Raw genomic sequence first — 41,540 nt, 5'->3', positions numbered from 1 at the left:
TTTCCTTACCGGCTTCGGCGGCCTTCTGCTTCAAACGGCAGGCGGCGGACAGGCCAGCGGGGCCGGCACCGACGATGACCACGTCGAATTCCATGTATTCGCGTTCCACAGGCTATCTCCTACTCAAGGCTCAACAGTTTTTTTCTAATTGGAGGTTTGGCGTTGCATCCATTATTTCCTCCGGCAACGGCCGAAAGGGACAATGGATGACCCACCTTTCTCTCTAGGTGGCGCATTATATCTACACCACTCCTAGCGTCCAATACAAACGTTTGTTTGAATTGGCTCAAAGCCAGATAAATCAAAGTCACCGCGGCTTATGAGTGGCCATTTTGCCGTATTGACCGGAATAGGCGTTCCGGTCAAGATACGGGCGGTTTTGCGCTCGCCGTAGGCTGACTGTTGGTTTCAAGAGCACCTCTAAAGACAGGGCGATGGCAGTACAAGGTGATGCGCGGCGCAGGTTTTTCGCGCAGTTTACACGCCACGATAATGAATGACTCGTCAGTCACCACTGACGAACGGTTATCCGCCTCGTGAGCAAGGTTCACCCTTTACACCTGCCAGCGTTTTTAGAGGTGCCCTTGCGCCGATGAGCATCAACCGCCAGGTTCGCCTAGGCGACTTTCTTTTCACCGGAGAGTAACGAGGAATCCATGAAGGTTCTTGTAGCTGTCAAACGCGTTGTGGATTACAACGTCAAGGTTCGTGTCAAGGCGGACAATTCCGGCGTCGACCTCGCTAACGTCAAGATGTCGATGAACCCATTCTGCGAAATCGCAGTGGAAGAAGCCGTACGTCTGAAAGAGAAAGGCGTTGCGACTGAAATCGTCGTCGTCTCCATCGGCCCGTCCACCGCTCAAGAGCAACTGCGCACCGCGCTGGCTCTGGGTGCCGACCGCGCCATCCTCGTCGAATCCGCTGAAGATCTGACTTCCCTGGCGGTTGCCAAGTTGTTGAAAGCTGTTGTCGACAAGGAACAGCCTCAGCTGGTGATCCTTGGCAAACAAGCCATCGACAGCGACAACAACCAGACTGGCCAGATGCTCGCTGCATTGAGCGGCTACGGTCAGGGTACGTTCGCTTCGAAAGTCGAAGTGTCGGGCGACAGCGTTGCCGTGACCCGTGAAATCGACGGCGGCGCGCAGACGGTTTCCCTGAAACTGCCGGCCATTGTCACCACCGACCTGCGTTTGAACGAGCCGCGCTACGCGTCTCTGCCAAACATCATGAAAGCCAAGAAGAAGCCTCTCGAAGTGCTGACTCCGGACGCTTTGGGCGTTTCCACCGCCTCCACCAACAAGACCCTGAAAGTCGAAGCGCCGGCGGCACGCAGCGCGGGTATCAAGGTCAAGTCGGTGGCTGAACTGGTTGAAAAACTCAAGAACGAAGCGAAGGTAATCTAAATGACTATCTTGGTTATTGCTGAACACGACAACAAAGTACTGGCTCCGGCCACGCTGAACACCGTGGCTGCTGCCGTCAAAATCGGCGGTGATATCCACGTTCTGGTTGCAGGTCAGGGCGCTGGCGCCGTGGCTGAAGCCGCTGCGAAAATCGCGGGTGTGGCGAAAGTGCTGGTGGCCGACAACGCCGCTTACGCTCATCAACTGCCGGAAAACGTCGCGCCGCTGGTAGCCGAGTTGGGCAAGGGCTACAGCCACATCCTGGCTGCTGCGACTTCCAACGGCAAAAACATTCTGCCGCGCGTTGCCGCTCAGCTGGACGTTGACCAGATCTCCGAGATCATCTCGGTCGAAAGCGCTGACACTTTCAAGCGCCCGATCTATGCCGGTAACGCGATCGCAACCGTTCAATCGAACGCTGCGGTCAAAGTGATCACCGTGCGTGCCACCGGTTTCGACCCGGTTGCCGCTGAAGGTGGTTCGGCGGCTGTTGAAGCCGTTGCCGCTGCTCACGACGCGGGCACTTCGAGCTTCGTTGGCGAAGAACTGGCCAAGTCCGATCGTCCGGAACTGACCGCTGCCAAAATCGTCGTTTCCGGCGGTCGCGGCATGCAGAATGGCGACAACTTCAAGCACCTGTACGCCCTGGCCGACAAGCTGGGCGCTGCCGTCGGCGCTTCCCGCGCCGCGGTCGACGCAGGTTTTGTACCCAACGACATGCAGGTCGGTCAGACCGGCAAGATCGTTGCTCCACAGCTGTACATTGCGGTCGGTATTTCCGGCGCGATCCAGCACCTGGCCGGCATGAAAGACTCCAAAGTGATCGTTGCGATCAACAAGGACGAAGAAGCGCCGATCTTCCAGGTGGCCGATTACGGCCTGGTGGCGGATTTGTTCGAAGCCATCCCCGAGTTCGAGAAGCTGGTCTAATCCGGCGGCTTGACTTATAAAGAGCCCGACCTTTTGGTCGGGCTTTTTTTTGTTCTTTGAGGGGTGTTTCGCCATGGATTTACGCCGCGTGTGTGGCTGGTCATTACTGCTGGGGCTGACGCTGTTGCCGGGGCTATCCATAGCCACGGGCAAATGTGAGCGCCTGGTGGTGACCGGCAGCCCGGACGCGCCGCCGTATCTGTGGCAAGACCCGCAAAACCCCAAGTACCTGATAGGCGCCAGCGCCGACCTGTTGCAGCAAGTGGCGGGGGAGTTGGGCATCAAGGTCGAACTGCTTTACGCCGGCAAACGCTCCCAGGCCCTGGACGAAGTGCGCAGCGGGCGCATGGACATGCTGGCCGATGCGCCGTTGACGGTCAGTGAGCTGGAAAATCTGGATTACATCCATCCACCGCTGCTGGAGAACGATTACCTGGTCTGGACTCGCAACGATTCGTTACTGGTCTACAACGAAGCGGAGGACCTTCACGGTCATCCCGGCGCCTTGTCGGAAAAGGCTCGAGTAACAACGTCATTTAGCACTTTCGCCGAGCAGCAATTGACCCTGGTGCGCACGCCCAATCTGACCCAGGCCTTTCAGAAGTTGCTGCTGAACGAGGTGGAATTTGTCCTCGCCGGACGCTACTCGGGCATGGCCCTGGTGCAAACGCTGGGGATGGCCGATGACTTGATGGCCCACCCACACCCCATCGACAAACCGGGCCTGTATCTTGCGGTTTCCCATAACTCTGCCTGCAACGATCCTTGGTTGCGCGGACAGCTGGCTAAAAAGATGACAGAATTGCCCGCGTCCGGACTGACGGAAGCTGCGCTGCTGCGCAATATCGAGCGTTGGAAAGCGCAACGCTCACAACCGCAGCCACAACCTGTCAGTACCCCAAAACAGTAGGGATTTTTAGTGAGTATTCGACCTCTTTTCGCTGCCCTGGCCGTTCTGGCTCTGGCGGGTTGTGCAGCCGATCCGGCGCCGAATGAACAAATACGCCTGACCGAACAGGCTCTTGAACAAGCGAAGGCCGTGGGTGCTACCGCCGACGAAGTGCCAGAGCTGAAACTGGCTGAAGACAAGTTCAAGCGTGCCAAGGGCAACATGGCCGACCAGTCCTTCAAGAATGCACGCATGCGGGCCGAGCAGGCCGAGCTGGACGCGCGTCTGGCCGAAGCCCGGGTTCTGACCCTCAAGAGTGAGGAGCAGTTGAACGTGCTCAATACCCGCATCACTCGTCTGCGCAAGCAACTGGGAGATGCCCAATGAGCCTGAAAACCAAAGCACTCGGCGGCTTGATCCTGGCCGGTTGCGCAAGCCTTTATGGTTGCGCTGGTCAACACAGCGAAGCCGCAATCCAGCAGGCCGGCATTGACTTTCAGAAGGTCAAGGAAGACTCCAATGTGCTGCGCATTGCGCCCAAGGACGTGATCCGTGCCGGTGAGTCGCTGGCCCGCGCCGATCGTCTGTCCAGTTACTGGGGCAGCGGTTCGGACGTTGTGCATTACGCCTACCTGAGCCGGCGCTACAGCGAAATCGCCCGGGAACACACCAATCAAGTGCTCAACGAGGAACGCGCGGCGAAGCTCGAACTCGAGCGTCAGCGCCTGCAACTGGCCCTGCGTGAGTCCAAGTTGCTCAGCGTGCAGCAACAGGGCAAGTGGCTCGAAGAGCAGATCGTGGCGTTGGCGACTACCCAAACCGACCGTGGTCTGGTGATGACTCTGGGCGATGTGCTGTTCGATACCGGTGAAGCAGAGCTGAAAAGCTCGGCAAACCGCGTGGTGCTGAAGATCGTCCAGTTCCTGCAGCTCAACCCCAAACGGGTGGTGCGGATCGAAGGCTATACCGACAGCACTGGCGGTAAACAGGAAAACCTCAAGCTGTCCCGCGACCGTGCGCAATCGGTGGCGGATGTGCTGATGGACCTGGGCATCGACGACAAACGTATCAAAGTCGAAGGCTACGGCGATGAATACCCGGTGGACGTAAACGCCTCAGAACGTGGACGTGCACAGAACCGTCGGGTGGAAATTGTGTTCTCCGACGAAAAAGGCCAGCTCGGCGCCGCTCGCTAAGGGCTGCGTTACTGGAAAACCCGGCCTGTCAGCAGTGCCGGGTTTTTTTGTGCCTGCCAATCAGCGCAATACTCTCCATAAAACAGTACAGTTTTTGCTGACAATGCACTGTACGGTCGACTATTGTGACAACTGTCCCAGTACACTTCCAAACTGTTCCGGTATTGTTTCACACAAGAATAAAATGCCCGTGAAATCGAGTGCTGCGTCATGACCAATCTCTTGCTCTACCAACGTATTGCTCAGCAACTGGCCGAAGACATCCGCCGCGGTGTTTATCAACCGGGGGAGCGCGTGCCTTCGGTGCGCAAGATGAGCTCGCAGCTCAACGTCAGCCATGCAACGGTGTTGCAGGCCTACGCCAACCTTGAAGATCAGGGGCTGATTCGTGCCCGGCCGCAATCCGGTTACTACGTGCACCAGACGCCGGCGCTCACGGCGCCAACCCCGGATATCGCCCGGGTCGAGCGACCTGGCCTTGTCACGCGCAGCAGCATCATTCAGCAAGTCCTGGTCGAATCCCGCCGCGAAGGCGTCTTCCCGTTGGGCGCCGCCGTACCGAGCGTTGACTATCTGCCGGTGCGGGCGCTGCATCAGCAACTGGCCAAAGTCACCCGTTTCCATAGCCCCCGGGCGTTCAGCTACATGTTCAGCCCCGGTTTCGAGCCGTTGCGTCGGCAAGTGGCGATCCGCATGCGCGACGCCGGCGTGGTGGTCGACCCGTCGGAAGTGGTGATCACCCACGGCTGCGTCGATGCGTTGCAGATGTCTCTGCGCGTGTTGACCCGGCCGGGCGATCTGATCGCGGCCGAGTCGCCGACCTATTACGGTTTGCTGCAACTGGCCGACCTGCTGGGGCTGAAAGTCATCGAGATCCCCAGCGATCCAGCCACCGGCATGAGCCTCGAAGCCCTGCAATTGGCGGCCAACCAGTGGTCGATCAAGGCGCTGGTGCTGACCACGCGCCTGAGCAATCCCTTGGGCGGCACCATGCCCGAAGAGCGGCAGAAACAATTGCTGCGCCTGGCCTCGGATTTCGATATCCAGGTCGTCGAAGACGATATTTACGGCGAACTGATGTTCGAGCAGGGTCGCACCAAATCGCTCAAGGCCTACGACCGACTGGATCGGGTGATCTATTGCTCCAGCTTCTCCAAAACCCTGTCGCCCGGTGTGCGCATCGGCTGGATGATTGCCGGCAAGTACCAGCAGGAAATCCAGCGCTTGCAGACCTTCAGCACCCATTCAGCCTGTAGCGTCACGCAAATGGGCATCGCGGCCTATCTGGAGAACGGCGGTTACGACCGGCATTTGCGCTACATCCGTCAGGAGTACCGCAAGAATCTCAGCGCTTTTCAGCTGGCGGTCCAGCAGTATTTCCCGGAAGGCACGCAGATGACCCGGCCCACCGGCGGCTTCATTCTGTGGGTCAGCCTGCCAGGGCGGGTGAATACGCAGGAACTGCATGTGCGTGCGTTGCAGCAGGGCATCAGCATTGCGCCGGGGTTGATTTTCAGTAATACCGAGCAGTTCAATCACTGCATTCGCCTGAACTGTGGCATCCCCTGGAACCGCGAGGCCGAGCGTGCATTGATGACGTTGGGTTTGCTGGCGACGCAACTTTGTCAGGAGACGGCGAGCGGTTTTTGACCGGCCGGGCAGTTTTGAACTGGCCGCTTGTCTTGTCGTCTCCAACAGGCGAGCATATAGCCTTCTGCCGTTCACGCCGTTGGGTCCATGAAGCCGATTTTTCCTGCCGCCTGGTTGTTGATCTGCCTGTTAATGACCTGTCACCCGGAAGGCGTCATGGCGGCTTCCGTTCAGGAAAAACCGACAGCCAGCACCACCGCGAAAAAAGCGGCACCGGTCAAAAAAGCAGCGCCGGCCAAAAAGAAGGCTGCAGCGGTAAAGAAACGTTCCCCCATTGCTTCCAAGTCGAAACCGGCCAGTGAAGTCGTGAAAACCAAACTCCCTTCGGCAAGTCTCGACTTGAGCCTGCCCAAGGACATGGTCGAAGAATTGAAGCCGGTCGGCACGGTAACCTTGCCCCGACACGATGCGCTGTTGCCGCAAATGTTCGGTGACAAAAGCAGCCCGTTCCAGCTCAACGGTCGTCTGCTCAGCAACGAAATGCAGTTGCAACTGCGCAATGAAGAGCGTCGGGAAGTTGAAGGCGCGGCGCTGGAATTCGAGTTCAAGCAGTAAATCCCTCCCATTCGTGACCCGCGGACCAGACGCTTTGTCGGAGACTGGTCAGTCACGTTCGTTTGAGCGAAAAAACCAGGGCTCAGGTAATTTTAAACAGTCGTTTTAGCCGTTACTCTGTGCCACGTCCCTTTACCCGTCGCGAGGAGCTTGTCGTCATGAGATGCCGTGAAGGCTGTGGCGCCTGTTGCATTGCCCCTTCCATCAGTTCGCCGATTCCCGGAATGCCCAATGGCAAAGCCGCCGGAGAACGTTGCGTACAGCTGTCTGCCGATAACCTGTGCAGCATTTTCGGCAAGCCGGAACGTCCTGCGGTGTGTTCGGCATTTGAAGCCGATGTCGAGGTCTGCGGAAGCAGCAGCGACGAAGCGATCAAGTTGCTGGGCTGGTGGGAGCAAATGACGGCCGCGTGATGTGTTCAACGAACGGAACTTTCAACAATAAGGAATAAGACTATGGGTTCGCTGCATCGTATGGCTGTGCTGTGTGGTTTGACGGTTTTACTGGCCTCCACGGCCCAGGCCGAAGAATGGAAAACCGCCAAGGAAGAACAGGGCATCAAGGTGTCCTTGAGTGAAGTGGCCGGTTCCCAATACAAGGCGTACCGTGGCGTGACCGTCATGAAGACCACCATGGCCAAACTGCGTGCATTGCAGGAAGACGTGCCGGGTGCCTGTGCATGGATTCACGAGTGCAAGACTCAGAAGTTGCTCAAACATGAAGGTAACCAGAGCTGGACCTACACCCAGTTCAATACCCCTTGGCCGGTCACTCCTCGCGACTCCGTATTGCATGTCACCACTGTTGAAGGCGCCGATGGCAGCCTGACCCGCGAGTTGGAAGGGCAGCCCAAGTACGTTCCGGAAGAAAAAGGTTTTGTACGGGTCGCCCAGGTCAAAGGATTCTGGAAGCTCGTGCCTAAAGGCGATCAAGTCGAAGTGACTTATCAGGCCCATACCGAACCCGGGGGCAGCGTGCCGTCGTGGTTGGCCAACAAGTTTGTGGTCGATGCGCCGTTCAACACCCTCAAAGCCCTGAAAGAACGCGCAGAGAAGTAACCGCGTATACTTTTGATAATGCCCGTTCATCAGCGCCCCGATTTTTGATCGGGGCGTTTGCGTTTTTTGCCAAGGGGCGGGGCTTTATTTTGTTTCTGGATATGCGTTGAACGAAATTTTCACAAAGCGTCCAAGACAATTCACTCGCGCCCCAACCAGTCCGCCTCCGCAACTTTGCGTCACGTCTCTTGTCCCAGAACGCTGCAAGCGACAGTCGGGGCCTGTGGGTCAGTAATCAATGGTAATACCTCGGTTGATCGTGCAACATTTGCGCAGCGCAAGCCCCGGGGCCGAGGATGGCCAACAGAGGGCGAGACAGCTGATGCCGGTCAGCTAAATCCATGTGGGAGCGGGCTTGCTCGCGAAAGCGGTGTGTCAGACGACATCAATGTCGACTGTGCCGCCGCCTTCGCGAGCAAGCCCGCTCCCACAGGTTAACCGACCGGCATCAGGCAAGGCGCCGCTGTATTTTTGAAACTTCAACTTCCAATGGGTCCTAAAACGACATGGCAAACCCGGACGCCCTGAGTCAGCAGCGAGCTTCTAGTCGCCTGCTGCAACCGACCGTCAAATCGCATCTGGCCTACACGCTATTGTGTGCCTTGGTCATGATGGTCATGTTCAGCCTGCTGCGCGTGGCGCTGCTGGTCTACAACAGCTCGATGATCCTCGACACACCGGCTTCGACCTTTCTGGAAGCGTTCGCCAACGGCCTGCGTTTCGACTTGCGACTGGTGGTTTACCTCAGCATTCCGCTGGTGCTGGCATTGTTCAGCGCCAGGGCGATGGCCGCCCGGGGGTTTTTCCGGCTGTGGCTGACCGTTGTCTCGAGCATTGCGCTGTTCCTCGGCCTGATGGAGATGGACTTTTACCGCGAGTTCCACCAGCGCCTCAACGGTCTGGTCTTCCAGTACGTGAAAGAAGACCCGAAAACCGTGGTGAGCATGCTCTGGTACGGTTTTCCGGTGGTTCGCTACCTGCTGGCCTGGGCCGTGGGCACGTTGATTCTGACGCTTGCGTTCAAGGGCGCCGACCGCGCCACGCGTCCTCGCGGGCCGTTCAGCGGTGGCAGTATCAGTACGCGGCAGGTCGCTCCGTGGTATGCGCGTGGCGTGGTATTCGTGGTCTGCCTGTTGGTCTGCGTGGTCGCCGCTCGTGGCACTCTGCGTCAAGGCCCGCCGCTGCGTTGGGGTGACGTTTACACCACCGACTCCAACTTCGCCAATCAGTTGGGCCTCAACGGCACGCTGTCGTTGATCGCAGCGGCCAAGAGCCGGCTGTCCGAACATCGCGACAATGTCTGGAAAGCCACACTGCCACAGCCCCTGGCCCAGCAGACCGTGCGCGATTTGTTGTTGACCCCGAGTGACAAGCTGGTCGATCCCGAGACCGCCGCGGTGCGTCGCAATTTCAGCCCCGACACCAACAAGACACTGCCGATCAAGAACGTCGTGGTGATCCTGATGGAAAGCTTCGCCGGTCACTCGGTGGGCGCTCTGGGTCGTCCGGGTGAAATCACGCCGTACTTCGACAAACTGTCGAAAGAAGGCCTGTTGTTCGATCGTTTCTTCTCCAACGGTACCCATACCCACCAGGGCATGTTCGCCACCATGGCCTGCTTCCCGAACTTGCCGGGTTTCGAATACCTGATGCAGACGCCTGAAGGCAGCCACAAACTGTCCGGCCTGCCGCAGTTGCTCAGCGCCCGTGACTACGACGATGTGTACGTCTATAACGGCGACTTCGCCTGGGACAACCAGTCGGGCTTCTTCAGCAACCAGGGCATGACCAACTTCATCGGGCGTAATGACTTCGTCAACCCGGTGTTCTCCGATCCGACCTGGGGCGTGTCCGACCAGGACATGTTCAACCGTGGCCTGGAAGAATTGAAGGCCCGCGATGGCAAGGACAAGAAGCCGTTCTATGCCTTGCTGCAAACGCTGTCCAACCACACGCCGTACGCTTTGCCGACGCCATTGCCGGTGAAGCCTGTGACCGATCGCGGCAGCCTCAACGAACACTTGACCGCCATGCGCTATTCCGACTGGGCGTTGGGTCAATTCTTCGAACAGGCCCGCAAAGAGCCGTATTTCAAGGAAACCCTGTTTGTGGTGGTCGGCGACCACGGTTTTGGCAACGAACAGCAGATCACTGAAATGGACCTGGGTCGTTTCAACGTGCCGATGCTGCTGATTGGGCCGGGCGTCCAGGAAAAATTCGGCCAGGTCGACCATACCGTCGGCACCCAGATCGACATCGTGCCGACCATCATGGGCCGTATTGGTGGAGAGGTGATTCAACAATGCTGGGGGCGCGACTTGCTGAACCTGCCGGAAGGCGACAAGGGTTTTGGCGTGATCAAGCCGTCGGGCAGCGATCAGACGGTTGCATTGCTCACCGGGGATCGCGTGCTGGTACTGCCCAAAGAGATGCCACCGAAGTTGTATCAATATGAACTGGGCGCCAATCCCAAAGGTGAGGTGATCCCGGCATCGGCTGACGAAGCGGCGCTCAAGCAAAAGCTCGAATCGTTCATCCAGACGGCCACCAAAAGCCTCATCGATAACACCGCCGGTGTAGTTGACGGCAAGCCAGACCAATTTTTGGCGCAATAGACCAGACCAATTTTTGGCGCAATAAAAAAGAGGCCCTTCGCAGGGCCTCTTTTTTTGCCGGCAAAACCTTTATATCTTGCCAAGCAGCAGCAGGATCAATAGCACCACCAACACCACGCCGATGATACCTGACGGGCCGTAACCCCAACTTCTGGAGTGTGGGAAGACCGGCAAGCCACCTATCAACAACAGGATAAGAATAACGATAAGAATTGTGCCCATGTCTGTTTCCTTGTTGGAAGCGTTGTGGTTGACCTAGCGTTTTAGCTTTTAGCCATCAGCTGGACTTGTATTAATCCTAGCTGCTTACAAAATCCGACTCATGGATATGAAGAAAAATTCCAGGTTTTTTTAATGTATTTGGCAAGTACGTTTATTTCTTTTACTGCGTCTCAACGTTGAAACAACCGGACCGCGCCGTGGTTCATTGCTGGCCATTCAGCAATCTGATGGAGCGTGGGTCGCGCATTATCCTTCGCTACACTCGGTGCATCTTCCCCGGAACAACAAGGCTGTTTGCTATGCAAAATCGCATGATGATCACTGGCGCGGGCTCAGGCCTGGGTCGCGAAATCGCGCTGCGCTGGGCGCGTGAAGGCTGGCAGCTGGCCTTGTCGGATGTCAGTGAACCCGGCCTGCAAGAAACCCTGAAGCTGGTTCGCGAAGCCGGCGGTGATGGTTTTATTCAGCGTTGTGATGTGCGTGACTACAGCCAACTGACGGCGTTCGCCCAAGCCTGTGAAGAGAAGTTCGGCGGCATCGACGTCATCGTTAACAACGCCGGCGTGGCCTCGGGCGGGTTCTTCAGTGAATTGTCGCTGGAAGACTGGGACTGGCAGATCGCGATCAACCTGATGGGTGTGGTCAAGGGCTGCAAGGCCTTCCTGCCGCTGCTGGAGAAAAGCAAAGGCAAGATCATCAACATCGCCTCGATGGCCGCACTGATGCAAGGTCCGGCCATGAGCAACTACAACGTGGCCAAGGCGGGTGTGGTGGCTTTGTCCGAAAGTCTGTTGATCGAACTGGCCCACGAGGAAGTCAGCGTGCATGTGGTCTGCCCCTCGTTCTTCCAGACCAACTTGCTGGACTCTTTCCGCGGCCCGACTCCGGCCATGAAAGCCCAGGTCGGCAAGTTGCTGGAAAGCTCGCCGATCACCGCTGCCGACATTGCCGATTACATCTATCAGCAGGTCGCTGCCGGCGAATTCCTGATTCTGCCTCACGAACAGGGCCGTGTGGCCTGGGCGATCAAGCAAAAAGATCCGCAGTTGCTCTACAACGAAATGACCGTGATGGCCGACAAAATGCGCGCCAAGGCCAAACAATCCGCAAGCTGAACTTGCCCGTGCGCAAGACCGTCGTTAGGGTGGCCGCAACCGGTCATCCTCACGAGACATCTGCATGCTCAATTACCTGTGGTTTTTCCTCGCCGCGCTGTTTGAAATCGCCGGCTGCTTCGCCTTCTGGATGTGGTTGCGCCAAGGTAAGAGCGCTTGGTGGATCATCCCGGCGTTGCTCAGCCTGATCCTGTTCGCGGTACTGCTGACCCGGGTCGAAGCGAGCTACGCCGGCCGCGCCTATGCCGCCTACGGTGGCATCTACATCATTGCGTCGATCGGCTGGCTGGCGGTGGTCGAGCGGATTCGTCCGCTGGGCTCGGACTGGATTGGCGTGGCGCTGTGTGTGATCGGGGCGAGCGTCATCCTGTTTGGCCCGCGCTTTTCCGCTTCCTGAAGGATCGGTCCTTCATTCAACCGGTTTGTCGGACACGTCCGTCAGGGCGAAGCCTCCTGGGCTGTAGGGCAAGACTGTTTTGCTGCCGTTGCATTGAAGACCCGCTACGCGCCGGGCATCTTCAAGGGCCGGTAACCCTGAAGGATGAATGCCATGCTTGTACTCAGTCGCGTTGTGGGCGAGTTGATTTCCATTGGTGACAACATTTCCGTGCGGGTTCTCGCCGTCAACGGAAGCAGCGTGCGCTTCGGTGTTGAAGCGCCGCAGCAGGTCAACGTACATCGCGCCGAAGTCTATGAGCGCATCCAGATCCAGCAGGCCAAAGCCAAAGCCCGTTAAGGGCCTCAGTCGAACAGGTGCTTGGGCACGTCGTGCTTGAGCATCAACTGGCATTGCTCGCTTTCCGGATCGAAGACGATCAGCGCCTGGCCCTTGGTCAATGCCTGACGAACACGCAACACGCGGGTTTCCAGCGGTGTGTCATCGCCATTGTCCGTGCCGTCGCGGGTCACGAAATCCTCGATCAGGCGGGTCAGCGTGTCGACTTCAAGTTGGTCGTGGGGGATCAGCATAAGGCACCTCGGCTAAACAATGGCGCGATGCTACGGCGAATGAAGGGTTGCGGCTAGCCTGGGGCTCATGTGGCGCCTGATCTACCGCCTTCGCGGGCAAGCCTCGCTCCTACAGGTATGCGTCGTGCGGGATATTGCGCATGACACAGATCCGTCGGTGTCGTGCGGGATATTGCGCGTGACATAGATCCGTAGGAGCGAGGCTTGCCCGCGAAGGCGATAGACCAGACACCCAATACCTCAAGGAATGAGTCAGCTCTCCGAACGCTGCCCAATCAAGCTATCCACCGACGGCACCCGCGTGTCACTTTCCATCTGCGTCTCGTGTTCGATCTGATGACTGAACCGGTCCAGGGAGCCCTTGGCCGGTTGTGCATCGCTGGCGAACACCGGCGGGCTGAGGATGTAGGCGCCGAGTAGGCGGCTGAGGGCGGCGAGGCTGTCGATGTGGGTGCGCTCGTAACCGTGGGTGGCATCGCAGCCGAAGGCGAGCAGGGCGGTGCGAATGTCGTGGCCGGCAGTGACGGCGGAGTGAGCATCGCTGAAGTAATAGCGGAACAGGTCGCGGCGCGCCGGCAGTTCGTTGTCGCTGGCCAGGCGCAGCAGGTGGCGCGACAAGTGATAGTCATAAGGCCCGCCGGAATCCTGCATCGCCACGCTCACCGCGTGTTCGCTGGAGTGCTGGCCGGGCGCGACCGGCGCGATGTCGATGCCGACGAATTCGCTGACGTCCCAAGGCAGGGCCGCCGCTGCACCGCTGCCGGTTTCTTCGGTGATGGTGAACAGTGGATGGCAGTCGATCATCAGTTCTTCGCCACTGTCGACAATGGCTTTCAGCGCCGCCAGCAGTGCGGCAACGCCGGCCTTGTCGTCGAGGTGACGGGCGCTGATGTGGCCGCTTTCGGTGAACTCCGGCAACGGGTCGAAGGCGACGAAATCGCCGACGCTGATCCCCAGCGAATCGCAATCGGCGCGGGTGGCGCAGTAGGCGTCCAGGCGCAATTCGATGTGATCCCAGCTGATCGGCATTTCATCCACGGCGGTATTGAACGCGTGTCCGGAAGCCATCAACGGCAACACGCTGCCGCGGATCACGCCGTTGTCGGTGAACAGACTGACGCGGCTGCCTTCGGCAAAACGGCTGGACCAGCAACCGACCGGCGCCAGGGTCAGGCGACCGTTGTCCTTGATCGCGCGAACCGCCGCGCCAATGGTGTCCAGGTGGGCGGAGACGGCGCGGTCCGGGCTGTTCTGCTTGCCCTTGAGGGTGGCGCGGATGGTGCCGCGACGGGTCATCTCAAAGGGAATGCCCAACTCTTCGAGACGTTCGGCAACGTAACGCACGATGGTGTCGGTGAACCCGGTGGGGCTGGGAATGGCGAGCATTTCCAGCAGGACTTTTTGCAGGTAATTGAGATCCGGTTCGGGAATTTTGCGGGTCATGGAAACTCCTGATGGGTTGAGAGCATCGATGGTTTCGATGAGGGGGAGGTCTGGTTAGATGTTCAGCGCCTGTGAGGCCGCTTTCGCGAGCAAGCCCGCTCCCACAGGGGGACGCGGTCAAATGTGGGAGCGGGCTTGCTCGCGAAGGCGTCGGTCCGGGCACTCCATAACTAAGGGACCGCCGGCTGACTATGCGGAAACAACAAATCCACAAACCGCTCGGCCGTCGGTTGCGGTTCATGGTTGGCCAGCCCGGCGCGTTCATTGGCTTCGATAAACACATACTCCGGCTGGTCGGCGGCCGGCACCATCAGGTCGAGCCCGACCATCGGGATATCCAGCGCCCGCGCCGCCCGCACTGCCGCATCCACCAAGGTCGGATGCAGAATCGCCGTGACGTCTTCGAGAATTCCGCCGGTATGAAGATTCGCCGTGCGCCGCACGAACAGATGCTCGCCGGCCGGCAGAATGCTGCTGTAGTCATAACCTGCACCCTGCAAGGTGCGCTGGGTCTCATGGTCCAGCGGGATTTTGCTTTCACCGCTGGTTGCCGCCTGACGGCGACGGCTCTGGGCCTCGATCAGCGCACCGATGGAATGCTGACCATCGCCCACCACTTCCGCCGGCCGGCGAATGGCGGCGGCGACCACTTCGAAACCGATCACCAGAATCCGCAAGTCGAGGCCTTCATGGAAGCTTTCCAGCAGCACTCGACTGTCGAAGGTGCGGGCGTTTTCGATGGCTTGCTGGACCTCTTCGATGGTCCGTAAATCGACCGCCACCCCTTGGCCTTGCTCACCGTCCAGCGGTTTGACCACCACCCGTTGATGCTCGTCGAGAAACGCCAGGTTGTCGTCCGCGCTCCCCGCCAGTTGTTGGGCGGGCAGTTTAAGACCGGCGTTTTTCAGCACCTTGTGGGTCAGGCTTTTGTCCTGGCACAACGTCATGCTGATGGCGCTGGTCAGATCGCTCAGGGATTCGCGGCAACGCACCCGACGACTGCCGTGAATCAAGGTAAACAGACCCGCTTGCGCGTCATCCACCTGCACCTCAATGCCGCGCCGATGAGCCTCTTCAACGATGATCCGTGCATACGGATTGAACTCGGCTTCGGGGCCTGGGCCGAGAAACAACGGCTGGTTGATGCCGTTTTTGCGCTTGATGGCGAAGGTCGACAAATTGCGAAAACCGAGCTTGGCGTAAAGACTTTTCGCCTGACGGTTGTTGTGCAGCACCGACAGGTCCAGGTAACTCAGGCCACGGCTCATGAAGTGTTCGATCAAGTGCCGCACCAACACTTCACCGACGCCTGGACGGGAACATTGCGGATCGACCGCCAGGCACCACAGGCTGCTGCCGTTTTCCGGATCGTTGAACGCCTTGTGATGATTCAGGCCCATGACGCTGCCGATGATGGTGCCGCTGTCCTCATCTTCGGCCAGCCAGTAAACCGGGCCGCCCTGGGGATGAGGCGTCAGCAAATTCGCATCAATGGGCAGCATGCCGCGTGCCTGATACAGCTGATTGACAGCCTGCCAGTCCGCCTCGCTTTGCGCCCGACGGATGCGAAAACCGCGAAACACCCGGGTGGCCTGGCGGTAATCGCTGAACCACAGGCGCAAGGTGTCGGACGGGTCGAGAAACAACTGCGCCGGCTCCAGCCCCAGCACTTGCTGGGGCGCGGCAACGTACAAGGCAATGTCCCGCTCACCAGGCTGCTCATTGAGCAACTCTTGGGCAAGGCTCGCCGCATCGGGAAATGTATGGCCGATCAGCAACCGGCCCCAACCGCAATGCACCGCAATTGGCGCGGCGCCCAATTCACTGCCGTCTTCGGCCAGGCGCGCCTGCAAGCGTTCGTAAGAGGGCGTCTGACCGCGCAACAAGCGTTGGCTATAAGCCGTGGCGTGAGGTTTCATCGATCAGATTCCTTGTTCACTGAGCCACAGGTTCAGGGCTGCCAATTGCCACAGCTTGGAGCCGCGCAACGGGGTCAGTTGACCTTGTGGATCGGTCAGCAGGCGGTCGAGCATGGCGGGGTTGAACAGGCCACGATCCTGACTCGGATCGAGCAGCAGTTCACGCACCCAGTTCAGCGTGTCGCCCTGCAAATGCTTGAGGCCGGGGACCGGGAAGTAACCTTTTTTGCGGTCGATCACTTCACTCGGAATGACCAGCCGCGCCGCTTCTTTCAAGACTTGCTTACCGCCATCCGGCAGCTTGAATTTGCCCGGCACCCGCGCCGACAATTCCACCAGGCGATAGTCGAGAAACGGCGTACGCGCTTCCAGACCCCAGGCCATGGTCATGTTGTCGACGCGTTTGACCGGGTCATCCACCAGCATCACGGTGCTGTCCAGGCGCAGGGCTTTGTCCACGGCTGCGTCGGCACCGGGCTGTGCGAAATGTTCCTTCACGAAGTCGCCGGCCGCGTCGTTGGCCGTCAGCCATTTCGGCTGCACCGTGGCGGCGTAGTCGGCGTAGCTGCGGTCAAAAAACGCATCGCGATACGCCGCGTACGGATCGCTCGCACCGTCCACCTGCGGATACCAGTGATACCCGGCGAACAACTCGTCCGCGCCCTGGCCGCTTTGCACCACCTTGCAGTGCTTGGCCACTTCGCGAGACAGCAAATAGAACGCGATGCAGTCATGGCTGACCATCGGCTCGCTCATGGCGCGGAACGCCGCGGGCAGTTGCTCGATGATCTCTTTTTCGTCGATGCGCAGTTGGTGATGGTGTGTGCCGTAGTGCTTGGCGATCAGGTCCGAATACTGGAACTCGTCACCACGCTCGCCGCCGGCATCCTGGAAACCGATGGAAAAGGTCGACAAGTCTTCGACCCCGACTTCACGCAACAGGCCCACCAATAGACTCGAATCGACGCCGCCGGAAAGCAACACGCCAACGTCCACCGCCGCCCGTTGACGAATCGCCACCGCATCACGGGTGCTGTCGAGCACGCGATCGCGCCAGTCTTCGAGGGTCAGGTTCAGTTCGTCGGCATTTGGGCCGTAGGGCAGGGTCCACCAGGTTTTCTGCTCGGTGGTGCCGTCTGCGTCGATGCGCATCCAGCTCGCCGGGGGCAGTTTCTCGATGCCCGCCAGCAAGGTGCGCGGAGCCGGAACCACCGCATGAAAGTTCAGATAATGATTGAGCGCCACCGGATCGAGAATCGGGTTGATGTCGCCGCCCTTGAGCAAGGCCGGCAGGGCCGAGGCAAAGCGCAGGCGTTGGCCGGTGCGCGAGAGGTACAACGGCTTCACGCCGAGACGGTCGCGGGCAATGAACAGACGCTTGGCGTCGCGCTCCCAAATGGCGAAGGCGAACATGCCATTGAGTTTGGGCAACAGGGCTTCGCCCCAGGCGTGATACCCCTTGAGCAGCACTTCGGTGTCGCCGCCGGAATAGAAGGCGTAACCGAGGCTTTCAAGCTCAGTGCGCAGTTCCGGGAAGTTGTAGATCGCGCCGTTGAAGGCCAGGGTCAGGCCCAGTTGGTTGTCGATCATCGGCTGTGCCGAGCCGTCCGACAGGTCCATGATTTTCAGGCGCCGATGGCCGAGGGCAATCGGCCCCTGGCTGTGGAAGCCCCACGCATCAGGGCCGCGAGGGGCCAGGTGATGGGTGATTCGTTCGATGGCTGCGAGGTCCGCAGGTTGATGGTCGAAACGTAATTCTCCAGCTAATCCGCACATAAGTCCTTACCGGTTTTTCCGTTGGGGAGGGTCAATCGATACCCGCCAAAAACGGCGGGTACTCAGAAACTGACCCACGTGAATCCCTGGAGTTTTAGACCGATAAGTTATAAGGCTGTGGGTCAGGCTTTTCCGCGGATCAATTGGCGCAAGGCAAAACGGTTGGGATGGCAGGCTTCGGCGACTGTTCTAGGCAGCGGCAACGGCTCGTTTTCAAGCCATGCCGCCAACAGCTCGCCAGACAACGGCGCGGTGATCAAACCGCGAGAGCCGTGACCGCTGTTGACGTAAAACCCCTCGAGCCATGGGCAGAGAACATCGGGCACTTGCCGGGCATCTTTGCTCAGTGCGGCATAGGCCTCGGCGAAGGCGGCCTGGTTGGCCAACGGTCCGACGATCGGCAGATAGTCGGGGCTGGTACAGCGGAATGCCGCGCGTCCTTCCAGTCGCTGCGGGTCCAGGTCTGGAACATGCAGACGGGCGACCAGGTCAGTGGAGATTTCCTCGAGCAATGCCAGATTGCCGAGGTGTTCGGCGACGGTCGGGGTCAGCTCATCGCTTTTGAAATCGAAGCTGGCGCCAAGTGTGTGTTCGCCCAGGCGTGCGGGCGCTACATAGCCTTCGGCGCAGACGACGGTCGCCAGGCGCTGGCTTTCAGGGGTTTGTGCCAGTCGGGTGATCTGGCCGCGAATGCGTTTGAGGGGCAGGTCGGCGCTGTGTGGAAAACGCTTGATCTCGGCGGCGCCGGCCAGAATCACCACCGGCGCACTGGCCAGCAATGCATCGCCGTCCCAGGCCTGCCACTGATCATCGACCTTGCGCAGTTCCAGCACGTCGCGATGGGGCAGCCACTGGATGTTCGTTGAGGACGCCTGCCACTGGCACAACGCGGGTGGATGAACCCAACCGCCTTCAGGGTAGAACAAGCCGCCGTGGGCCAATTCGATGCCGGCCCGGGCCTGGGCCTGGGGTTGATCGAGCAGGTGCACCAGGCTCGGTGAAAAGGCCGTTGCCAATTGCGCCTGACGCTCGGCTTCCTTGGCATTGAAGGCCAGTTGCAAGACCCCGCAATCGTCCCAGTCGACGCCACGCTGCAGTTGTTCCAGCAAACGTCGGGTGTAACCAAAACCGCTGACGATCAATTGCGACAATGCCGTGCCGTGAGCCGAAAGCTTGAGGTACAGCACGCCCTGAGGATTGCCCGAGGCTTCCTGCGCCAGTGCTTCGTGGCGGTCCAGCAGGCTCACTTGCCAACCCCGCGCGGCCAGGCTGGCGGCACTGGCGCAACCGGCCAGCCCGGCACCGATCACCAGGGCGCGGCGTTCGCCGGTCAGTGGCTGCGGGCGAGCGAACCATGGTTTTGCCGAGGTCGGTTTAGCGGTCTCTTCGGGCCAACCGAGGAACGTGCCCCGCAGAATTTCCCATTTATGGCCGATGCCCGGCGTGCGCTTCATCTTGAAACCCGCCGCATTCAGCAAACGGCGTACCCAGCCGGTGCTGGTAAAGGTGCTGATGGTCGAGCCGGGTGCCGCCAGGCGCGCCAGTTCGGCAAACAATTCGGCGGTCCACATGTCGGGGTTTTTCGCCGGGGCGAAACCGTCGAGAAACCAGGCGTCGATTTGCGCATCCAGTTGCGGCAACTGCTCAGGTGCATCGCCGATCAGCAAGGTCAGGGTGACGCGGCCGTTGTCCAGCACCAGACGCTGAAAGCCCTGATGGATCGCGACGTATTGCGCCAGCAATTGATCGGCAAACGGCTTGAGTTCCGGCCATAGCGCCAGGGCCCGTTGCAGATCGGGAGCGCTCAGCGGGTACTTTTCGACGCTGACAAAATGCAGTCGCGCACCGGCCACCGCGTGCTGTTCGAACAACTGCCAGGCACAGAGAAAATTCAGCCCGGTCCCGAACCCGGTTTCGCCAATCACCAATCGACCGCTTGCCGGCAATGCGGCGAAACGCTCGTGCAAATCGTTTTGCTGCAGAAACACGTAGCGGGTTTCTTCAAGGCCCGACTGGTCGGAAAAATACACATCATCGAACACCTGCGAACGCGGGCGACCTTGGTCGTCCCAGTCGAGCTGGGCGTGGGGCAATACAGGTTTCATGGCAGGCTCGGCAACGACAAGGTGGCCATTCTAGCCGATCGCTGCCGCAGTGCTTGATCCAAAATCCTGTAGGAGCGAGGCTTGCCCGCAAAGAACGATGACGCGTAATACCTGAAAAACCGCGGTGAATTCTTCGCGGGCAAGCCTCGCTCCTACAGGTTGTGCGGCCCCCCCCTCGCCACAAAAAGCTCCCCAGGGAATTTCTCTGATGACTACCTGCCCAATCCGCTAGTCTTGCTCAATCCTGGAAGGAGCTGCTCCATGTTCGAATCTGCCGAAATCGGTCATACCATCGACAAAGAAACCTATGACGCCGAAGTGCCGGCCCTGCGTGAAGCTTTGCTCGAAGCGCAGTTCGAACTTCGGCAACAACACCGTTTTCCAGTGATCATTTTGATCAACGGCATTGAAGGGGCCGGCAAGGGCGAGACGGTCAAGTTGCTCAACGAGTGGATGGACCCGCGCTCGATCGAGGTCCGCACGTTCGACCAGCAGACCGACGAAGAACTGGCGCGCCCACCCGCCTGGCGCTACTGGCGGATGTTCCCGGCCAAGGGACGCATGGGGATTTTCTTCGGCAACTGGTACAGCCAGATGCTACAGGGACGGGTTCATGGTTTGTTCAAGGATCCGCGACTCGATCAAAGCATCAACGGGGCCGAGCGGTTGGAGAAAATGCTCTGCGACGAAGGCGCGCTGATCTTCAAGTTCTGGTTTCACCTCTCCAAAAAACAAATGAAAGCGCGGCTCAAGGCGTTGGCCGATGACCCGCTGCATAGCTGGCGAATCAGCCCGCTGGACTGGCAGCAATCCGCGACCTACGACAAATTCGTCAAGTACGGCGAACGGGTATTGCGCCGCACCAGTCGCGACTATGCGCCGTGGCATGTGATCGCCGGCGTGGACGCGCATTACCGGAGCCTGGCGGTTGGCAAGATCTTGCTCGATGGCCTGCAAAACGCGCTGAAACGACCCAGGATTCACCCGGACAAAGTCAGTGCCGCGCCCTTGTCCCCCAGCGTCGATCAGGTGAATTTGCTCGATAGCCTGGACATGACCCTGAGTCTGGACAAGGACGATTACGAAGAACAACTGATTACCGAGCAGGCACGGTTTTCCGGGTTGATGCGCGACAAGCGCATGCGTCGTCACGCGTTGATTGCATTGTTCGAAGGCAATGACGCGGCAGGCAAGGGCGGGGCAATTCGTCGGGTGGCAGCGGCACTCGACCCGCGCCAGTACGACATCGTGCCGATCGCCGCGCCTACCGAGGAAGAACGGGCCCAACCGTATCTCTGGCGGTTCTGGCGGCATATTCCGGCGCGGGGCAAATTCACCGTATTCGATCGCTCCTGGTATGGCCGGGTGCTGGTGGAGCGCATCGAAGGCTATTGCAGCAAGGCGGATTGGTTGCGCGCCTACGGTGAGATCAACGACTTCGAAGAGCAGATCGCCGACGCCGGGGTGATCGTGGTCAAGTTCTGGCTGGCCATCGACAAACAGACCCAACTGGAGCGCTTCCAGGAGCGTGAAGAAATCCCCTTCAAGCGTTTCAAGATCACCGAAGACGACTGGCGCAATCGCGACAAGTGGGACGATTACCGCACCGCTGTCGGCGACATGGTCGATCGCACCAGCACCGAGATATCACCGTGGACCTTGGTGGAAGCCAATGACAAGCGCTGGGCGCGGGTCAAGGTCCTGCGCACCCTTAACCAGGCGCTGGAAGAGGCCTTCGAAAAGTCCGACAAACGCGAGAAGAAGCTGCGAAAACGCAAGCGCTGAACCGATGGCTACGCATACGCGAGGTGAATGATTGTCGCGGTCAGTCATAGGGTGGACTTATGCTCGGTCCAACTCCTGACTGACAACAACAATGAGGTGTATGCCATGCGTGAAGTGGTGATCGTCGACAGCGTACGGACCGGCCTGGCCAAATCCTTTCGCGGCAAGTTCAACATGACCCGTCCGGACGACATGGCGGCCCACTGTGTCAATGCGTTGCTCACGCGCAATGACGTCGACCCGGCCAGTGTCGAGGATTGCATCGTCGGCGCCGGCTCCAACGAAGGCGCCCAGGGCTTCAACATCGGCCGCAACGTCGCGGTGCTATCGCATCTGGGCATCGGCACCGGTGGCATGACCCTTAACCGCTTCTGTTCATCGGGCTTGCAGGCCATCGCCATTGCCGCCAATCAGATCGCTTCGGGTTGCAGCGACATCATCGTCGCCGGTGGCGTCGAGTCGATCAGCCTGACCATGAAAAGCGTCAACACCGACAACCTGATCAACCCGCTGCTGAAGGAGCAGGTACCGGGCATCTATTTCCCCATGGGCCAGACCGCCGAAATCGTCGCGCGTCGTTACGACGTCAGTCGCCAGGACCAGGATGTGTACGCCCTGCAAAGCCAGCAACGTACCGCCCTGGCGCAGGCCGCCGGGTTGTTCAACGATGAAATCGTGCCGATGGCGGTGAAGTATCGCGTTGAAGACAAGGCCACCGGTCAAGTGCAGATTCTCGACGGCATCGTCGATCACGACGACTGCAACCGCCCGGATACCACGCTGCAAAGCCTGGCCGGGTTGAAACCGGTGTTTGCCGAAGACGGCTCGGTGACCGCTGGCAACTCGTCGCAGCTGTCCGACGGCGCTTCGATGACCCTGGTGATGAGCCTGGAAAAAGCCCTGGCGCTGGGGCTCAAGCCCAAAGCCTTCTTCCGCGGTTTTGCCGTGGCCGGGTGTCAGCCAGACGAGATGGGCATCGGCCCGGTGTTCTCGGTGCCGAAGTTGCTCAAGGCCAAGGGATTGCAGGTTGCCGACATTGATCTGTGGGAACTCAACGAAGCGTTCGCCTCGCAATGCCTGTACAGCCGTAATCGGTTGGAAATCGACAACGACAAATACAACGTCAACGGCGGCTCGATTGCCATCGGCCATCCGTTCGGCATGACCGGCTCGCGTCAGGTCGGGCACATCGTGCGTGAATTGCAGCGGCGTAACCTGCGCTACGGCATCGTCACCATGTGCGTGGGGGGCGGGATGGGGGCTACGGGGTTGTTTGAGGCGGTGCGTTAAACCTGGAAGATTTGTTGCCTGATCAACCGCATTCGCGAGCAAGCCCGCTCCCACTGTTGACCGAATTCCAACGTTGGATACGGTTAAATGTGGGAGCGGGCTTGCTCGCGAATGCAGACGCCGCGGTTTACCGGCTCATGCACAAGAACTGCATCCGCTCGATATACGCTTGAATCTCACGCACCGCTGCTTCCCGGTTTTCAAACGGACCCTCCAGCGTGCGTTCCCGCGTGGTGAAGTACAACTCTCCATTCACACGACACAAGCGGTCACAACGAAAGTGGGTGGCGGGGGCATTGTCTTGGGCGCGCATGCCGTACATGGGCGATCTCCTGCGGGTGACGGTTTCAATGAGCTTATGCATGAACCACTTGCCACGCCTGGCGAGCTGATCGACGGCATATCGTCAATTTTATGGTACGACCTGCACAGTTTCATTCGCGGCCCGTTGGCAACTGTCCCTGTGTCGCGCTCCCGTCTGAGCCTAGAATGACCGTTTTCGCCAATCGGCTTCGGGGTCAGCATGCATATTTCATCGGGTCGCTGGGTTTATGGTCTGTGCCTGGCCTTGCTGACCGCGTTGCTGTGGGGAATCCTGCCGATCAAGCTCAAGCAAGTGCTGCTGGTGATGGACCCGGTGACGGTGACCTGGTTTCGCTTGCTGGTGTCCGGCGGCTGCCTGTTCATTTATCTGGCGGCGACCAAACGCCTGCCGAGTCGCAAAGTCCTCGGCCCGCGCGGTGGCTGGCTGGTGTTGATGGCGGTACTCGGACTGGTCGGCAACTACGTGTTGTACCTGATGGGCCTGAACCTGCTCAGCCCCGGCACCGCGCAACTGGTGGTGCAAATGGGCCCGATCATGTTGCTGATCGCCAGTCTGTTCGTGTTCAAGGAACGGTTCAGCGTGGGGCAGGGGATTGGCCTGTTGGTGCTGCTGATCGGCTTTGCGCTGTTTTTCAATCAGCGCTTGAGTGAACTGCTCACCTCCCTGACCGATTACACCGCCGGCGTGTTGATGGTGCTGTTGGCGTCCACGGTCTGGACCTTCTATGCCTTGGGCCAGAAGCAGTTGCTCACGGTATGGAATTCGTTGCAGGTGATGATGGTGATTTACCTGTTCTGTGCGCTGTTGCTGACGCCATGGGTGCATCCGCTGGAAGCGCTGCAATTGAGTCCGTTGCAAGGCTGGCTGCTGCTGGCGTGCTGTTTGAACACCCTGGTCGCTTATGGCGCCTTCGCTGAAGCCCTGGCCCATTGGGAGGCTTCGCGGGTCAGCGCAACGCTGGCAATCACGCCGCTGGTGACCTTTGCTGCTGTGGCTGTGGCCGCGTGGTTATGGCCTGAGTATGTGCAGGCCGAGCAGATCAACGGCCTGGGTTATGGCGGGGCGGTGCTGGTGGTGATCGGGTCGGCGCTGGTGGCGTTGGGGCCATCGTTGATGGCGGGGCTCAGGGCGCGGCGGGTGCGGATGGCAGTCACACGGTAGACCGCGTTATCGTTCTTCGCGAGCAAGCCCGCTCCCACATTCGACCGCGTTCCCCTGAGAGAACTCGGTCACTGTGGGAGCGGGCTTGCTCGCGAAGACTGACTGTCAGGCACTGAATCACTTTCAGATTCACCCCTGCTTGCCAGCCTCCAACATATCCTCCGGCCTCACCCACGCATCAAACTCTTCATTGGTCAGATAGCCCAGCTGCAACGCCGCCTCACGCAGGGTCAGCCCCTCGCTGTAAGCCTTCTTGGCAATCTCCGCCGACTTGTCGTAGCCGATGTGCGGGTTCAGCGCCGTCACCAGCATCAAGCCTTGTTCCAGGTGCTCGGCCATTTTCTCGGCATCCGGTTCCAGCCCGGCGATGCAATGCTGCTGGAAGTTACTGCAGCCATCGCCCAGCAAGCGGATCGATTGCAGCAGGTTGTGGATGATCACCGGTTTGAACACGTTCAATTGCAGGTGGCCCTGACTGGCGGCAAAACCGATGGCAACGTCATTGCCCAATACCTGACAGGCCAGCATCGACAGGGCTTCGCACTGAGTCGGGTTGACCTTGCCGGGCATGATCGAACTGCCCGGCTCATTGGCCGGCAGTTTCACTTCGGCAAACCCTGCTCGCGGCCCGGAGCCCAGCAGGCGCAGGTCGTTGGCGATTTTCATCAGGGTCACGGCAAGGGTCTTCAGGGCGCCGGAAAGGGTGACCAGCGGCTCGTGGCCGGCCAGGGCGGCAAATTTATTGGGGGCCGTAACGAACGGCAGGCCGGAGAGGGCGGCCAGTTCAGCAGCGATCGCTTCGCCAAAACCGTGGGGTGAGTTCAATCCGGTGCCGACCGCAGTGCCGCCCTGGGCCAGCTCACAGACGGCCGGCAGCGCGCTACGGATCGCCCGTTCGGCGTAATCCAGTTGCGCGATGAACGCTGAGAGTTCCTGGCCGAAGGTAATCGGCGTGGCGTCCATCATATGGGTACGACCGGTCTTGACCAGTTTCATATGTCGTGCGGACAACTCCGCCAACCCGCCCGACAATTCGCTGATCGCCGGCAGCAAATGCTGCTGCACCGCCTGAGCCGTCGCGATGTGCATGGCCGTGGGGAAGCAATCGTTGGAACTCTGGGAACGGTTGACGTGATCGTTGGGATGCACCGGCGTCTTGCCGCCGCGCGGGTTGCCCGCCAGTTCGTTGGCGCGACCGGCGATCACTTCGTTGACGTTCATGTTGCTCTGGGTGCCGCTGCCGGTCTGCCAGACCACCAGCGGGAACTGCTCGTCGTGGTCACCGTCGAGCACTTCGTCGGCGGCCTGTTCGATCAGCCGGGCGATGTCGGCGGGCAGGTCGCCATTGCGATCGTTGACGCGCGCCGCGGCTTTCTTGATCAGGGCCAGGGCGTGCAGCACCGCCAGCGGCATGCGCTCGTTGCCGATGGCGAAGTTGATCAGCGAGCGTTGCGTCTGAGCGCCCCAGTAAGCGTCATCCGGGACTTCTACCTGGCCCAGGCTGTCGGTTTCGATACGGCTCATCATGCACACTCCTGTCGGTCTGATAGCGCAGTTTAGGCCGTGATCGCCGGCCGTGGTTCCATCAGTCTGGAATTTGACCGTTCAACCCCTCTAAATCAGGCGCGACAAGGCTTGGGGTTGAGTGACACACTTTTTTAGGTGCAGAATGGACGCCCTTGAGGTTTTGCCTCGCCTGCTAGAAAAGGAAACTCGATGACTCGTCTTCGTGCCATCTGTACCGCGGTTGCACTGGTTTGCGCCAGCGGCCAGGTTTTTGCCGATACCGCCAGCCACAACGCCAGTGCCGAAGCTTTCCTGACCCTGGCGCACGCTGACAAATTGGGCACTCCGGTGTACATGCAAGTGCAGCAAATGTTCGCTCAGCGCTTTGAACAGACCAAAGCCCCTGAATCGAAAAAAGCCCTGCTGGAAACCTATCAAGCCAAGGCCAACGCCGCCCTGGACGCAGCCATTGGCTGGAACAAGCTGAAGCCGGACATGGTCAAGCTTTACACCACCAATTTCAGCGAATCCGAGCTCAAGGATCTGGTTGCGTTCTACCAGTCTCCACTGGGCAAGAAAGTCCTGGAAAAAATGCCGCAGCTGACTCAGCAATCGGCACAGATGACCCAGGCCAAGCTGGAAAGCGCGGTGCCTGTGGTCAACAAACTGCTGGCTGACATGACGGCCGAGCTGGAGCCTAAAGGCGCCGCTCCTGCCAAGAAAAAGCCTTAAGCGGAGTTCGGGATGACCATGCAACAACGCATCGAATCGACGCTCGGGCTGTTACAGCCCGAGCACCTGCAAGTGCTGGATGAAAGCCATATGCACAGCCGTGGGTTGCAGACCCACTTCAAGGCCGTGGTGGTCAGCCAGCAGTTTGAAGGCCTCAATCGCGTCAAGCGTCACCAGAAGGTGTACGGCACGTTGGGCGAACTGATGGGCGAGTTCCATGCGTTGGCGCTGCATACCTACACGCCGCAAGAATGGGCACAGATCGGCGCGGCTCCGGCCTCGCCGACCTGCGCTGGCGGCAGCAAGCATTAATGTCCTGCCACCTGTAGGAGCGAGGCTTGCCCGCGAAGGCGTATTCAAGATCGCTATCGCTGGCAAGCCATGCTCCTACAGGAGCGGTTATTTTTGCTAGAATCCGCAACGCGCCGCTTACCCGGCGCGTTTTTTTTCGCATCCGGTTCACCCCTTACGAGGGTAGCCACCTGGAGAATTACCCATGACACAACAGATTGTCGTGGCGGCACTGTATAAGTTCGTCACCCTGGAAGATTACGTCGCCCTGCGCGAGCCGCTGCTGCAAGCGATGGTCGACAACGGCATCAAAGGCACGCTGCTGATCGCCGAAGAAGGCATCAACGGCACCGTGTCCGGCAGCCGCGAAGGCATTGACGGGCTGATGGCCTGGCTCAAGAACGACCCGCGCATGGACGACATCGATCACAAAGAGTCGTACTGCGACGAGCAGCCGTTCTATCGCACCAAAGTCAAACTCAAGAAAGAAATCGTCACCCTGGGCGTTGAAGGCGTGGACCCGAACAAAAAGGTCGGCACCTATGTGGATCCGCAAAACTGGAACGCGCTGATCAGCGATCCCGAAGTGCTGCTGATCGACACCCGCAACGACTACGAAGTCTCGATTGGCACCTTCGAAGGCGCCATCGATCCGAAGACCACCAGTTTTCGCGAATTCCCCGACTACATCAAAGCCCATTTCGACCCGGCCGTGCACAAGAAAGTCGCGATGTTCTGCACCGGCGGCATTCGCTGCGAAAAGGCTTCTAGCTACATGCTCAGCCAGGGTTTCGACGAGGTCTATCACCTCAAGGGCGGCATCCTGAAGTACCTCGAAGAGGTGCCGCAGGAAGAAACCAAATGGCAGGGCGACTGCTTCGTTTTCGATAACCGCGTGACCGTGCGCCACGACCTCAGCGAAGGCGACTACGATCAATGTCATGCCTGTCGTACGCCTGTCAGCGTCGAAGACCGCGCGTCCGAGCACTATGTGGCCGGCATCAGTTGCCCGCATTGCTGGGATAAGCTGAGCGAGAAAACCCGTCGCAGTGCCATCGACCGGCAGAAGCAGATCGAACTGGCCAAGGCGCGCAACCTGCCGCACCCGATTGGTTACAACTACAAGCAAACTCCTTCCGAGGCTTGAGCCATGTCTGTACGTCGCCTGCTCTATGTGATGGACCCGATGTGTTCCTGGTGCTGGGGCTTTGCGCCAGTGGCCAACGCGCTGGTCGAGCAGGCGCAGGCGGCGGGGGTGGACGTGCATCTGGTCGTCGGCGGTTTGCGCACCGGCAGCGGCTCAGCGCTGGAGCCGACCACCCGGCGCTACATCCTTGAACACTGGCAGGCGGTCCACGAGGCCACTGGCCAACCGTTCAAGTTTGAAGGCGCGCTGCCTGACGGGTTCGTCTACGACACCGAGCCTGCCTGTCGGGCGCTGGTGACGGCGCGCAGCCTGGCACCGGATTGCGCGTGGAAACTGCTCGGGTTGATCCAGCATGCCTTCTACGCCGAAGGTCGCGACGTCACTCACGCCAGTGTGTTGGTGGAGCTGGCGGAGCAGGCCGGTTTGCCGCGCATCGAATTCGCCGCCGCCTTTGACCGTGCCGATCAGCACGCAGCCACCGCTGCCGATTTCACCTGGGTCCAGGACCTGGGCATTGCCGGTTTCCCGACCTTGCTGGCAGAGCGTGATGGTCAATTGGCGTTGCTGACCAATGGGTATCAACCTTTGAATGTGTTGTCACCGTTGCTCGGCCGCTGGCTGGAGCGCGCTGCCTGTGCATGACCTGCCCGACAACGTTCCAGCCCCTGCACGTGTCGACCGTCTGAGCTGGGCAGAAATCCGTCGCCTGGCCCTTCACCATAAAAAATCCCTGTGGATCGCCAACGGCGTCGCGGTATTGGCAACGCTGTGCAGCGTGCCGATCCCCTTGCTGTTGCCGTTGCTGGTGGACGAAGTGCTGCTGGGCCACGGCGACGCCGCGCTGAAAATCATGAACCACGCGCTGCCCGACGTCTGGCAGAAAGCCGCGGGTTACATTGGCCTGATGCTGCTGGTGACTCTGGCACTACGCTGTGCGGCGTTGTTGTTCAACGTGGTGCAGGCGAAGTTGTTTGCGGCGCTGGCCAAGGACATCGTGTATCGGATCCGGGTGCGGTTGATCGAACGGCTCAAATGTATCTCGCTGGGCGAATACGAAAGCCTGGGCAGCGGCACGGTGACTACGCACCTGGTCACCGACCTGGACACCGTGGACAAATTCGTCGGCGAAACCCTCAGTCGTTTCCTCGTGGCGATGCTGACGCTGGTGGGCACCGCCTCGATCCTGATGTGGATGCACTGGAAACTCGCGCTGCTGATCCTGCTGTTCAACCCGCTGGTGATCTATGCCACGGTGCAGTTGGGCAAGCGGGTCAAACACCTGAAGAAACTCGAGAACGACAGCACCTCGCGCTTCACCCAGGCCTTGACCGAAACCCTGGATGCCATCCAGGAAGTGCGCGCCGGTAATCGGCAGGGCTTTTTCCTCGGACGGCTGGGCCAGCGAGCGCGTGAAGTGCGCGATTACGCAGTGAGCTCGCAGTGGAAAACCGATGCATCGAACCGCGCCAGCGGCTTGCTGTTCCAGTTCGGCATCGATATTTTTCGCGCCGCGGCCATGCTCACCGTGCTGTTTTCCGACCTGTCCATCGGCCAGATGCTGGCCGTGTTCAGCTACCTGTGGTTCATGATCGGTCCGGTGGAACAACTGCTCAACCTGCAATACGCCTTTTACGCCGCCGGCGGTGCGCTGTCGCGGATCAACGAGTTGCTGGCCCGCGCTGATGAGCCGCAATACAGCGGCAGTGTCGACCCGTTTCAAGGGCGCGACACGGTAGGCATCGAAGTTCAGGGATTGAGTTTCGGCTATGGCGACGAATTGGTGCTGAACCAAATGAACCTGTCGATTGCCCCCGGTGAAAAAGTCGCGATTGTCGGCGCCAGCGGGGGAGGCAAAAGCACCCTGGTGCAGTTGCTGCTGGGCTTGTACACGCCGCTGGCCGGCACCATCCGTTTCGGTGGTTCGACTCAGGAAGAGATCGGCCTGGAAACCGTGCGTGAAAATGTCGCCGTGGTCTTGCAGCATCCGGCACTGTTCAACGACACCGTGCGCGCCAACCTGACCATGGGCCGCGAACGCACCGATGAAGCCTGCTGGCAGGCATTGGAAATTGCTCAGCTGCACAACACTGTACGTGAACTGCCCAATGGTCTGGACAGTATTGTCGGGCGCTCCGGTGTGCGTTTATCCGGCGGGCAGCGTCAACGCCTGGCGATTGCGCGGATGGTGTTGGCCGAACCCAAGGTGGTAATCCTCGACGAGGCCACGTCCGCCTTGGACGCGGCCACCGAATACAACCTGCACCAGGCACTGGCGCGGTTCTTGAGCAACCGCACCACGCTGATCATTGCGCACCGGTTGTCGGCCGTGAAACAGGCCGACCGTGTTCTGGTATTCGACGGTGGCCAGGTTGCCGAGGATGGCGACCATCAGCAGCTGATTGCCGATGGTGGTTTGTACGCCAAGCTTTATGGGCATTTACAGCAGCACTAGATTAATGCCACAAGACGTTCAGGGCATTTTCCCCGGCAAGGATTAGCACATGAAGACGAGCCAGCCCTGAATCGCCGGGGACTGTGCTGCTGTTGAGCATGAGCTTCCCCGGCTTGCCTAGAGTGAGAACCCATCCTAGTCTAGCGGTAGCGTTTTCGTCCGGACGACGATCGAGCAGTGTTAAGACAAGGGACCTCATGAAGCCAAAAAGGACTCTCGCAACCCCTCGGTTGTTGGGCATCGTCTGGCCTTTTATCGCCGTCGTGTTATTTCAGGCATTGTTGGGAGGCGGCAGTCTTTACGTTCTTTCGGCGGTTCGCGGTTACGTCGGCGGGGAAAGCCTGTGGTCCAAGGGCCAGAAAGACGCCATCTATTACCTCAATCTCTACGCCGACAGTCGCGACGAAACGATTTTTCTCAAATACCAGAACGCGATTGCGGTGCCTCAGGGTGGCCATGAATTGCGTCTGGCGCTGGACCATCAGCCACCGAATATCGAGGCAGCGCGAATCGCGATCCTCAAGGGCGGCAACCACCCGGACGACGTCTCCAGTCTGATTTGGCTGTACCTCAATTTCCGGAATTTCAGTTACCTGGAAAAAGCCATCGAGCTGTGGACGGTCGGTGACGCGTACCTGGTGCGACTCGATGACGTCGCGCGGGAGATGCATCAGCGTATTGCCGATAGCCAGGTCACCGATGCCGACGTCAAACGCTGGAAAGAGCAGATTTTTGCCATCAATGATGGCGTGACGCCTGCCGCCAAAGCATTCAGCGATGCCTTGGGCGAAGGCTCGCGGGTGATTCTCCGGCTGCTGTTGGTGACGAACCTGGCCACTGCGTTGGGTTTGATTGTGTTGGCGCTGTTGCGTACGCATAAACTGCTCAAGCAGCGCCATGCCTTCGCCGATGCCTTGCAGTTGGAGAAAGACAGGGCGCAGATCACTCTGCAATCGATTGGCGACGGGGTTATCACCACGGACGTCGAGGGCGCGATTGTCTATATGAATCCGGCCGCCGAGGCCTTGACTCACTGGAAGGCCGAACAGGCGGCGGGGTTGCCATTGGCGGCGCTGTTCAATCTGCTGGACGAGAGTGCTCAGGCCGACGGTTTTACCTTGATCGAGCACATTTTGAGCGGTCAGCTCAGCGGTGGCAGCGAGCATTCAAAACTGATCCAGCGTCTGGATGGCAGCACGGTTTCGGTCACTCTGGTCGGCGCGCCGATCCGCAATACGGGCAGGGTCAGTGGCACCGTGCTGGTGCTGCATGACATGACCCAGGAGCGGCAATACATCGCCAATCTGTCCTGGCAGGCGACGCATGATGCTCTGACCGGATTGGCCAACCGCCGCGAGTTCGAATATCGGCTGGAGCAGGCCCTGCATAACCTGACGCGCCAGGCGGGGCGTCACGCCTTGATGTTTCTCGACCTGGATCAATTCAAACTGGTCAATGACACCTGCGGTCATGCGGCGGGCGACGAGTTGTTGCGGCATATCTGTGCGTTGTTGCAATCAGGTTTGCGCGAAGGCGACACCCTGGCCCGGCTAGGGGGTGACGAGTTTGGCGTTCTGTTGGAAAACTGCGCGCCGCAAGCAGCCGAGAAAATCGCCGAAGGTCTGCGCCAGACCGTGCAGAACCTGCATTTTGTCTGGAAAGGCCGGCCGTTTGTGACCACCGTGAGCATCGGTCTGGTGCATGTGGTCCAGAGTCCGGCCACCCTTGAAGCTTCATTGCGTGCCGCTGACATGGCCTGTTATATGGCCAAGGAAAAGGGCCGCAACCGGGTTCAGGTCTATCACGCCGACGACTCGGAGCTGTCCTTGCGGTTTGGCGAAATGGCCTGGGTGCAGCGCCTGCACGTGGCGTTGGAAGAAGACCGCTTCTGCCTGTACGCCCAGGAAATCGCGCCTCTTGGCCCTGGTGAGCATGGCGGCGGGCATATCGAAATACTGCTGCGCCTGCATGACGAAGCGGGACGCATGATTCTGCCGGACAGTTTCATTCCGGCCGCTGAGCGTTACGGTTTGATGACATCGATTGATCGTTGGGTGGTGGAGAACGTTTTCAAAGTCATTGCCCAGTGCGTCGCCGAAGAGCGCGAAGGGCCGTTGGCCATGTGTGCGATAAATCTGTCAGGTATTACTATCGGAGATGAGGCATTTCTGGACTTCCTTCGTGAACAGTTTGTTGCATATTCAATTCCACCTGAAATGATTTGTTTTGAAATTACAGAAACCAGCGCGATTGCAAATCTGGCTAGCGCAACTAAATTTATCAATGAACTCAAAGGTTTAGGTTGTCATTTTTCGCTAGATGACTTTTGTGCCGGTATGTCCTCATTCGCTTACTTGAAACATTTACCTGTAGACTTCCTGAAGATCGACGGGAGTTTCGTAAAGGATATGCTGGACGACCCGATTAACCGCGCCATGGTCGAAGTGATCAATCACATCGGTCATGTCATGGGTAAGCGCACGATTGCAGAGTTCGTTGAAACACCTCAGATCGAGCAGGCATTGCTGGAGATCGGAGTGGATTACGCTCAAGGGTATGTGATTGAACGCCCGCATCTGTTTACCTGGGATAGTTTGCAAAGTCGTCCTGCCAGGCCCCGATCCTTGTTGTTCAAGGCGCCGGGCACGTTCCGTTGAAACCTCTTGTTGATCTTAAAATCACAATCAAAAGGAGCGCGACAGTGATCGAGACATTCAACAGAACCGGACCACTCATGGAAGCTGCAAGTTATCCCGCCTGGGCTCAGCAACTGATCCAGGATTGCAGCGAGAGCAAGCGCCGGGTTGTCGAACACGAACTGTATCAACGCATGCGAGATAACAGACTCAGTGCAAAAACCATGCGTCAGTACCTTATTGGTGGCTGGCCGGTGGTCGAACAGTTCGCTTTATACATGGCACAGAACCTGACCAAGACCCGGTTTGCGCGCCACCCTGGCGAAGACATGGCGCGTCGCTGGTTGATGCGCAACATTCGCGTCGAATTGAACCATGCTGACTACTGGGTGCACTGGAGCCGTGCCCACGGTATCAGCCTGGAAGATCTGCAAGCGCAACACGTGGCACCAGAGCTTCACGCCTTGAGCCATTGGTGCTGGCACACCAGTTCGTCGGACTCGCTGATCGTGGCCATCGCCGCCACCAATTACGCCATCGAAGGGGCGACGGGGGAGTGGTCGGCCCTGGTTTGCTCCAATGGCGTCTATGAGGCCTCGTTCCCCGAGGAAGATCGCAAGCGGGCCATGAAGTGGTTGAAGATGCATGCCCAGTACGACGATGCCCATCCATGGGAAGCGTTGGAAATCATCTGCACCTTGGCGGGCATGAACCCGAGCAAAGCGCTGCAAGTGGAATTGCGCCAGGCGGTCTGCAAAAGTTACGACTACATGTATCTGTTCCTGGAGCGTTGCATGCAGTTGGAATTGGCAGTGAAAACCCCGGTAGCCCGTGAGCGGATGGAGCTGGCCGAAAGCTGATCCTCTGAAAGCAACACAAACCAAATGTGGGAGCGGGCTTGCTCGCGAAGAGGGCTTAACATTCAACAGAGATGCTGAATGTAAGACCGCTTTCGCGAGCAAGCCCGCTCCCACATGGGTTATACAGCGGTGCTGAAATATCAGCCTGCCATTGCCAACCGGTTACGCCCCTCACGCTTGGCCACATACAACGCACTGTCGGCCCGTCGCAACAAACTTTCGGCAGACTCGCCGGGAAGCAGCGTCGAGCAACCGATGCTGACCGTCAGTTCGATCATCTTGCCCTCGGCCACATAGTCCTGAGCCTGCGCCGCAAACCGCAGTCGTTCACCAACCATGGCTGCTGCTTCCCGACTGGTGTTGGAAAGCAGAATCAGGAATTCTTCGCCACCAAAGCGGAACACCATGTCGACGTTGCGCAACTGGTTTTTGATCGAGGCTGCGACGGCCTTTAGCACTTCATCGCCGGCGCTGTGCCCGTAGGTGTCGTTGATCTGTTTGAAATGATCGATGTCCAGCATCAACAGCGACAGGGGCTGCGAGTGTCGCCGCGACATCTCGATTTCCCGTTCCAGCGTCTGATCCATGGCGATGCGGTTGCCGGTATCGGTCAGCGGATCACGCAATGCACTTTGAGTCGCCGCTCGGTAAAGCAGGGCGTTTCGCATGGGGAAGAGCAGGGTCGACAACAGTGACTCCAGGTTGCCCTGTTCCTGTTCGCTGAAACGCTGATTGCGACGGAACACCAGCTCACCCAATTGCTCGCCTTCATGGCTGAGGCTGTAGCTGATTGAATGATGACCTCGCGCGCCGAATTGCAGGCGCAAGTCGCTGGGCTGATGTTCGTAACTCAAGGCATCCAGCGGCACCAGGCGCTGAATTTCACGGAAGAAAAGTCCGAGAATGCGTTGCGGCTCAAGACTGGTTTGCAGTTGCAGGCCCAGCGTTTGACGCAACTGCGCAAGACTGTCGGGCCGCTCCAGGAGGGGAGGCTGCTGACCAAAGCCCAGGCGATGCAATTTGGCACTGTCGAAGTCAATTGCGTTGGTCTGGGAAGGTGATTTCATATGGCGTGAGCCCCTAAGCAGTAAGGCTGTCTTACAGGCTGGGTGAGAGCGGCTTTGGGCTGCGCGTCATACTGGTCCATCAGTCCCGTAGGACATTTGGCACGAGTTTAGTCCGCTTTGCCGAAGATTAGTAACCTCTCGGCTCAAGCTCCGCCTCGTCTGCTTTCACACGGCGTGTCTGAACAAAATTAGAGCGAAAGTCGTGCCATTCGGTTCAGTCGAATAAAAAGCTTTAAAAATCAAAATGCTGGAAGGTCATGCGGAGGGAGTTGCGCAGCGTGATGACATTTATTTGACTTGTAGCAGGGGTAGTTAGCACCGGGTTTGAATGCCGCGGCGGGAAGCCGTCGCGGCAGAAAAGCGACGCACGGGCACTACTGAGCGTTGAATGCCTGGCCATTGATGCCGGTGCTGTCCGGACCCATGAGGTAAAGGTAGACCGGCATGATCTCCTCAGGGGTTGGATTATTCAGCGGGTTTTCACCGGGGTAGGCTTGGGCGCGCATGCTGGTGCGGGTGGCGCCGGGGTTGATGCTGTTGGAGCGCACCGGTGCCACGGTGTCTACTTCGTCGGCCAGGGTTTGCATCAGGCCTTCGGTGGCGAACTTGGAAACGCCGTAAGCGCCCCAGTACGCACGGCCCTTGCGACCGACGCTGCTGGAGGTGAACACCACCGAGGCGTCCTGAGACAGCTTGAGCAGTGGCAGCAGGGTGCTGGTGAGCATGAACATGGCATTGACGTTGACGTGCATGACGCGCATGAAATTTTCGCCGGACAACTGCTCGATCGGGGTGCGTGGACCGATGATGGATGCGTTGTGCAGCAAGCCGTCGAGGTGGCCGAACTCGGTCTCGATCATGGCTGCCAGTTCATCGTATTGATGAGGCAGTGCGGTTTCCAGATTGAACGGAATCACGGCCGGTTGTGGATGCCCGGCCGCTTCGATTTCGTCATAGACCTGAGTCAGGTTGGCCTCGGTCTTGCCCAGCAGCAGCACGGTGGCGCCGTGGGCGGCGTAGGTTTTTGCAGCGGCAGCACCGATGCCACGGCCAGCGCCGGTGACCAGGATGACCCGGTCCTTGAGCAAGTCAGGGCGGGCGGAATAATCAAACATAAAAAACCTCAACACAAAAAAGCGGACCCTGTAGGAGCCAGGCTTGCCGGCGAAGGCGTACTCAAAACCGCCATCGCCGGCAAGCCTGGCTCCTACAAAAGCAACTCAGCAACTGCACAAAGCGTTATCCAACACCTCGAGCAACGCCAGCGGATGATCGATCACTACGTCCGCGCCCCAGTGCTTGGGGTTATCGTCCGGGTGAATATAACCGTAGGTCACCGCGCAGGTTCTGGTGCCGGCATCGCGACCGGACTCGATGTCCCGCAGGTCATCGCCGACAAACAGCACGCTGGCCGGGTCCAGGTCGAGCATCTTGCACGCCAGGATCAAAGGTTCCGGATCCGGTTTGCTGTTCTTCACATGATCGGGGCAAATCAGCACCTTCGAACGTTCGGCCAGGCCCAGCTGCTGCATGATCGGCTCGGCGAAACGCACCGGTTTGTTAGTGACCACGCCCCAGATCAGGTTGGCCTTTTCGATTTTCTCCAGCACCTGGGCCATGCCGTCGAACAGATGGCTGTGGACCGCGCAACCCTTGAGGTAGCGGTCGAGGAACTCCTGACGCAGTTCCTCGAACCCTGGCGATTCCGGGTCCATGGAAAAGTTTGCGGCGACCATCGCCTTGGCGCCACCGGAAATTTCATCGCGAATGTGTTGAGTGTTGATTGGCGGCAAACCACGATCAGCGCGCATCGCCTGGCAGATGGCGATGAAATCCGGCGCGGTGTCGAGCAGGGTGCCGTCCATGTCGAAAAGAACTGCTCTGATACGCATCGGCTTACTCCTCGCGCAGGGTCTGGATCATGTAATTGACGTCCACATCGGCCGCCAGTTTGTAATGCTTGGTCAGTGGATTGTAGGTCAGGCCGATGATGTCCTTGACGGTCAGGCCGGCCATGCGGCTCCAGGCGCCAAGCTCGGAGGGGCGGATGAATTTCTTGAAGTCGTGGGTGCCGCGCGGCAGCAACTTCATGATGTATTCGGCGCCGACGATGGCGAACAGATAGGCCTTCGGGTTGCGGTTGATGGTGGAGAAGAACACCTGGCCGCCCGGTTTGACCATCTTGAAGCAGGCGCGGATCACCGACGACGGATCCGGCACGTGTTCGAGCATTTCCAGGCAGGTGACCACGTCGAATTGCTCGGGCATTTCTTCAGCCAGGGCTTCGGCGGTGATCTGCCGGTACTCGACGCTCACGCCGGATTCCAGCTGATGCAGTTGAGCGACGGCCAGCGGCGCTTCGCCCATGTCGATGCCCATCACGGTCGCGCCGCGCTGGGCCATGGCTTCGCTGAGGATGCCGCCGCCGCAACCGACGTCGAGGACTTTCTTGCCGGCCAGATGGACCCGCTCGTCGATCCAGTTGACCCGTAGCGGGTTGATGTCGTGCAGCGGTTTGAACTCGCTTTCGCGGTCCCACCAGCGATGGGCCAGGGCTTCGAATTTGGCGATTTCGGCGTAGTCGACGTTGCTCATGGTGTCAGTCCTCTAAAACTTGAAAAACCCTGTTGCCCCGGTTTTGGTCCAGGGTGCTTACAATTCAGTGTGGCCGCTGATGCGCTGGCCCCAGGCCTTGGCGGTGGCGCACAGCTGTGCTTCATCCAGGCGGGTCAGGCGGCGGTCGTCGAGCAGTTGCTTGCCGGCGACCCAAAGATGTTTCACGCAGTCGCGGCCAGTGGCATAGATCAGTTGCGAAACCGGATCGTAGACCGGTTGCTGCGCCAGGCCCGACAGGTCGAACGCGACGATGTCCGCCGCTTTACCGACTTCCAGCGAACCCGTTTCAGCTTCGACGCCCAGCGCACGGGCGCCATTGAGCGTGGCCATGCGCAGGGCGCGATGGGCGTCCAGCGCCGTGGCCGAGCCGGCGACGGCCTTGGCCAGCAACGCAGCGGTGCGGGTTTCGCCGAGCAGGTCGAGGTCATTATTGCTGGCCGAGCCATCGGTGCCGACCGCCACGTTGACCCCGGCCCGCCACAAACGCTCGACCGGGCAGAAACCGCTGGCCAGTTTCAGGTTCGACTCCGGGCAATGAATCACATGGGTGTTACTTTCTACCAGCAGCATCAGGTCTTCATCGCTGATCTGGGTCATGTGAACGGCCTGCAGGCGCGGCCCGAGCAGGCCCAGGCGACCGAGGCGGGCCAACGGGCGTTCGCCGCACTGCTCGACCGACTGCTGCACTTCGAAAGCGGTTTCATGGACGTGCATATGAATCGAGGCGTCCAGTTCTTCGGCGATCACCCGGATTTTTTCCAGGGTTTCGTCGCCCACGGTGTAGGGTGCATGGGGTCCAAAGGTGACTTTGATCCGCTCGTGATGCTTGAGATCACCGAATAATTCAACGCCCTGACGAATGGCTTCATCCGCCGTGGAGGCGCCTGGAATCGGGAAATCGAGGATCGGAATGGCGATCTGGGCGCGAATGCCGCTGTTATGTACGCGTTCGCTGGCGACCTTCGGGAAGAAATACATGTCGGAGAAACAGGTGATGCCGCCTTTGATCTGCTCGGCGATGGCCAAGTCAGTGCCATCGCGTACAAAAGCCTCGTCGACCCACTTGGCTTCGGCCGGCCAGATGTGGTTTTCCAGCCAGGTCATCAAGGGCAGATCGTCGGCCAGGCCGCGGAACAGCGTCATTGCCGCATGCCCGTGAGCATTGATCAGGCCCGGGCTGAGCAACATGTCCGGCAATTCGCGGACTTCGGTTGCGTTAAACTTCAAGGCTGCTGCGCGCGGGCCGATAAATACGATACGACCGTCGCGGATGCCCAGGGCGTGCTCTTTAAGGACCACGCCAGCCGGTTCGACAGGTACCAGCCAGGTCGGCAGCAATAACAGGTCGAGCGCAGCGGTGGGGGTCGGCATCGAAAGTCGGTTCCAGTGCTTTTGTAAAGGATGGCGAAGTATACCCGAGCGTCTTCACGGGGGGATCGCTATAATCGACGGCTTTTGTTCATGAGTGCGGGGTAAGTGGATGCGCGATCGACTGTTGGCTGCGGAGAAGGTGAAAGCCATCGATTGGCGTGATGGCGCCCTGTATCTGCTGGATCAGCGTATTTTGCCATTCGAGCAAACCTGGATCGCCTGCACCAGCGCCGCGGGCGTGGCTGAGGCCATTCGCTCAATGGTGGTGCGCGGCGCGCCGGCCATTGGCATCAGTGCGGCGTATGCCATGGTGCTATCAGCTCGCGCCCGAATTGCCGAGGGCGGTGACTGGCAGGCCGCGTGGGAAGAGGATTACGCGTTACTGGCCGATTCCCGTCCAACAGCGGTTAATCTGTTCTGGGCCTTGAGTCGTATGCGCGACCGCCTGGACCGCCTCAAGGACGACGCAGACCCTCTGGCGGCGCTGGAGGCCGAAGCCATCGCCATCCATGAAAGTGATCGCGAAGCCAACCTGACCATGGCTCAGTTGGGCGTGGACTTGATCCGCAAGCATCAGGGCAACGCCCAGGCGATCCTCACGCACTGCAACACCGGCGCACTGGCCACCGGCGGCTTCGGCACGGCACTGGGGGTGATTCGCGGGGCGTTCATCGAAGGCATGGTCGAGCGCGTCTACGCCGACGAAACCCGCCCATGGCTGCAGGGTTCGCGATTGACCGCATGGGAATTGGCCAATGAAGGCATTCCAGTGACCCTCAATGTCGATTCCGCCGCCGCGCACATCATGAAAACCAAGGGTGTGACCTGGGTGATCGTCGGTGCTGACCGCATCACCGCCAATGGTGATGTGGCGAACAAGATCGGCACCTACCAATTGGCGGTCAACGCCATGCACCACGGCGTGCGTTTCATGGTGGTGGCGCCGAGTTCGACCATCGACATGAACCTGGCCAGTGGCGACGAGATTCCCATCGAAGAGCGCGATGGTCGCGAGTTGCTGGAAGTCGGTGGCAAGCGGCTCGGGGCGGATGTCGATGCGTTCAACCCGGTGTTCGATGTGACCCCGGCTGACCTGATTGATGTAATCGTCACCGAAAAAGGCATCGTCGAACGGCCGGATACCGCGAAAATGGCGCAGTTGATGTGCCGCAAGCGATTGCATTAAGGCTCTTTGGCGTCTGATAAATTGCCTTCGCGAGCAAGCCCGCTCCCACATTGGATCAGTGTCGGTACAAATTCTGCGACCGACTCGGTCCAATGTGGGAGCGGGCTTGCTCGCGAAGAGGCCCTGACAGTCAACAAATATCGCTGATCAGGCCGCTGATTCTCCATTCAACACGGCTCTAAGCCCCTCTCGTCCCTTTCAAGCCTGTCACCGGTCAACTAACTATGCTCCATGCGCATCTGGGGGATAGGTGCGTGGCGGCTCTTGTGATAACATCCGGCGGTTTCCAGGGTAGCCTGATGTGGCTGCCTTTACTGCGCAGATCCATGGCATAACTCGTTGATTTGTCGTAAGTCGGTGCATGGCACTCAGTCTGCATCGGCGAGCTTCGTTCGTCCCATATGGATGTGACGAAGTTTCACCAGAAAAAGGAATCAGGCTTCTCATGGGCGAACTGGCCAAAGAAATCCTCCCGGTCAATATCGAAGACGAGCTGAAGCAGTCCTACCTCGACTACGCGATGAGCGTGATTGTCGGGCGGGCACTGCCGGATGCGCGCGATGGCTTGAAGCCCGTGCACCGGCGTGTGCTGTTCGCGATGAGCGAGCTGGGCAACGACTTCAACAAGCCGTACAAGAAATCTGCCCGTGTTGTCGGTGACGTGATCGGTAAGTATCACCCTCACGGTGATACCGCGGTGTACGACACCATCGTTCGGATGGCGCAGCCATTCTCGCTGCGTTACCTGCTGGTAGACGGTCAGGGCAACTTCGGTTCGGTGGACGGCGACAATGCCGCGGCCATGCGATACACCGAAGTGCGCATGACCAAGCTGGCGCACGAGCTGCTCGCTGACCTGCACAAAGAAACCGTGGCCTGGGTGCCGAACTACGACGGCACCGAAATGATCCCGGCGGTCATGCCGACCCGTATTCCCAACCTGCTGGTCAACGGCTCCAGCGGTATCGCCGTGGGCATGGCGACCAACATCCCGCCGCACAACCTCGGTGAAGTCATCGACGGTTGCCTGGCACTCATCGACAACCCGGAACTGACCGTCGATGAGCTGATGCAATACATCCCCGGTCCGGACTTCCCGACCGCCGCGATCATCAACGGTCGCGCCGGCATCATCGAAGCCTACCGCACCGGTCGCGGGCGCATTTACATGCGTGCCCGCTCGATGATCGAAGACATCGACAAGGTCGGTGGTCGTCAGCAGATCGTCATCACCGAGCTCCCTTACCAGCTGAACAAGGCGCGGTTG

Annotated in this window: 39 protein-coding genes; 25 read left to right on the top strand and 14 right to left on the bottom strand. The window is 59.3% G+C overall.

All coding sequences use genetic code 11. The features are described 5' to 3' along the window. The coding region (locus tag ACIPLA_RS20075; protein ID WP_401175412.1) for an NAD(P)-binding protein at positions 1–109 on the bottom strand (109 nt) is incomplete at its 3' end. 547 nt (positions 110–656) lie between these two features. Between ACIPLA_RS20075 and ACIPLA_RS20070 the strand changes: the two genes are divergently transcribed. From ACIPLA_RS20070 to ACIPLA_RS20025, 10 genes are all read left to right on the top strand, one after another. Beyond that, on the top strand, positions 657–1,406 hold the full coding sequence (locus tag ACIPLA_RS20070; RefSeq protein WP_003226982.1) for an electron transfer flavoprotein subunit beta/FixA family protein: 750 nt from the start codon (positions 657–659) through the stop codon (positions 1,404–1,406). Then, complete coding sequence (locus tag ACIPLA_RS20065) at positions 1,407–2,336, top strand: electron transfer flavoprotein subunit alpha/FixB family protein (RefSeq protein ID WP_401175349.1); 930 nt, start codon at positions 1,407–1,409, stop codon at positions 2,334–2,336. It begins immediately after the preceding gene. A 73-nt stretch (positions 2,337–2,409) separates the two neighbouring features. After that, complete coding sequence (locus ACIPLA_RS20060) at positions 2,410–3,246, top strand: substrate-binding periplasmic protein (protein ID WP_401175346.1); 837 nt, start codon at positions 2,410–2,412, stop codon at positions 3,244–3,246. A gap of 9 nt (positions 3,247–3,255) precedes the next feature. Then, on the top strand, positions 3,256–3,612 hold the full coding sequence (locus ACIPLA_RS20055) for a DUF4398 domain-containing protein (RefSeq protein ID WP_008073146.1): 357 nt from the start codon (positions 3,256–3,258) through the stop codon (positions 3,610–3,612). Further along, complete coding sequence (locus tag ACIPLA_RS20050) at positions 3,609–4,421, top strand: OmpA family protein (RefSeq protein ID WP_401175343.1); 813 nt, start codon at positions 3,609–3,611, stop codon at positions 4,419–4,421. Before ACIPLA_RS20055 ends, ACIPLA_RS20050 begins: the two co-directional genes overlap by 4 nt. A 210-nt stretch (positions 4,422–4,631) precedes the next feature. After that, on the top strand, positions 4,632–6,071 hold the full coding sequence (locus tag ACIPLA_RS20045) for a PLP-dependent aminotransferase family protein (RefSeq protein ID WP_007903895.1): 1,440 nt from the start codon (positions 4,632–4,634) through the stop codon (positions 6,069–6,071). 87 nt (positions 6,072–6,158) lie between these two features. Then, positions 6,159–6,626 (top strand): translation initiation factor 2, encoded by a 468-nt coding sequence (locus ACIPLA_RS20040; RefSeq protein ID WP_218397653.1) that lies wholly within the window; start codon positions 6,159–6,161, stop codon positions 6,624–6,626. A gap of 158 nt (positions 6,627–6,784) precedes the next feature. Continuing rightward, positions 6,785–7,039: a YkgJ family cysteine cluster protein gene (locus ACIPLA_RS20035; RefSeq protein WP_019582607.1), complete on the top strand. Its 255-nt coding sequence runs from the start codon at positions 6,785–6,787 to the stop codon at positions 7,037–7,039. A gap of 42 nt (positions 7,040–7,081) precedes the next feature. After that, positions 7,082–7,684: an START domain-containing protein gene (locus ACIPLA_RS20030; protein WP_218397651.1), complete on the top strand. Its 603-nt coding sequence runs from the start codon at positions 7,082–7,084 to the stop codon at positions 7,682–7,684. 506 nt (positions 7,685–8,190) lie between these two features. Beyond that, positions 8,191–10,299, top strand: coding sequence for an LTA synthase family protein (locus tag ACIPLA_RS20025; RefSeq protein ID WP_218397649.1), 2,109 nt, complete (start codon positions 8,191–8,193; stop codon positions 10,297–10,299). 69 nt (positions 10,300–10,368) lie between these two features. Here ACIPLA_RS20025 and ACIPLA_RS20020 read toward each other — a convergent pair whose 3' ends face one another. Further along, complete coding sequence (locus ACIPLA_RS20020) at positions 10,369–10,521, bottom strand: DUF3309 family protein (RefSeq protein ID WP_008012020.1); 153 nt, start codon at positions 10,519–10,521, stop codon at positions 10,369–10,371. 299 nt (positions 10,522–10,820) lie between these two features. Between ACIPLA_RS20020 and ACIPLA_RS20015 the strand changes: the two genes are divergently transcribed. The 3 genes from ACIPLA_RS20015 (at position 10,821) to csrA (ending at position 12,372) form a co-directional block, all read left to right on the top strand. Beyond that, positions 10,821–11,636 carry an SDR family oxidoreductase gene (locus ACIPLA_RS20015; protein ID WP_401175338.1) on the top strand — a complete coding sequence of 272 codons (816 nt, stop codon included), beginning with the start codon at positions 10,821–10,823 and terminating at the stop codon, positions 11,634–11,636. A 64-nt stretch (positions 11,637–11,700) separates the two neighbouring features. Beyond that, positions 11,701–12,033 carry a YnfA family protein gene (locus ACIPLA_RS20010; RefSeq protein ID WP_063341152.1) on the top strand — a complete coding sequence of 111 codons (333 nt, stop codon included), beginning with the start codon at positions 11,701–11,703 and terminating at the stop codon, positions 12,031–12,033. Between the two features lie 153 nt (positions 12,034–12,186). Then, on the top strand, positions 12,187–12,372 hold the full coding sequence (gene csrA / locus ACIPLA_RS20005) for a carbon storage regulator CsrA (RefSeq protein WP_123494546.1): 186 nt from the start codon (positions 12,187–12,189) through the stop codon (positions 12,370–12,372). A gap of 5 nt (positions 12,373–12,377) precedes the next feature. Here csrA and ACIPLA_RS20000 read toward each other — a convergent pair whose 3' ends face one another. From ACIPLA_RS20000 to mnmC, 5 genes are all read right to left on the bottom strand, one after another. Then, positions 12,378–12,605 carry a YheU family protein gene (locus ACIPLA_RS20000; RefSeq protein WP_003199186.1) on the bottom strand — a complete coding sequence of 76 codons (228 nt, stop codon included), beginning with the start codon at positions 12,603–12,605 and terminating at the stop codon, positions 12,378–12,380. Positions 12,606–12,857: 252 nt separating this feature from the next. Then, complete coding sequence (locus ACIPLA_RS19995; RefSeq protein WP_218397642.1) at positions 12,858–14,048, bottom strand: osmoprotectant NAGGN system M42 family peptidase; 1,191 nt, start codon at positions 14,046–14,048, stop codon at positions 12,858–12,860. 170 nt (positions 14,049–14,218) lie between these two features. Further along, a complete protein-coding gene (gene ngg / locus ACIPLA_RS19990) occupies positions 14,219–15,967 on the bottom strand; it encodes an N-acetylglutaminylglutamine synthetase (protein WP_401175332.1) in 1,749 nt (582 codons plus the stop codon). A gap of 3 nt (positions 15,968–15,970) precedes the next feature. Next, positions 15,971–17,743 (bottom strand): N-acetylglutaminylglutamine amidotransferase, encoded by a 1,773-nt coding sequence (locus ACIPLA_RS19985; RefSeq protein ID WP_401175329.1) that lies wholly within the window; start codon positions 17,741–17,743, stop codon positions 15,971–15,973. A 122-nt stretch (positions 17,744–17,865) separates the two neighbouring features. Beyond that, complete coding sequence (gene mnmC / locus ACIPLA_RS19980) at positions 17,866–19,848, bottom strand: bifunctional tRNA (5-methylaminomethyl-2-thiouridine)(34)-methyltransferase MnmD/FAD-dependent 5-carboxymethylaminomethyl-2-thiouridine(34) oxidoreductase MnmC (protein ID WP_401175326.1); 1,983 nt, start codon at positions 19,846–19,848, stop codon at positions 17,866–17,868. A 261-nt stretch (positions 19,849–20,109) separates the two neighbouring features. On the opposite strand from mnmC, the gene pap reads away from it, so the two are divergent. Both pap and ACIPLA_RS19970 read left to right on the top strand, forming a co-directional pair. Next, positions 20,110–21,633 (top strand): polyphosphate:AMP phosphotransferase, encoded by a 1,524-nt coding sequence (gene pap, locus ACIPLA_RS19975; protein WP_401175323.1) that lies wholly within the window; start codon positions 20,110–20,112, stop codon positions 21,631–21,633. A 105-nt stretch (positions 21,634–21,738) separates the two neighbouring features. Then, positions 21,739–22,923: a thiolase family protein gene (locus ACIPLA_RS19970; protein WP_192344028.1), complete on the top strand. Its 1,185-nt coding sequence runs from the start codon at positions 21,739–21,741 to the stop codon at positions 22,921–22,923. Positions 22,924–23,050: 127 nt separating this feature from the next. Here ACIPLA_RS19970 and ACIPLA_RS19965 read toward each other — a convergent pair whose 3' ends face one another. Beyond that, positions 23,051–23,245, bottom strand: coding sequence for a DUF6316 family protein (locus tag ACIPLA_RS19965; protein WP_218397630.1), 195 nt, complete (start codon positions 23,243–23,245; stop codon positions 23,051–23,053). 201 nt (positions 23,246–23,446) lie between these two features. Between ACIPLA_RS19965 and ACIPLA_RS19960 the strand changes: the two genes are divergently transcribed. After that, positions 23,447–24,409: a DMT family transporter gene (locus tag ACIPLA_RS19960; protein ID WP_401175318.1), complete on the top strand. Its 963-nt coding sequence runs from the start codon at positions 23,447–23,449 to the stop codon at positions 24,407–24,409. A gap of 129 nt (positions 24,410–24,538) precedes the next feature. On the opposite strand, the gene ACIPLA_RS19955 is transcribed toward ACIPLA_RS19960, so the two are convergent. Beyond that, positions 24,539–25,933: a class II fumarate hydratase gene (locus tag ACIPLA_RS19955; RefSeq protein WP_401175315.1), complete on the bottom strand. Its 1,395-nt coding sequence runs from the start codon at positions 25,931–25,933 to the stop codon at positions 24,539–24,541. Between the two features lie 192 nt (positions 25,934–26,125). Between ACIPLA_RS19955 and ACIPLA_RS19950 the strand changes: the two genes are divergently transcribed. From ACIPLA_RS19950 to ACIPLA_RS19920, 7 genes are all read left to right on the top strand, one after another. Beyond that, positions 26,126–26,647, top strand: a complete 522-nt coding sequence (locus ACIPLA_RS19950) for a DUF2059 domain-containing protein (RefSeq protein WP_008071591.1) — start codon at positions 26,126–26,128, stop codon at positions 26,645–26,647. A 12-nt stretch (positions 26,648–26,659) separates the two neighbouring features. Beyond that, positions 26,660–26,959 (top strand): BolA family transcriptional regulator, encoded by a 300-nt coding sequence (locus ACIPLA_RS19945; RefSeq protein WP_192344031.1) that lies wholly within the window; start codon positions 26,660–26,662, stop codon positions 26,957–26,959. 184 nt (positions 26,960–27,143) lie between these two features. After that, the gene (locus ACIPLA_RS19940) at positions 27,144–28,085 is read left to right on the top strand and encodes a rhodanese-related sulfurtransferase (RefSeq protein WP_063341144.1); all 942 of its coding nucleotides are present in this window, start codon (positions 27,144–27,146) and stop codon (positions 28,083–28,085) included. A gap of 39 nt (positions 28,086–28,124) precedes the next feature. Further along, positions 28,125–28,727 carry a DsbA family protein gene (locus tag ACIPLA_RS19935; RefSeq protein WP_185022063.1) on the top strand — a complete coding sequence of 201 codons (603 nt, stop codon included), beginning with the start codon at positions 28,125–28,127 and terminating at the stop codon, positions 28,725–28,727. Continuing rightward, a complete protein-coding gene (locus tag ACIPLA_RS19930; RefSeq protein ID WP_218397626.1) occupies positions 28,720–30,537 on the top strand; it encodes an ABC transporter ATP-binding protein in 1,818 nt (605 codons plus the stop codon). The genes ACIPLA_RS19935 and ACIPLA_RS19930 overlap by 8 nt, the downstream gene beginning before the upstream one ends. 197 nt (positions 30,538–30,734) lie before the next feature. Next, a complete protein-coding gene (locus ACIPLA_RS19925; protein ID WP_192344033.1) occupies positions 30,735–33,194 on the top strand; it encodes an EAL domain-containing protein in 2,460 nt (819 codons plus the stop codon). Positions 33,195–33,238: 44 nt separating this feature from the next. Continuing rightward, on the top strand, positions 33,239–34,033 hold the full coding sequence (locus ACIPLA_RS19920; RefSeq protein ID WP_401175310.1) for a TenA family transcriptional regulator: 795 nt from the start codon (positions 33,239–33,241) through the stop codon (positions 34,031–34,033). Between the two features lie 140 nt (positions 34,034–34,173). On the opposite strand, the gene ACIPLA_RS19915 is transcribed toward ACIPLA_RS19920, so the two are convergent. From ACIPLA_RS19915 to ACIPLA_RS19895, 5 genes are all read right to left on the bottom strand, one after another. Then, positions 34,174–35,100: a GGDEF domain-containing protein gene (locus ACIPLA_RS19915; RefSeq protein WP_218397623.1), complete on the bottom strand. Its 927-nt coding sequence runs from the start codon at positions 35,098–35,100 to the stop codon at positions 34,174–34,176. A 374-nt stretch (positions 35,101–35,474) separates the two neighbouring features. Further along, positions 35,475–36,215, bottom strand: coding sequence for a YciK family oxidoreductase (locus ACIPLA_RS19910; protein WP_063341138.1), 741 nt, complete (start codon positions 36,213–36,215; stop codon positions 35,475–35,477). Positions 36,216–36,320: 105 nt separating this feature from the next. After that, positions 36,321–36,992 (bottom strand): N-acetylmuramic acid 6-phosphate phosphatase MupP, encoded by a 672-nt coding sequence (mupP, locus tag ACIPLA_RS19905; RefSeq protein WP_401175305.1) that lies wholly within the window; start codon positions 36,990–36,992, stop codon positions 36,321–36,323. A 4-nt stretch (positions 36,993–36,996) separates the two neighbouring features. Further along, complete coding sequence (gene ubiG / locus ACIPLA_RS19900; RefSeq protein ID WP_007899720.1) at positions 36,997–37,695, bottom strand: bifunctional 2-polyprenyl-6-hydroxyphenol methylase/3-demethylubiquinol 3-O-methyltransferase UbiG; 699 nt, start codon at positions 37,693–37,695, stop codon at positions 36,997–36,999. A 57-nt stretch (positions 37,696–37,752) separates the two neighbouring features. Beyond that, positions 37,753–39,087 carry a TRZ/ATZ family hydrolase gene (locus ACIPLA_RS19895; protein WP_401175301.1) on the bottom strand — a complete coding sequence of 445 codons (1,335 nt, stop codon included), beginning with the start codon at positions 39,085–39,087 and terminating at the stop codon, positions 37,753–37,755. Positions 39,088–39,196: 109 nt separating this feature from the next. Between ACIPLA_RS19895 and mtnA the strand changes: the two genes are divergently transcribed. Next, positions 39,197–40,273: an S-methyl-5-thioribose-1-phosphate isomerase gene (gene mtnA / locus ACIPLA_RS19890; protein ID WP_218397615.1), complete on the top strand. Its 1,077-nt coding sequence runs from the start codon at positions 39,197–39,199 to the stop codon at positions 40,271–40,273. Between the two features lie 445 nt (positions 40,274–40,718). Further along, positions 40,719–41,540 (top strand): DNA gyrase subunit A (locus ACIPLA_RS19885; RefSeq protein ID WP_401175298.1); only part of this gene is annotated, 822 nt, incomplete at its 3' end.

Origin of the sequence: Pseudomonas sp. NPDC086112, from assembly GCF_044746425.1 — a bacterium.
In the GTDB taxonomy this organism is placed as follows: Bacteria; Pseudomonadota; Gammaproteobacteria; order Pseudomonadales; family Pseudomonadaceae; genus Aquipseudomonas.
The sequence above is the reverse complement of the archived record's forward strand: the minus strand, read 5'-3'. Positions and strand labels throughout refer to the sequence as shown.

What these genes read in the sequence shown, in the direction of transcription:
- ACIPLA_RS20070 (WP_003226982.1), top strand. Translation starts at nt 657, where the DNA reads ATGAAGGTTCTTGTAGCTGTCAAACGCGTTGTGGATTACAACGTCAAG.
- ACIPLA_RS20065 (WP_401175349.1), top strand. Translation starts at nt 1,407, where the DNA reads ATGACTATCTTGGTTATTGCTGAACACGACAACAAAGTACTGGCTCCG.
- ACIPLA_RS20060 (WP_401175346.1), top strand. Translation starts at nt 2,410, where the DNA reads ATGGATTTACGCCGCGTGTGTGGCTGGTCATTACTGCTGGGGCTGACG.
- ACIPLA_RS20050 (WP_401175343.1), top strand. Translation starts at nt 3,609, where the DNA reads ATGAGCCTGAAAACCAAAGCACTCGGCGGCTTGATCCTGGCCGGTTGC.
- ACIPLA_RS20045 (WP_007903895.1), top strand. Translation starts at nt 4,632, where the DNA reads ATGACCAATCTCTTGCTCTACCAACGTATTGCTCAGCAACTGGCCGAA.
- ACIPLA_RS20040 (WP_218397653.1), top strand. Translation starts at nt 6,159, where the DNA reads ATGAAGCCGATTTTTCCTGCCGCCTGGTTGTTGATCTGCCTGTTAATG.
- ACIPLA_RS20035 (WP_019582607.1), top strand. Translation starts at nt 6,785, where the DNA reads ATGAGATGCCGTGAAGGCTGTGGCGCCTGTTGCATTGCCCCTTCCATC.
- ACIPLA_RS20030 (WP_218397651.1), top strand. Translation starts at nt 7,082, where the DNA reads ATGGGTTCGCTGCATCGTATGGCTGTGCTGTGTGGTTTGACGGTTTTA.
- ACIPLA_RS20025 (WP_218397649.1), top strand. Translation starts at nt 8,191, where the DNA reads ATGGCAAACCCGGACGCCCTGAGTCAGCAGCGAGCTTCTAGTCGCCTG.
- ACIPLA_RS20020 (WP_008012020.1), bottom strand. Translation starts at nt 10,521, where the DNA reads ATGGGCACAATTCTTATCGTTATTCTTATCCTGTTGTTGATAGGTGGC.
- ACIPLA_RS20015 (WP_401175338.1), top strand. Translation starts at nt 10,821, where the DNA reads ATGCAAAATCGCATGATGATCACTGGCGCGGGCTCAGGCCTGGGTCGC.
- ACIPLA_RS20010 (WP_063341152.1), top strand. Translation starts at nt 11,701, where the DNA reads ATGCTCAATTACCTGTGGTTTTTCCTCGCCGCGCTGTTTGAAATCGCC.
- csrA (WP_123494546.1), top strand. Translation starts at nt 12,187, where the DNA reads ATGCTTGTACTCAGTCGCGTTGTGGGCGAGTTGATTTCCATTGGTGAC.
- ACIPLA_RS20000 (WP_003199186.1), bottom strand. Translation starts at nt 12,605, where the DNA reads ATGCTGATCCCCCACGACCAACTTGAAGTCGACACGCTGACCCGCCTG.
- ACIPLA_RS19995 (WP_218397642.1), bottom strand. Translation starts at nt 14,048, where the DNA reads ATGACCCGCAAAATTCCCGAACCGGATCTCAATTACCTGCAAAAAGTC.
- ngg (WP_401175332.1), bottom strand. Translation starts at nt 15,967, where the DNA reads ATGAAACCTCACGCCACGGCTTATAGCCAACGCTTGTTGCGCGGTCAG.
- ACIPLA_RS19985 (WP_401175329.1), bottom strand. Translation starts at nt 17,743, where the DNA reads ATGTGCGGATTAGCTGGAGAATTACGTTTCGACCATCAACCTGCGGAC.
- mnmC (WP_401175326.1), bottom strand. Translation starts at nt 19,848, where the DNA reads ATGAAACCTGTATTGCCCCACGCCCAGCTCGACTGGGACGACCAAGGT.
- pap (WP_401175323.1), top strand. Translation starts at nt 20,110, where the DNA reads ATGTTCGAATCTGCCGAAATCGGTCATACCATCGACAAAGAAACCTAT.
- ACIPLA_RS19970 (WP_192344028.1), top strand. Translation starts at nt 21,739, where the DNA reads ATGCGTGAAGTGGTGATCGTCGACAGCGTACGGACCGGCCTGGCCAAA.
- ACIPLA_RS19965 (WP_218397630.1), bottom strand. Translation starts at nt 23,245, where the DNA reads ATGTACGGCATGCGCGCCCAAGACAATGCCCCCGCCACCCACTTTCGT.
- ACIPLA_RS19960 (WP_401175318.1), top strand. Translation starts at nt 23,447, where the DNA reads ATGCATATTTCATCGGGTCGCTGGGTTTATGGTCTGTGCCTGGCCTTG.
- ACIPLA_RS19955 (WP_401175315.1), bottom strand. Translation starts at nt 25,933, where the DNA reads ATGAGCCGTATCGAAACCGACAGCCTGGGCCAGGTAGAAGTCCCGGAT.
- ACIPLA_RS19950 (WP_008071591.1), top strand. Translation starts at nt 26,126, where the DNA reads ATGACTCGTCTTCGTGCCATCTGTACCGCGGTTGCACTGGTTTGCGCC.
- ACIPLA_RS19945 (WP_192344031.1), top strand. Translation starts at nt 26,660, where the DNA reads ATGACCATGCAACAACGCATCGAATCGACGCTCGGGCTGTTACAGCCC.
- ACIPLA_RS19940 (WP_063341144.1), top strand. Translation starts at nt 27,144, where the DNA reads ATGACACAACAGATTGTCGTGGCGGCACTGTATAAGTTCGTCACCCTG.
- ACIPLA_RS19935 (WP_185022063.1), top strand. Translation starts at nt 28,125, where the DNA reads ATGTGTTCCTGGTGCTGGGGCTTTGCGCCAGTGGCCAACGCGCTGGTC.
- ACIPLA_RS19925 (WP_192344033.1), top strand. Translation starts at nt 30,735, where the DNA reads ATGAAGCCAAAAAGGACTCTCGCAACCCCTCGGTTGTTGGGCATCGTC.
- ACIPLA_RS19915 (WP_218397623.1), bottom strand. Translation starts at nt 35,100, where the DNA reads ATGAAATCACCTTCCCAGACCAACGCAATTGACTTCGACAGTGCCAAA.
- ACIPLA_RS19910 (WP_063341138.1), bottom strand. Translation starts at nt 36,215, where the DNA reads ATGTTTGATTATTCCGCCCGCCCTGACTTGCTCAAGGACCGGGTCATC.
- mupP (WP_401175305.1), bottom strand. Translation starts at nt 36,992, where the DNA reads ATGCGTATCAGAGCAGTTCTTTTCGACATGGACGGCACCCTGCTCGAC.
- ubiG (WP_007899720.1), bottom strand. Translation starts at nt 37,695, where the DNA reads ATGAGCAACGTCGACTACGCCGAAATCGCCAAATTCGAAGCCCTGGCC.
- ACIPLA_RS19895 (WP_401175301.1), bottom strand. Translation starts at nt 39,087, where the DNA reads ATGCCGACCCCCACCGCTGCGCTCGACCTGTTATTGCTGCCGACCTGG.
- mtnA (WP_218397615.1), top strand. Translation starts at nt 39,197, where the DNA reads ATGCGCGATCGACTGTTGGCTGCGGAGAAGGTGAAAGCCATCGATTGG.